At 70.8% G+C, this 47,157-nt stretch carries 41 protein-coding genes; 20 read left to right on the top strand and 21 right to left on the bottom strand.

The window, feature by feature from the left end:
- Window positions 1-383 precede the first annotated feature (383 nt).
- Window positions 384-1,400 (top strand): questin oxidase family protein, encoded by a 1,017-nt coding sequence (locus ACTIE5_RS17555; protein WP_439551005.1) that lies wholly within the window; start codon window positions 384-386, stop codon window positions 1,398-1,400.
- On the opposite strand, the gene ACTIE5_RS17550 is transcribed toward ACTIE5_RS17555, so the two are convergent.
- From ACTIE5_RS17550 to ACTIE5_RS17500, 11 genes are all read right to left on the bottom strand, one after another.
- Window positions 1,397-2,713, bottom strand: a complete 1,317-nt coding sequence (locus ACTIE5_RS17550; RefSeq protein ID WP_439551004.1) for a TRAP transporter large permease — start codon at window positions 2,711-2,713, stop codon at window positions 1,397-1,399. The genes ACTIE5_RS17555 and ACTIE5_RS17550 overlap by 4 nt on opposite strands.
- Complete coding sequence (locus ACTIE5_RS17545) at window positions 2,710-3,270, bottom strand: TRAP transporter small permease subunit (protein WP_439551003.1); 561 nt, start codon at window positions 3,268-3,270, stop codon at window positions 2,710-2,712. Before ACTIE5_RS17545 ends, ACTIE5_RS17550 begins: the two co-directional genes overlap by 4 nt.
- A gap of 63 nt (window positions 3,271-3,333) precedes the next feature.
- Window positions 3,334-4,401, bottom strand: coding sequence for a C4-dicarboxylate TRAP transporter substrate-binding protein (locus ACTIE5_RS17540; RefSeq protein ID WP_439551002.1), 1,068 nt, complete (start codon window positions 4,399-4,401; stop codon window positions 3,334-3,336).
- A gap of 23 nt (window positions 4,402-4,424) precedes the next feature.
- Entirely contained in the window at window positions 4,425-6,809 is a 2,385-nt protein-coding gene (locus ACTIE5_RS17535) for a xanthine dehydrogenase family protein molybdopterin-binding subunit (RefSeq protein WP_439551001.1), read from the bottom strand.
- A complete protein-coding gene (locus tag ACTIE5_RS17530; protein WP_439551000.1) occupies window positions 6,809-7,291 on the bottom strand; it encodes a (2Fe-2S)-binding protein in 483 nt (160 codons plus the stop codon). The genes ACTIE5_RS17535 and ACTIE5_RS17530 overlap by 1 nt, the downstream gene beginning before the upstream one ends.
- Window position 7,292: 1 nt before the next feature.
- The gene (locus ACTIE5_RS17525; protein ID WP_439550999.1) at window positions 7,293-8,117 is read right to left on the bottom strand and encodes an FAD binding domain-containing protein; all 825 of its coding nucleotides are present in this window, start codon (window positions 8,115-8,117) and stop codon (window positions 7,293-7,295) included.
- A gap of 103 nt (window positions 8,118-8,220) precedes the next feature.
- Complete coding sequence (locus tag ACTIE5_RS17520; protein ID WP_439550998.1) at window positions 8,221-8,997, bottom strand: cyclase family protein; 777 nt, start codon at window positions 8,995-8,997, stop codon at window positions 8,221-8,223.
- A gap of 101 nt (window positions 8,998-9,098) precedes the next feature.
- Window positions 9,099-10,271 carry a hypothetical protein gene (locus ACTIE5_RS17515; RefSeq protein WP_439550997.1) on the bottom strand — a complete coding sequence of 391 codons (1,173 nt, stop codon included), beginning with the start codon at window positions 10,269-10,271 and terminating at the stop codon, window positions 9,099-9,101.
- 98 nt (window positions 10,272-10,369) lie between these two features.
- On the bottom strand, window positions 10,370-11,608 hold the full coding sequence (locus tag ACTIE5_RS17510) for a hypothetical protein (protein WP_439550996.1): 1,239 nt from the start codon (window positions 11,606-11,608) through the stop codon (window positions 10,370-10,372).
- On the bottom strand, window positions 11,605-12,552 hold the full coding sequence (locus ACTIE5_RS17505; protein WP_439550995.1) for a metal ABC transporter solute-binding protein, Zn/Mn family: 948 nt from the start codon (window positions 12,550-12,552) through the stop codon (window positions 11,605-11,607). Before ACTIE5_RS17505 ends, ACTIE5_RS17510 begins: the two co-directional genes overlap by 4 nt.
- A gap of 83 nt (window positions 12,553-12,635) precedes the next feature.
- Entirely contained in the window at window positions 12,636-13,388 is a 753-nt protein-coding gene (locus ACTIE5_RS17500) for a hypothetical protein (RefSeq protein ID WP_439550994.1), read from the bottom strand.
- A gap of 115 nt (window positions 13,389-13,503) precedes the next feature.
- Between ACTIE5_RS17500 and pip the strand changes: the two genes are divergently transcribed.
- Window positions 13,504-14,454 carry a prolyl aminopeptidase gene (gene pip / locus ACTIE5_RS17495; RefSeq protein ID WP_439550993.1) on the top strand — a complete coding sequence of 317 codons (951 nt, stop codon included), beginning with the start codon at window positions 13,504-13,506 and terminating at the stop codon, window positions 14,452-14,454.
- A gap of 26 nt (window positions 14,455-14,480) precedes the next feature.
- On the opposite strand, the gene ACTIE5_RS17490 is transcribed toward pip, so the two are convergent.
- The 3 genes from ACTIE5_RS17490 to ACTIE5_RS17480 form a co-directional block, all read right to left on the bottom strand.
- A complete protein-coding gene (locus tag ACTIE5_RS17490; RefSeq protein ID WP_439550992.1) occupies window positions 14,481-16,313 on the bottom strand; it encodes a sensor histidine kinase in 1,833 nt (610 codons plus the stop codon).
- Between the two features lie 213 nt (window positions 16,314-16,526).
- Window positions 16,527-17,168, bottom strand: a complete 642-nt coding sequence (locus tag ACTIE5_RS17485) for an HAD family hydrolase (protein ID WP_439550991.1) — start codon at window positions 17,166-17,168, stop codon at window positions 16,527-16,529.
- A complete protein-coding gene (locus ACTIE5_RS17480; RefSeq protein WP_439550990.1) occupies window positions 17,168-18,832 on the bottom strand; it encodes a glycosyltransferase family 4 protein in 1,665 nt (554 codons plus the stop codon). Before ACTIE5_RS17480 ends, ACTIE5_RS17485 begins: the two co-directional genes overlap by 1 nt.
- A 140-nt stretch (window positions 18,833-18,972) precedes the next feature.
- Here ACTIE5_RS17480 and zapE point away from each other — a divergent pair, with 140 nt between their 5' ends.
- The 9 genes from zapE (at window position 18,973) to ACTIE5_RS17435 (ending at window position 29,436) form a co-directional block, all read left to right on the top strand.
- Window positions 18,973-20,127 (top strand): cell division protein ZapE, encoded by a 1,155-nt coding sequence (gene zapE, locus ACTIE5_RS17475; protein WP_439550989.1) that lies wholly within the window; start codon window positions 18,973-18,975, stop codon window positions 20,125-20,127.
- 162 nt (window positions 20,128-20,289) lie between these two features.
- Complete coding sequence (locus ACTIE5_RS17470; protein ID WP_439550988.1) at window positions 20,290-20,784, top strand: hypothetical protein; 495 nt, start codon at window positions 20,290-20,292, stop codon at window positions 20,782-20,784.
- Between the two features lie 303 nt (window positions 20,785-21,087).
- Window positions 21,088-22,041 carry a malate dehydrogenase gene (gene mdh, locus ACTIE5_RS17465; RefSeq protein WP_439550987.1) on the top strand — a complete coding sequence of 318 codons (954 nt, stop codon included), beginning with the start codon at window positions 21,088-21,090 and terminating at the stop codon, window positions 22,039-22,041.
- Between the two features lie 78 nt (window positions 22,042-22,119).
- Window positions 22,120-23,316, top strand: coding sequence for an ADP-forming succinate--CoA ligase subunit beta (gene sucC / locus ACTIE5_RS17460; RefSeq protein ID WP_439550986.1), 1,197 nt, complete (start codon window positions 22,120-22,122; stop codon window positions 23,314-23,316).
- Between the two features lie 3 nt (window positions 23,317-23,319).
- Window positions 23,320-24,216 (top strand): succinate--CoA ligase subunit alpha, encoded by an 897-nt coding sequence (gene sucD, locus ACTIE5_RS17455; protein WP_439550985.1) that lies wholly within the window; start codon window positions 23,320-23,322, stop codon window positions 24,214-24,216.
- 236 nt (window positions 24,217-24,452) lie between these two features.
- Window positions 24,453-27,365, top strand: coding sequence for a 2-oxoglutarate dehydrogenase E1 component (locus ACTIE5_RS17450; protein ID WP_439550984.1), 2,913 nt, complete (start codon window positions 24,453-24,455; stop codon window positions 27,363-27,365).
- Between the two features lie 28 nt (window positions 27,366-27,393).
- Complete coding sequence (gene odhB / locus ACTIE5_RS17445) at window positions 27,394-28,629, top strand: 2-oxoglutarate dehydrogenase complex dihydrolipoyllysine-residue succinyltransferase (RefSeq protein WP_439550983.1); 1,236 nt, start codon at window positions 27,394-27,396, stop codon at window positions 28,627-28,629.
- Window positions 28,630-28,690: 61 nt separating this feature from the next.
- Window positions 28,691-29,047, top strand: a complete 357-nt coding sequence (locus tag ACTIE5_RS17440) for a hypothetical protein (protein ID WP_439550982.1) — start codon at window positions 28,691-28,693, stop codon at window positions 29,045-29,047.
- 71 nt (window positions 29,048-29,118) lie between these two features.
- Window positions 29,119-29,436, top strand: a complete 318-nt coding sequence (locus tag ACTIE5_RS17435; protein ID WP_439550981.1) for a hypothetical protein — start codon at window positions 29,119-29,121, stop codon at window positions 29,434-29,436.
- A gap of 22 nt (window positions 29,437-29,458) precedes the next feature.
- On the opposite strand, the gene ACTIE5_RS17430 is transcribed toward ACTIE5_RS17435, so the two are convergent.
- Together ACTIE5_RS17430 and ACTIE5_RS17425 are read right to left on the bottom strand one after the other, a co-directional pair.
- Window positions 29,459-31,360: a calcium-binding protein gene (locus tag ACTIE5_RS17430; protein ID WP_439550980.1), complete on the bottom strand. Its 1,902-nt coding sequence runs from the start codon at window positions 31,358-31,360 to the stop codon at window positions 29,459-29,461.
- Between the two features lie 88 nt (window positions 31,361-31,448).
- Window positions 31,449-32,417 carry a Bug family tripartite tricarboxylate transporter substrate binding protein gene (locus ACTIE5_RS17425; RefSeq protein WP_439550979.1) on the bottom strand — a complete coding sequence of 323 codons (969 nt, stop codon included), beginning with the start codon at window positions 32,415-32,417 and terminating at the stop codon, window positions 31,449-31,451.
- Window positions 32,418-32,478: 61 nt separating this feature from the next.
- Here ACTIE5_RS17425 and ACTIE5_RS17420 point away from each other — a divergent pair, with 61 nt between their 5' ends.
- Entirely contained in the window at window positions 32,479-32,943 is a 465-nt protein-coding gene (locus ACTIE5_RS17420) for a DUF3237 domain-containing protein (RefSeq protein WP_439550978.1), read from the top strand.
- Here the strand turns inward: ACTIE5_RS17420 and ACTIE5_RS17415 are convergent.
- On the bottom strand, window positions 32,931-33,806 hold the full coding sequence (locus ACTIE5_RS17415) for an AraC family transcriptional regulator (RefSeq protein WP_439550977.1): 876 nt from the start codon (window positions 33,804-33,806) through the stop codon (window positions 32,931-32,933). The genes ACTIE5_RS17420 and ACTIE5_RS17415 overlap by 13 nt on opposite strands.
- A gap of 134 nt (window positions 33,807-33,940) precedes the next feature.
- Between ACTIE5_RS17415 and lpdA the strand changes: the two genes are divergently transcribed.
- The 7 genes from lpdA (at window position 33,941) to rsgA (ending at window position 41,248) form a co-directional block, all read left to right on the top strand.
- Entirely contained in the window at window positions 33,941-35,332 is a 1,392-nt protein-coding gene (gene lpdA, locus ACTIE5_RS17410) for a dihydrolipoyl dehydrogenase (protein WP_439550976.1), read from the top strand.
- A gap of 114 nt (window positions 35,333-35,446) precedes the next feature.
- Window positions 35,447-36,523 carry a DNA adenine methylase gene (locus tag ACTIE5_RS17405; RefSeq protein ID WP_439550975.1) on the top strand — a complete coding sequence of 359 codons (1,077 nt, stop codon included), beginning with the start codon at window positions 35,447-35,449 and terminating at the stop codon, window positions 36,521-36,523.
- 35 nt (window positions 36,524-36,558) lie between these two features.
- Window positions 36,559-37,869, top strand: coding sequence for a class I SAM-dependent methyltransferase (locus ACTIE5_RS17400; protein ID WP_439550974.1), 1,311 nt, complete (start codon window positions 36,559-36,561; stop codon window positions 37,867-37,869).
- A 27-nt stretch (window positions 37,870-37,896) separates the two neighbouring features.
- On the top strand, window positions 37,897-38,178 hold the full coding sequence (locus ACTIE5_RS17395; RefSeq protein WP_439550973.1) for a PGPGW domain-containing protein: 282 nt from the start codon (window positions 37,897-37,899) through the stop codon (window positions 38,176-38,178).
- Window positions 38,179-38,260: 82 nt separating this feature from the next.
- Window positions 38,261-38,797 (top strand): DUF4142 domain-containing protein, encoded by a 537-nt coding sequence (locus tag ACTIE5_RS17390; protein ID WP_439550972.1) that lies wholly within the window; start codon window positions 38,261-38,263, stop codon window positions 38,795-38,797.
- Between the two features lie 93 nt (window positions 38,798-38,890).
- Window positions 38,891-40,048: an MFS transporter gene (locus tag ACTIE5_RS17385; protein ID WP_439550971.1), complete on the top strand. Its 1,158-nt coding sequence runs from the start codon at window positions 38,891-38,893 to the stop codon at window positions 40,046-40,048.
- Window positions 40,049-40,174: 126 nt separating this feature from the next.
- Entirely contained in the window at window positions 40,175-41,248 is a 1,074-nt protein-coding gene (gene rsgA, locus ACTIE5_RS17380; protein WP_439550970.1) for a ribosome small subunit-dependent GTPase A, read from the top strand.
- A 1-nt stretch (window position 41,249) separates the two neighbouring features.
- On the opposite strand, the gene ACTIE5_RS17375 is transcribed toward rsgA, so the two are convergent.
- From ACTIE5_RS17375 to fsa, 4 genes are all read right to left on the bottom strand, one after another.
- The gene (locus tag ACTIE5_RS17375) at window positions 41,250-42,029 is read right to left on the bottom strand and encodes an SDR family oxidoreductase (protein WP_439550969.1); all 780 of its coding nucleotides are present in this window, start codon (window positions 42,027-42,029) and stop codon (window positions 41,250-41,252) included.
- A gap of 201 nt (window positions 42,030-42,230) precedes the next feature.
- On the bottom strand, window positions 42,231-43,163 hold the full coding sequence (locus tag ACTIE5_RS17370; protein WP_439550968.1) for a tyrosine recombinase XerC: 933 nt from the start codon (window positions 43,161-43,163) through the stop codon (window positions 42,231-42,233).
- 13 nt (window positions 43,164-43,176) lie between these two features.
- Complete coding sequence (locus ACTIE5_RS17365; RefSeq protein ID WP_439550967.1) at window positions 43,177-43,914, bottom strand: DUF484 family protein; 738 nt, start codon at window positions 43,912-43,914, stop codon at window positions 43,177-43,179.
- Between the two features lie 157 nt (window positions 43,915-44,071).
- Window positions 44,072-44,728 carry a fructose-6-phosphate aldolase gene (gene fsa, locus ACTIE5_RS17360; RefSeq protein ID WP_439550966.1) on the bottom strand — a complete coding sequence of 219 codons (657 nt, stop codon included), beginning with the start codon at window positions 44,726-44,728 and terminating at the stop codon, window positions 44,072-44,074.
- A gap of 104 nt (window positions 44,729-44,832) precedes the next feature.
- Here fsa and ACTIE5_RS17355 point away from each other — a divergent pair, with 104 nt between their 5' ends.
- Complete coding sequence (locus ACTIE5_RS17355; RefSeq protein ID WP_439550965.1) at window positions 44,833-47,070, top strand: primosomal protein N'; 2,238 nt, start codon at window positions 44,833-44,835, stop codon at window positions 47,068-47,070.
- Window positions 47,071-47,157 lie beyond the last annotated feature (87 nt).

Raw genomic sequence — 47,157 nt, 5'->3', positions numbered from 1 at the left:
TTTTGCGGCCGCGTAGCGGCGCGGGGCACTGCCCCGCGAGCGGGAAATCCGCCGGAGGCATGAGAATCCTGGCGCGCAGCGCGGGTCCTGATTTCTTTTTGCGGCCGCGTAGCGGCGCGGGGCACTGCCCCGCGAGCGGGAAATCCGCCGGGGGGCGCTTTTCGGCCGCAGGGAAGGCGCTGCCTTCCCCGCACCCCATCCGCCAGGGCCGAACCGGCCCTGGACCGTCATCAATTTGTTTTGGTTCATGAAATTCAGCGATGCTACGCCCCATTCGGACCGGGCAAGGGGGAAACCCCTTCCCCCAAGGCAACCGCCAGCCGCCTCCCCTCACACGCGTCGGTAGTCTATGCTGCACCCATGACGACCAAGGAGGGCCCAGGATGAGCGACGCGCTGACCGAAGCCCGATCCCTCAGCGCGGAATACGGGGAGGCCTTCGCCAACCACACCCCCATGGTCCTGCACGCCCAGAAGCGCCTCGGCGGCACCGAAGCCGATGCCCGCCGCTTCCTCGACGCCTATCGGCGCCAGAACCACCTGGCCGCCACGCCCCGCTCCGACGTCACGATCACCCAGCTCAACTGGACCCTGCGCCTCGGCGAACGGCCGGCCCAGGCCGCCTACCGCGCCTTCTTCCGCGCCGAACTCGCCCGCCTCGGCTCGGCGGAGGCGCTGGCCAGCCGCTATCTGCCCCGCCTGCTGCCGGGCCTGGCCGCCAGCGCGCTGCACGCGCTGATGCGGCTCGCCTATGCGCGGGACGCCGGGGATGCGGAGGAAGTGGCCGAAAGCCTCGGCTATTGGGCCGCCACCTACCTGCCGCTCGGCGAAGGCGTCGGCCAGAAGCCCGTCACAACCGAACCGCTCGGCGTGCTGGCGCGCGTGGCGGCGGATCCGACCCTCGTCGCGCTCACCTTCGATGAAGGCCTGCTCTGGCACGCCATGCGCAAGGTGGCGCGAATGCCCGCCTTCTCCCCGGTGCATGACTGGCTGGAGGTGCGGGACGACACGCTCGACCTCATCGCCCGCGATTCGCTGCTGGTGCTGGCGCACACGATGGAATTCTGCGCGATCCACGCCGTGACCGGCGCGCATTGGCTGCGCCTGGTGCTGCCCCTGCTGAAGACGGAGGAACAGAAGCGCGCCATTCGCTTCTTCTGGCAGGCCATCGCCTCCGTCTATCCGAAGATGGGCTTCCCCCGCCCGCTGACGGAAGCGGAAGCGGACGCCATGCGCGCGCTGCCCGCCCCCGAATGGGATGAGATCGCCGCCGCCGCCTGCGCGTCGGATGACGAGCACGACGTCTCCCTCGCCTATTCCGCGCGCTGCGAGGAGGAATTCCGCGGCGACCGCCTCTACCGCGTGGTCGCCGCGCGCCGCCTGGGCCTGATTCCGGGTTAACCCGCGAAGACCAGCGACAGCCCCGGGAAGGCCACGATCAGCGCCAGCACTGCCAGCATGACGCCGACGAAGGGAAGGGCGCCGGCGAAGATCGTCTCCAGCCCGATCCGCTTGTCGTTCAGCGTCGCCTTCACCGCGAAGGCGCTGATGCCAAAGGGGGGCGTCAGCAGCCCGACCTCCACCGCGATGACGGTGATGATCCCGAAATGGATCAGGTCGATCCCGAAATCCTTGGCGATGGGTGCGGCGATCGGCGTGACGATCAGCAGGATCGACGAACTGTCGATGATCATGCCCAGCAGCAGCACAAACAGGATGTAGACCAGAAGGAAGCCGTAGACGCCGAGCCCCATCGTCTGGATCAGGTCCGCGATGGAGGCCGGGATGCCGGCCATGGTCAGCATCCGCGAATACATGCTGGCCGCGATCAACAGGAACAGGATGCCGACGGAGACGAACCCCGTCTCCACCAGGATGCGCCAGAAGCGCGGCAGGGACAGGCGCCGCCGTACCAGCGCGATCATCAGCGCGCCGAAAGCCCCGATGGCGCCGGCTTCCGTCGGCGTGAAGAAGCCGGTGTAGAGGCCGCCGAGGACGAGGGTGATCAACGTCGCGATGGGCACCGATTTGCCGAGCAGGCTTGCCGTGGTCTCCACCTGGATGGGCAGCGCCGCCTGCGCCGCCAGGGGCTGCACCATGTCGGGCCGATAGGTCGCCAGCAGCCAGATCATCGCGACGAAAGCCAAGGCCATCAGCAGCCCCGGCACGATGCCCGCCAGGAACAGCCGGCCGATCGAGACCTCCGCCAGCACGCCATAGATGATCATCAGCAGCGATGGCGGGATCAGCATGCCGAGGATGGAGGACCCCGCCACGCAGCCCACCGCGAATTTCGGCGTGTAGCCGAAGCGCATCATCTGCGGCACGGCGACCTTGGTGAAGACGGCGGCCGAGGCGATGGAAATGCCCGTCACCGCGCCGAACACCGCATTGGCCGCGACGGTCGCCATGCCGAGCCCGCCGCGCAGCTTGCGCAGCAGGTATTGCGCGACCTCGAATGTGTCCTTCCCGATGTCGCTGACGGAGACCAGCAGTCCCATCAGCACGAATAGCGGGATGGTGGCGAAGAGGTAGTCCGATATCGCGGCGTAGGAGGCGAGTGCGAGCATCCGCCCGGCCAGGTCCCAGTTCTCCCGGATCAGGCCGATGCCGATATAGGACAGTAACACAAGCGCGATGCCGATCGGGATGCCCGACAATACCAGCGCCGCCATGATGGCAATCAGCGCCAGGCCGATCTCGATCTCGATCATGCGGAAGCTCCGGTCACGGCGCGCTTCAGGGACAGCACGGCCTGCAGCGCGGAAGCGGCCATGGCGCCGGCACAGCCCACCAGGATGGAAAGCCGGATCGGCCAGGTCGGCAGGGTCCAGACGCCCTGCACGCCGAAGAACTCGTTCTGCTGCCAGGCATCCTCGAATTGCGGCCAGGTCCAGATGAAGATGATCCAGAAGATGAAGACGGCGACGCCGGCGAAGATCGCTTCCAGCACCTCCGCCGCGCGGGGGCTCCAGGCCTGCAGCTTCGCCAGGAACATGTCCGCCCGCGTCATCCGCTGCGCATGGATGGTGGCGGGCAGTTGCAGGAAGACGATGGCGACGATGGTCATGGCGGAAATCTCCGCCACGCCGTTCAGCGGCGCGTTGAGGAAGGACCGCCCCACCACGTCGCAGACGATCAGCACCATCATGCCCGCGATCATCAGCGTGCCGAGGCTGTTGAGCAGCCACAGCACCAGGCCGAAGGGGTCCTTGGGCGGCCGCGCGGCGGCTTCCTGCGCCGCCTCGTTGACCGTATCAAGCTCGCTCATCCAACACCCCCCAGGCAGCACGCGCCCCGGCCAGCTTCCAGGCCGGGGCGCCAGTCATCGCAGTCAGGCCGCCCAGTTGCGCGCCGGCGTAGCGCCGCCGGCGCGAAGGCCGGTCATGTAGGCATCGAGCACCTTCCGCGCGGGCTGGTTGCGGCCCTCATTCGTGCGCGCCCAGTCGCCGGCGATGTCGGGCAGGCCCGCCACCCAGCGCGCGCGCTCGGCCGCCGGGAATTCGGACATCACCGCGCCCTTCTGCACCATCTCCTGCATGTTGGCGCTCGACGTCTCCACCACGCGCTTCGTCAGTGCCTCCGTGTACGCCCGGCCACCGGCGCGGAAGGCGGCCTGCACCACGGGGTCCAGGCGGTTGAAGGTCTGCCGGTTCATGCCGATGCCGCCGACATACATGCAGCCGACATTGACCCGCGTGATGTACTTCGCGACCTCATGCACACGCACCGGGAAGATGCCGGAGGCGAAGGACAGCGCGCCTTCGGAAACACCCGTCTGGATGTCGGTGTAGTAGGTCGTCAGCGCGCCATTCACCGCGACGGCACCGGTGCCGGCCAGCCAGCTGGCGGAGACGCCCGGCGCGCTGATCTTGCGGTTGCGGAGGTCATCCAGCGTGCGGATCGGGAAGGTGGTCCAGAGGTCATAGGTCTCCGTCCCGCAGGAGCCGAGATAGACCATATTGTTCTCGGTCCAGGCCCGCTGCATCTCGGGCATCTCGTTCGTCATCTTTTCCATCACCGCCACCTGCAGGGGCAGGTTGTCGGTGGCGAAGGGGGTGAAGTACGTCACGTTCTGCAGCGGCATCGCGCTGCCTTCCCACAGCGTGCCGACGAAGCCGACATCGGTGATGCCGTCCTTCACCGCGTTGCGCGTTTCCGTGAAGCGGTAGAGCGTGCCGCCGAAGGCTTCCCGCCAGCGGATGCGGAAGCGGGTGTTCTCCAGCTGCTGGTTCACCATCGGCATCAGCGCCTGCTGCATCGCCCAGATCCAGGCGATGGTGGTGGGGTGCGATGCGGCGATGGTGATGTTGATCTGCGTCTGCGCGGCGACGATGCCGGGCGCGGCCAGCGGCGCCGCCGCGGCGGTGCCGAGCAGCAGGCGGCGTGTGATGAGGCTCATTTCCTGGTTCTCCCTGTTGTCGACTAGATTTTTCCGAGCGCGCCGAGGATGCGCGCCGGCGTGAAGGGTTGCGCGAGGACGCGCGCGCCGAAGGGCCGCAGCGCGTCGTTGATGGCGTTCTGCACCGCGGCCGGGGCGCCCGCGGTGCCGGCCTCCCCCGCGCCCTTGGCGCCCAGCGCGCTCTCGCGGGTCGGCGTCTCCACATGCGCCACCTGGATGTCCGGCATCTCCCCCGACATAGGCAGCAGATAGTCGGCGAGACTCCCCGTCAGCAGCTGGCCTTCCGGCGAATAGACGCAGTGTTCCAGCAGCGCGCCGCCAAGGCCCTGCACCACGCCGCCGCGGATCTGTTCATCCACCAGCATGGGGTTGATGACCGTGCCGCAATCCTCCACGCACCAGTGGCGGAGCAGCGTGACGAAGCCGGTCTCGACATCCACTTCGACGTAGCTGGCCTGCGCGCCGTTGGTGAAGCAGAAGGGATAATCCTTCGGCGTGTAGTGCCGCGTCGCGACCAGCTCCCGCGGCAAATCCTTCGGCAGCGTGTCGCCGCGGAAATAGACGATGCGGCCCAGCTCCTCCAGCGGCAGCCGTTCCGCCCCCGTCGCGCGGTCCACCACCACGCCATCGATGATGTCGAGTGTGTCGGGCGTGGATTGCAGCATCGATGCCGCGATCACCAGGATCTGGTCGCGCAGCGCCGTGCCGGCCTGCAGCGCGGCTTCGCCCCCGATGCCCGCGCCGCGGCTGGCCCAGGTGCCGCCGCCATAGGGCGTCGTCTCGGTGTCGCCGGTGGTTACGCGCACGCGGTTGATCGGCACGCCCACCGCGCTCGCCACGATCTGCGCGAGGATGCCCTCCGTCCCCTGGCCCTGTTCCGTGACGCCGGAGGCGATGGCCACGCTGCCATCGGGGTCGAGGCGCACGGTCGCGCCATCCATGGCTGAAATCCGCGCGCCGCCGATGCCGTACATGAAGGGGGAGGGATTCGTGAGTTCGATGAAGCTCGCCAGGCCAATGCCGCGGATGATGCCCTTGGCGCGCAGCGCGTCACGCTCCGCCTTCAGCCCCTCATAATCCATCATCGCCAGCAGCTTTGTCAGGCACTGGTGATGCGACAGCCCCTCGAAGGAGAGGTTCGCCAGGTTCTTGCAGGGATAGGCATCGTCGGCGATCAGGTTGCGGCGGCGGATCTCGGCGGGGTCCATCCCGATCGCCTCCGCCGCCATGTCCACCAGCCCCTCCGTCACCGTGGTGGCGATGGGGTGGCCGACGGCGCGGTATTGGCATGTCGGCGTCTTGTTCTGGAACACCACCGTGGTGCGTGCCTTGTAGCCCTTCAGCACATAGGGCCCGCCCGTCAGGTTCACGACCTGGTTCCCCTCCACAGCGGAGGTCCGGGGATAGACGGAATAGGGGCCGATGCCCGTCAGGTCATCGATCTCGATGGCCAGCAGCGTGCCGTCCCGCTTCACAGCGCAGCGTGCCTTGATGCGGTGGTCGCGGGCATGGATGTCGCTGACCATGCCCTCCATCCGGTCGGCGATGAACTTCACCGGCCGGCCGAGCATCTTGGAGAGTGCCGCGGTCGCGACCTCATCGGGGTAGACATGCACCTTGATGCCGTAGCTGCCGCCGACATCCTTGCAGACGACGCGCACATCGCCCTCGCGCAGCGCCAGGTGCTTCGCGAAGACCGTCTGCATCATGTGCGGCGCCTGGTTCGAATGATGAACCGTGAGGCGCCCTTCCGCCGGGTTGTAGTCCGCCAGGATCGCGCGGCCTTCCAGGCAGACGCCGGTATGGCGCCCCGTATGGAAGGTGGCCTCCACCACCACCGCATCGGGGTCCGCGAAGCAGGCATCCGGTTCGCCGCCGACATGGTCACGCTGGAAGGCCAAATTGTCGCCGAGCACGGGATGGATCACCGGCGTCGTCGCATCCAGCGCCGTCTCGGCATCCACCACCGCCGGCAGAGGCTCCCACTCCACCTCGACCAGCCCGATCGCATCCTCCGCCTCCGCGCGCGACCGCGCGACGATGGCGACGACGGGTTCCCCCTGCCAGCAGGCGACATCGACGGCCAGCGCGTGCTGCGGCGCGGATTTCAGCCCCTTGAGGTGATGCAGCACGCCGACCCAGGGCGTGCAGACCGTGGCCATCTCCGCCCCCGTCACCACCCGGATCACGCCCGGCGATGCCTTGGCCGCCGATGTGTCGATGGAGAGGATGCGCGCATGGGCATGCGGGCTGCGCAGGAAGGCGGCATGGACCATCCGCGGCAGGCGGATGTCATCGACATACTGGCCGCGCCCCGCCACCAGGCGCTTCGCATTGGGGCGGGGGACCGAACGGCCGATATAGGAATTCGGCCTGTCGACAGCGGATAGCGGCGGCATGTCGTTCATCACGCGCTCTCCCGCATCACGGTGGCCGCCGTTTCGATGGCGTCGACGATGGCCTGGTAGCCGGTGCAGCGGCAGTAATTGCCGCTGATGCCCTCGCGGATCTCCTCGCGCGTCGGGCTCGGGTTCTGCTTCAGCAGCGTCGCCGCGGCCACCAGCATCCCTGGCGTGCAGAAGCCGCATTGCAGCGCGTTGCGCGCCACGAAGGCGTCCTGGATGGCGCTGATGGCGCCGGTCTCGGTCAGGCCCTCCACGGTCCAGACCTCCGAACCCTGCGCCTGCACCGCCAGCATCAGGCAGCCCCGCACCATCGCCCCGTCCACGATCAGTGAGCACGCACCGCAGACGCCGTGTTCGCAGCCGGCATGGCTTCCGGTCAGGTCCAGCCCTTCCCGCAGGAAGTCGACCAGATGCGTGCGCGCCTCGACGCGGGCGGAGACCGCCTCTCCATTCACCGTCAGCGAGATATCGAGAAAGCGGTCCATCTCAGTGTCCCCCCAACGCGGCTGCGGCGCGGCCCAGCAGCACGCGGGCGAGGTGGCGTCGCAGCGCCGGCGGGCCATGCAGGTCCTGCGGCGGGTCGATCTCCTGCGCCACGGCGTCCTGCGCGGCCGCCAAGTCGCCGGCGGCCAGCGCCGCTTCCGCGCGCGGCGTGCGCAGCGGAGTCGTCCCCACGCCGAACCAGGCCAGCCGCAGCGCCGCACCGGCACGCTGCGCGGCGAGGCCCACGATCGCGTAATCCCCCTGCCGCCGCGCCAGTTCCTGCACGGTGCAGGGCGCGCCTGCATGGGACGGCACTTCCACCGCCACCAGCACCTCATCCGTGCGCAGCGCCGTCTGGTACAGGTCCCGGAAGAAATCCCGCGCCGCCACGCGGCGTTCGCCCGCCGCGCTGCCGATCACCAAGGTCGCGTCCAGCGCCAGCGCGCAGGCCGGCAGTTCCGCCGCCGGGTCCGCCATGGCGATGGAGCCCCCGATGGTTCCCCGCGCGCGGATCGCCGCATGGGCGATCCAGGGCACCGCCTTGGTCAGCAGGGGCGCGTGGCGCGCCACATCGGGATCGGCACCCAGTTCCTGGTGCCGGGTCAGCGCGCCGATCCGCAGCACACCATTCGCCACCGTCACGCCCCGCAGCGCGGCGACGCCGTTGATGTCGATCAGCAATTCGGGCGCGGAAAGCCGCAGGTTCAGCGCCGGGACCAGGCTCTGCCCACCGGCGAGCAGCCGCGCGGAATCGCCATGGCGGGCAAGGGCGGCGAAGACGTCATCCAGCGTCGTCGCGCGCGCATAGGCAAAGGGGGCGGGCTTCACCGCTGGGGTACTCTCCCTGGACGTTGGGCCCGGTTGTTCCGCGCCGCTTGCCGTTCATTTGTCGTCCGCCCGCCGCTTTTGTCCAGCGAACAGGCATGCCGCCCTATTCGTCCAGGATCGCGACCGCCCGGCACCATCCGCCCGACGCCGCCCTGATCTTCACCGGGAGGCAGGAGACGGTGAAGCCCGTGGCCGGCAAGAGGTCGAGGTTGGTCAGCTTCTCGATCTGGCAGTAGCCCGCTTCCCGCCCGGCCTTGTGGCCTTCCCAGATCAGGCTGGCATCGCCGCTCTCCGCCACCCGCGCCTTGGTGTGGATGAAGGGCGCGTCCCAGGACCAGCCATCGGTGCCTACCACCCGCACGCCCTGGCCGGTCAGCCACAAGGTCGCCTCCCGCCCGAAGCCGCAGCCGCGCGCGACATAGTCCGGCCGGCCGTAGCAGGCGCCGGCGGCGGTATTGGCCAGCACGATGTCGCCGGGCCGCAGCACATGGCCGATCTCGGCCAGCGCGGCCTGCACCTCCGCCGCGGTGACGACATGGCCATCCGGCATGTCGCGGAAATCCAGCCTCACGCCCGGCCCGATGCACCAGTCCAGCGGCACCTGGTCGATCGTCAGCGCCGGCGCGCCGCCATCCATCGTGCTGGCATAGTGCCAGGGCGCGTCCAGATGGGTGCCGTTATGGGTGGTCAGCTGGATCATCTCGATCGCCCAGCCTTCCCCGTCTGGCAGCTGGTCCGGGCTGATGCCGGGGAAGAAGCCCAGCAGCTGGGCCACCGTCTCCTTGTGGGTGCGATACTCGATATGCGGGCCGAGCCCCGGCGGGTCCGCCGCCACATCATTCTCGAGCGCGAGCGACAGGTCGATGATCCGGCGCGGCATGGACGCGATTCCCCCCGGGACGTGGCCGGAGCCTATTCCTTCCGTGGCCCCGCGCCAGCCCGCCGATCCGGCACGGGGTCGGAACGCCCCACCCCCTCCGATCAGAAAGCCTGGCGCCAGCCCACCAGCACCAGCCCCGCATCGGTGTTGGCCCGTCCGCCATCCTCGGTGCCCGCGCGGGTGCGGGACCAGCCGATATCGGCGGTGAAGCCCAGGCCCAGCTCCCGCCCCACCGTCGCTTCCAGATAGGAGGATCGCGCCACGCCATTGGCGCTGCGGTTCCGGTCCTCCACCTGCCAGCCCAGCGAACCGCGCCAGGGGCCATAGGTGGTCAGTGCCGCCAGCGTCGTGATGGTGCGGCGTTCGCCGATGGGCGCGGGCACCCCCGCCACATCCTCCACCGGCCGGCCGCCGGCGTTGCGGAAGCGCACGGCTTCGGCGAAGAGCGTCGTGGAGACCTCCTCCGTCCAGGGGATCTCCCAGCTGGCGCCGATGGCCGTGCCCCATTCCCGCGCGCGCCCATCCACGCCCGCGCCGCGCGACAGCACCGCGACCTGGTAGGTGAAGCCCGGCAGCGCGGCCATCTTCTCCCCCTCCAGCGCCACGGCGACATTGTCGAGCTCCCCGGTATTGCCCGCGCCGCCCAGCGCCCGGCTGTTGCGGCGGTAGCGCTCGGCCTCATCCCGCCCGAAGCGCTTGCGTGTGATGGCGGTGGAGGAGAGGGAGGTGGTGTCGAAGGTGAAGACGGCCGCGGTCAGCCGGTGCTCCCCCCACCCGTCGCCGTCATCGACGATGGTGGCCCGAGCCTGGAAGCCCAGGCTTTCCGCGATCTCATAGAGGGAGACCTGGTCGGTCAGCCGGATGCCCGGCAAATTGTCCCAGCCGCGGCCGAAGGGGGCGGTGAACTTGCCGGCCGTCAGCGTCAGCCGCGGATCGGCCTGCCATTCCGCATAGAGCGACTGCACCCAGGCGCCGTGGTCCTGGAAGGCGCGGTCCTGTCCCCCCATCGGCCCGGCGGCCACGGGTTCGAACTTCAGGGCGCCCCGGATGGTGAAGCTTTCCGCCAGATGCAGCCCGGCGGTCAGTTCCGTCTTGGTGTAGAGGTCGCGGAAGCGATCCGTCCGGGACAGGGCGCGATAGGTGGAGACGCCGTAGAGATCGACCGACAACTCGCCGCTCACATGCGGCACGAAGCCGGCGCCCGTCCGCACCTCCTGCGCCCCGGCCGGGGCACCGCCCGCGGCCAGCATCGCCGCCGCCACCCCGGTCTTCATCCACCGCATATCGTCGTTCCCCTACGCGCCATCGGACCAGGATGCCCGATGGCGCGGCAAGGTTGCATCCTGGCACCGGGGGACGAACGGATTCTTGCTCAGAACCCCCGCCAGCCCAGCCGGAGCAGCACGGCATGGGCGGTGCCGAGGCCGCCCGCTTCCTCCCGCGCATAGCGGGCATACTGGTAGCCGACATCGAGGGAGACGTTCGGCGCGATGTCCCGCCCGATGGAGGCCTCGACGTAATTCTCCGTCGGCGTGGCCTCCACACTGCGCTTCCGCTGGTCCCGCTGCCAGGCGAGGGTGCCGCGCCATTCGCCCACGCGATGCCGCAGGCCGAGCGTGGTGAAGGTGCGGCGTTCGCGGATCGTCGTTTCCAGCGTCGTCTCGACCTCGTCGCCCGTATCGGGGTCGAGGCCCAGCAGCGTGACCTCCGTGCGGGGGCGCGCGGCGGCGTTGCGGAACTGCACGCCTTCCGCGAAGAACAGGGTGGATTGGTTGGCGGACCAGTCATGCTGGTAGCGGGCGGCGGCGGCATAGCCCCATTCCCGCGCCGTCCCGTCCGCCCCCGCGCCGCGCGTCAGCACCGCCAGGTGGTAGGAGAAGCCGGGCAGCACCCCGAAGCGGTCGCCATCCAGCGCGATGGTCGCGTTGTCGAACTGCCCGGTATTCGCAGGCCCCCCCTGCGCGCGGGTATTCCGGTTGAACCGCTCATACCGCTCGTCGCAGCAGGATCGCCGCGTCATCAGCGTGGAGGACAGGAACGTCCGATCCAGCGTGAAGACAGCGGCGGAAATGTCATGCTCCCCCCACCAGGCATCGACGAAGGCCGTATGCGTGCCCGCGATGCCGAGGCTGTCGGTGATGGCGGAGACCTCATGCGCCCGGATCTTAGTGAGGATACCGGGGAAGTCGTGGTGCCCGCGCGCGAAGGGGGCCACGAAGCGGCCCGCCTGCAGCGTGGTGTCCCCGTCCGGCTTCCATTCCGCGTAGAGCGCCTCGATGAAGGCGGATTGCCGGCGGAAGCCGGTGGTGCCGCCATCGGGGAAGCCGCCCAGCGCGTCGCCCTCGCCGATCGGCTCGAAGGCCAGCACGCCCTGGAGGGAGAAGTTGGGCGCCAGGTGCAGCCCCGCCGCGACCTCGCCATACAGGAACAGGCTGGTCCCGCCACGCGCGCGGTCCGTCGCGCTGGTGGTGCCGACGCCATAGAGGCCGAGGTCGATCTCGGTCGAGACATGTGGCGTGAAGCCCTGTGCGGTGGCAACCGCGGGCAGCAGCGCCGTGCCGGCGACCGCGGGCAGCAGGGCCGCGCCGGCGGCCAGAAGAAGGCGCTTCATGCCGCCTGGCCCCGCATGGCGGGCACCAGCAGCCCGACATTGTGGCGGAACATCGCCTCATAGCTCGCGGCCGGGCCGTCCGGCGCGCTCAGCGCATCGGCATAGAGTCTGCCGCGCACCGTGACCCCCGCCTCTCGCGCCAGGCGTTCCAGCGTGGCGGGGTTGCCCATGTTCTCCAGGAAGACGGCGGTGATGCCCTCGGCCCGCACCTGGCGGATCAGCCGCGCCACATCGCCGGCGCTGGGCTCCGCTTCGGTGGAAACCCCCTGCGGCGCCAGGAAGGTGATGCCATAGGCCGCGCCGAAATAGCCGAAGGCGTCATGGCTGGTGACCACCTTGCGCCGCGCTTCCGGCACGGCGGCGATCTGCGCCCGGACCCAGCCATCCAGCGTGTCGAGCCGCGCGGCATAGGCGTCGGCGGCGGCCTGGATGGCGCCGGATTGCGCCGGCAGTGCGGCGGACAGGGCGGTGGCGATGCCCCTGACGTAATGGATGCCGTGCCGGAGGTCCTGCCAGGCATGGGGGTCCGGCACCTGGCGCGACCCGACGGAATGGTTCTGCCGCCGCTCCGCGCCGCCGCCATGGCTGTGATTATGGGCATGGCCCGCCATCATGCGCGGCGTGATGCCATCCGTCGCCGTGGCCACCGCGCCGCGATAGCCCGCCGCGCGCACCATCCGGTCCATCCAGCCATCGAAGCCCAGCCCGTTGCGCACCACCAGCGCCGCGCCGCGCAGCGCCTCCGCATCGCTCGGCCGGGGCTGGAAGCTGTGCGCGTCCACATTCGGCCCCGCGATGGTGCGCAGCCGCACGCGGCTGCCCGCCACTTCCCGCACCAGATCGCCCAGGATGGAGAAGGAGGCAACGACCAAAGGCGCCTCTTGCGCGCGCGCCAGGCCGGGCAGCAGCAGGGCGGGCAAGGCGAGGAGGGAACGCCGTTGCATGATGGTGTCTCCGCAGTAACGTTATAATATAACGATAACCGGGCGGGCGAAGGCGCGCAAGGCGGGCCAGGCAGGGGCCGCGCCTATTGCCCGCCGAGCAGCCGCTTCAGACGCGCCCAGAGCCCTTCGCCCCGCGCCGCGATGCGCTGGTGGCTGACATGCGGGCGGCGCGATGGCGGGGGCAGGGCGCTGGCCACGGTGTGGCGGCCGGAATCCTGCGCCTCGATCAGCCGCCGCTCCAGCGCCACCACCTGCGCCACCGCCTCCGCCGGATCGGTCAGGCCGAGGCTTTCGGCCGTGCTCGCCGCATCCTCCCAGGCTTCCGCCCGCCGCAGCGCATCGATGATGCGCACGGTCTGCTCCGCATCCAGCGTCGGCCCGCCGCGCCACAGCGCCACGGCATCCAGCCGCCAGGCCCGCGCCAGATCCGGCCGGCCGAGGTCATCGGCCACCCAGGCCGCGTGCAGCGTGGCCTCGGCCGCCGCATGCAGCGCGCCCGTCTCCTCCAGCACCAGCGCCCAGGCCAGGAAGCGCCGGGCGAGGGGGGGTGCGGTGCTGTCCTGCAGCAGGGCGCGGAAGGGCGCGGCGCGCACGGCTTCGGCGGCGGCCGGATGGGCGCGGGTGATGTCGGGCGCCGCATAGCCGCAGGCCGGGCATTGCTGCAGCCAGCGCGCCATGGTGGATCGCACCGGCTCCCCCGGGCGCAGGTCCAGGTCCGGCGCCTGTTCCGGCGGCGCGGGGCGGAAGGGCGGGTGCCGGCTCTCCGTCCCGCAGACCCCGCAGCGCAGGGCGCCGGCGGCGGCGGATCGGGAGCCGGCCGAGGGTGTCTCGGCCATCTCTCCAACCTAGGCACGAACCGGCCCGGGGCGAAGGGCGAAAAGCCATAAATCCGCCACCGCATCCGCAACGGACCCATGGACTCCGCCACCCCGGCGCCCCTAAAGGGCATTCATGCCGCGCGGCGACCTGTTTCCCGACATCGCACCCTATGAGACTGGCCTGCTCCCGCTCTCCGCGGGCCACGTCATGTATTGGGAACAGGTGGGCAATCCCCGCGGCCAGCCCGTGCTGTTCCTGCATGGCGGCCCGGGCGCCGGGGCCGGCGCCATCCACCGTCGCTTCTTCGACCCCGCCCATTTCCGCGTCGTGATCTTCGACCAGCGCGGCGCCGGCCGGTCCCGCCCCCTCGGCGAGTTGCGGGAGAACACGACCCCCCATCTGGTGGCGGATATCGAATCGCTCCGCCGCTTCCTCGGCATCGAACGCTGGCTGCTGTTCGGGGGATCCTGGGGCAGCACGCTCGCCTTGGCCTACGCCCAGGCCCACCCAGACCGCGTCACGGGCTGCGTGCTGCGCGGCGTCTTCCTCGGCCGGCCGTCGGAGGTCGAGTGGTTCCTCTACGGCCTCCGCCGTGTCTTCCCCGATGCCTGGAACGCCTTCGCCGAACACATCCCCCCGGCCGAGCGCGGCGACCTGCTGAACGCCTATCTCAAGCGGCTCTGCGACCCCGAGCCCCTGGTCCACCAGCCCGCCGCCCGCGCCTGGAGCCTCTACGAAGGCTCCTGCTCCACCCTGCTGCCGAGCCCCGAGACGGTGGCGAGCTTCGCGCAGGACCGCACCGCCCTCGGCCTGGCGCGGATCGAGGCGCATTACTTCAAGCACGACCTGTTCCTGCCGCCGGGCGGGCTGCTGGGCGGCATGGACCGCATCGCGCATATCCCGGCGGAGATCGTGCAGGGCCGCTACGACATGGTCTGCCCCTGCGACACGGCCTTCGACCTCGCCGCCGCCTGGCCCCGCGCCCGTCTGACCATCATCCCGGATGCCGGGCATTCGGCGCTGGAACCCGGCGTGCGCACGGCGCTGGTCAGCGCGGTGGAGCGTTTCCGCCGGCGGGGCTGAAGGCCCCCCTCTCAGCAGGCCCCCCTTCAGCACGCCGCCGCCATCGCCTCCGCCGCCGCCGCGTTGCGCCGCGGCAGGAAGCGCATCGTCGCCCGCACGCCTCCGGGCTCGAAGGCCAGCGTCACCTGCGACCCCGGGCCCAGATCCCGCGCCAGCGCCCGTTCCAGCAGCCTGGTCCCGAAGCCCCGCCGCGCGGGCGGGCCCGGCACCGGCGGCCCGCCGCTTTCCTGCCAGGTGATGATCCCGACCGCGCCGCCCTCCTCCGCCCAGCAGGTCACGGTCACGCGCCCGCCGGGTTCCGACAGCGCGCCATGCTTCACCGCATTCGTCGCCAATTCGTGCAGCGCCAGCACGATGGCCTGCGCCTGGCCCGGCGATGCCGGCGGCGGCACCGGCGAACAGGCGCAGTGGAAGGAAAGGCGCGGGTCCGGCGGTTCCAGCCATGGCGCCAGCCCCGCCCGCACCACGGCGCCCAGCGCCGCCGGTTCCCAGGACATCGCCGCCAGCAGGTCATGCGCGCGGGACAGGGTCTGCAGCCTGGCGCCGAATTCACTGGCGAAGCGCGCGGGGTCCGAACCGGCCTCCCCCCGCGCGGTCTGCAACGCCAGGGCCTGCACCGTCGCCAGCGCGTTCTTGGCGCGGTGGTTCAATTCCGCCACCACCAGCCGCAGCCGTCTTTCGCTGTCCTTCAGCCCCGCCGTGGCGTCGATCCGCCGCCGGGCTTCCTCCCGCAGCGCGGCCGCCACCTCATCCGCCTCCGCCAGCCCCGTCGCCCGCGCCAGCTTCCCCTGGTCCCCATCCGGCGCCGCGGCCAGCCGGCGCAGCGCCGCGATCGGCCGCGTGACGCTGAGCGAGACGCGATGCGCCAGCCCCAGCCCCACCAGCAGCAGCGCCAGGCCGATACCGGTGGAGGTCAGCGCGGAAATCCAGGCCGGCCGCGTCAACTCCGCCATCGGAACGGCGACCACCACGCCCCAGCCCGAACCCGGCAGCCGCGCATGGGCGGCCAGCAGCGCCTCCCCCTCCGGCGTCGTGCTGGTGACGATGCCGTCGCCGCCGATGGCCCCGGGGCTTGCGAGAAGGGCGGGCATGAAATCCCGCGGCATCGGCGCGCCGCGCAGCGCCTCCCGCTCCGGCGCGCGCGCGATCCGCCTTCCCGAGCGGTCCAGCAGCGTGATGATCCAGCGATTGCCCTGGTGCTGCCGCCGCAGCACCTCGTCGAAGGTGCCGAGCGACGGGTTCATCGCCAGCACCGCCCGCACCCGCCCCGCGGCATCGCGCACCGGCACGTCGATCGCCACCACCAGCCGGCCGGGCTGGAAGCCCTCATACAGGTCGGAGACGGAGGCCCGCCCGGTGGCCAGGACGCGCCGCTGGTTGTCGAGCGTGCCGCGCGCCGGCAGTTCCGCCTCCGCCGGCAGGGCCGTGTTCAGCAATTGCTGCCCATCCTCCGCCAGCAGCAGGATGGCGGCATCGGGCGAATGCTGCGCCACCACGGCCTCCGCCATCGCGCGCAAATCGGCCAGATCGCCGCGCCGCGCCGCGCGGGACAGGGCCAGCACCTCCAGCGACGCCATGCGCATGCGGAGTTCGCCTTCCACCGCCAGCGCCAGGCCCCGCGCCAGATCCAGCGCCTGGCGGCCGGCGCGATCCCGTTCATGCCGGAAATCCGCGTGGATGCTGCCGAGGTTCAGGGCCAGCAGCGGCAGCGTGCCGGCCAGCACCAGCAGCGCCATGCGACCGCGCAGCGGAAGGCGGGAACCGCCCGACAGGCTCCAGGCCTCGTAGCGATGCCGGGGCGGCAAAGCCGCCCGACCCTGGATCCCTTCCGCACTCCCCGGTCGCGTGCCGTCGGTCATGGTATTTAATATACGAACAAAAACAGGCGCTGGAAGGGGGGCTTCGCTATTGGCGTGCGTCGTTACGCTGGATGACACGCGGGGATTGCGGCGATGCCCCGGCCCTGCCGGCCAGGGCGGCGCGGGGGGCTCTCATGATCCCCGGGATCGGCATGAAGCGTCGCGGCGGGCGGCGTGTTCCCGCCCCATCGCGTTTCCGGATAGCTCGGTCCGCTACAGGTGCAGCCGCACCGCCGCCAGGCCCTCCAGCGCCGGCACTTCGGCCGGCAGCCAGCCGGGGCGTCCTTCGCGCGGCAGGTCCGACAGGAGCGCCACCACCCGCATCCCTGCGGCCAGCCCGGCCATCACCCCCGCCTCGCTGTCCTCCACCACCAGGCAATCCGCGGGCGGCAGGCCCAGCGCATCGGCGGCGTGCAGGAACAGGCCCGGATCGGGCTTCCAGGATCCCACGTCATAGGCGCTGAAGATGCGCTCCCCGAAGAAATGCCGCAGCCCCGTCAGCGTCAGGCTCAGCTCCGTCTTCGCCCTTGGCGCGTTGGAGGCGACGCAGAAGGGCAGGGGCATCGCCTCCAGCAGCGCCGCCGCGCCCTCGATCCCCCGCAGCCTGTCCCGGAAGGCCAGCGTGGTGCGGTCGCGGACCATCGCCTCGAAATCCGGCGGCAGGGTCCGGCCCAGCATCCGCTCCGCCATCGCCACGCACAGCGCGAATCGCCGGCCGCGGAAGGCGTCCAGCGCCGCCGCCGGCGTGATCTCCAGCCCCTGCTCCGCCAGCGCCTCCGCGAAGACGAGGGCGGAGAGCGGTTCGCTGTCCACCAGCGTGCCGTCGCAATCGAAGATCACGCCGCGCGGCGCCATCACCCAACCTCCTCCGCTACCCGCAGCACATCGATCTTGACCAGCCAGGCCAGGGCCCGCGCCAGCCGGGCGGCGCGCCCGGGGGGCAGCGTGGCCGCGATGTCGGCGACGCTGGCCGGCCCCGATTCCAGCACGCGCAGCGCGGCGCGGAAGCTGTCCTCGCCCGGCAGAAGCTCCCGCCGCGGGGCGATGCCGGGGATGGCCGACAGCGCCATCAGCCGCGTCACCGCCGCCGTCGAATCGGCGATGCCCGGCGCCAGGCGAAGCCGCGTCGCGGGCCGAAGCTGCGCGGTCGGGTAGTCCGCGAACAGCAGGGCCGGGTCCGGCCGCCGTGGGGATTCTCCCGATGCCGGCGCGGCCGCGCCCCGGATCGCCGCCAGCTCCGCCCACAGCGCGCGGTACTGGGCGATCACGGCGGACCAGTCGAACAGCGCCGCCGCCCGAAGCCGCCCGGCCTCCCCCATCCGCGCGCGCAGCCCGGCATCGGCGACCAGGGCGCGGAAGGCGGCCTCCGTCGCCGCGACATCGACGGCGGTGAACTGCGCCGCGCCCCCGATATAGCTGTCATAGCTGTCGAGCGTGGCTTCGTGCCGCGCCGCCAGGTCGCCCATCGGCCCGCCCATCAGCGTCTTCACGCGGAAACCCGTGACGCCATGCGCCACCGTGTCCCGCAGCCCGTCCCAGTCACTCGTCACCACCGGCAGCCCCGCCGCCATCGCCTCCACCGGCGCCAGGCCGAAGGTCTCCTGGATGTTGTCGGAGAGCAGAGTGAAGACGTCCGCCGCCGACCAGATCTGCCGGCGGACCTCCGGCAACCGCCCATCCACGTGATGGATCGCGAGCATGGGGCAAAGCGCCTGCGCCATGGCCTGGAAGGCGCCGCGCTGCACCTCATCCGCGAACCAGCCGGACAGCACCAGGTGCACCCGCGCCCCGGCCGGCGCCGCGGCGGCGGCCCGCCCCAGCCCGAGGAACATCGGCAGGGGATGCGCCTTGGCATGGAAGGACAGCCGCCCGTGATGCAGCACCACCACATCCGCCGGCCCGACGCCGAGGCGCTGCCGCCAGGCCGCCCGCGCCCCCCCGTCCCGGGCCAGGGCGAGCACATCGACGCCGAGCGGGATGACCGGCAGGGCCGGGCGAGGGAAGCGCGTGGCGCCCAGCCGTTCCGCCAGCCAGGCGGCCTCCGCCTCCAGCAGCCGCGTCACGGAAGCCCGCACCGCGGCGGAGGTGCAGATCAGCGCGTCCCAGGGCTGCAAAGGCCCCGTCAGCAAATCCGCGATGCTGTCCATGGCGCCGTGGGAGGCGGTGGTATGGGTGATCCCCACCAAAGAAAATCGCGCCGCGCCGGTGCGCTGCCGCCGCCAGCCGAGCCCCGCCATCTCCGGCCCCGGCAGCATCAGGCAGCCGGTTTCCGCCACCCGGTGCAACTCCGCCTCCGGCACCGCCTCCAGCGCCATGGTGGCGCCGAGGTCCCTGGCCTGCGCCTGGAAGGCCTCCGCATCCGCGGGCCGCGGCACCAGGGCCACCAGCCGGTCGAAGCCGGAATGGCGCACCATGCCGCGCAGGAAGCCCTCCCCCGCCGCATGGCGGCCCATCAGCCGGGGGCGGGAGGTGTCGTAGCCATCCTTGGCGTAGAACAGCGTGGCGGTGGGGGCGGGCATGGCGCGGCAGGCTGCGGGCCCGGCCCCGGCGCGTCAACCGCGGGGGGCTGGGCCGCGCCCGGTTTCCCGATGCCCGGTTGCCCGATGCCCGGTTGCCCGCAGCCGGGGCGCGGGTTAGTCCCGCCATCATGGATGCGAAGATGAGCCCCGCCGGCGGGGAGGGCCCGCTGCCCGCCTACCGCGCCCGGATCGCCGCCGGCGCCCTGGCGGCCGACCCCGCCCAGGCCCGCGCGGCGGAGGTGCTGCAGGACCTGTTCCGCCGCACCCGCGGCTATGACCCGCACCCGGACGAGCCGGAGCAGGGCGGCTTCTTCGCCCGCTTCATGCGCCGCAAGCCCGTGGCGGCGGAGGAAGCGCCGGCCGGCACGCCGATGGGCCTCTACCTCGTCGGCGAGGTCGGGCGCGGCAAGTCCATGCTGATGGACCTGTTCTTCGATTGCGCGGAGGTCCCCCGCAAGCGCCGCATCCACTTCCACCAGTTCATGCAGGATGCCCACCAGCGCATCCATGCCTGGAAGAAGCAGCACGGCGACACGACCGATCCCATCCCACCGCTGGCCGACAGCATCACGGCAGAGGCCGCGCTGCTCTGCTTCGACGAATTCCAGGTGCACGACATCGCCGATGCCATGATCCTCGGCCGGCTGTTCCAGGCGCTGTTCGCCCGCGGCACAGTGGTGGTGGCGACATCGAACACGGCGCCGCAAGACCTGTTCAAGGGCCGCCCCGGCCGCGATGCCTTCCTGCCCTTCATCGCCCTCATCTCCCGGCGGCTGGAGGTGCTGACGCTGGAAGCCGCGCGCGACTATCGCCGCGACCGCATCCGCGCCATGCCGACCTGGCACGTGCCGGTGGACCACCGCGCCGAACAGGCGCTGGACGCCGCCTTCGCCGAACTGACCGGGGAGCCGCATGGCGCGCCGGAACGCCTGACCCTGCTGGGCCGCAGCCTGGAAGTGCCCCAGGCCGCCCGCGGCGTGGCGCGGTTCGACTTCGAGTCGCTCTGCGGCCGGCCGTTGGGTCCGGCGGACTATCTGGCGGTGGCGACGCACTACCACACCGTGCTGCTGGACGGCATTCCGCGCCTGGGGCCGGAGAATTTCGACCGCGCGCGCCGCTTCATCACGCTGGTGGATGCGCTCTACGAACATCGGGTGAAACTGGTCGCCAGCGCGGCCGCCATCCCCGATCGTCTCTACGAACAGGGCGACAATGCCGCGATGTTCGCCCGCACCGCGTCGCGGCTGAACGAGATGCAGAGCCAGGACTGGCTGGGCCTTGCCCACCTGCAGTAGCCGAAGTCCCGCGAAACACGCGGACATAATGCGTTGACAGGCCACGCCGCCCTCCGTCTATTGGGCGCGGGAAGTGGCTTCGGGTCCAAGGGGGACCCGCGTTGGGTTGACGGGGCATCGAAGCCGCGCGGCCTGGCGACGCAATCGGGGAATATCATACGCATGCGGCTTGTCCTGCTCGCCCTGTTCTCGCTCGTCCTCGTGGCCCCCCAGGCGGCCGACGCCGCCAGGCGCGAAGAACCGAGGACCGCGAGCGCCAGGCCGCAGGCCGGCACCAAGCCGCCCGTCACTCGCCCCGCTGCGGCTCCTCAGCGCAGCAGTGCTGCGACCCCCCAGCGCAGTAGCGCCAATGCCCCCCGCCAGGCCGCGCGCCCCCAGCAGGGTTCCCGCACGCAGCAGACGGCCCGCGCCGGCGATGTCCGCACCCAGCGCACCGGCATCGTGGTGCGCGGCGCCTCCGCCGCCACCGTGTCCCGCGACGCCTCCGCCAACTGCACGCGCCGCAATGGCCGCACGGTCTGCGGCGGCCGCAGCGGCGTGGCCGGCTGGCAGGCCGGGCTGCCGGCGGTGGACTACGCCCAGACCGATTGCCCCGCCGGCACCTTCGCGACCTTGGCCCGCGGGCATGAGAACGTCGTGCGCTGCATGCCCATCTGACGTCCCGCCCACCGGGATGCCCCCCTGGGTGCTTTTCGGGATGATGCATGCGGCCCGCCCCCAAGGCAGGCCGTTTTGCGTTCCAGCCCCCGTTTTCCGGGCCCCAGGCCCCTTTCAGGGGCTGAGACGCCGCCTTGCCCGCGCTGCACTGCGGGAGTAGGTAACGCGGCGGGCGCGTCAAGCGGCCGGTGAGCCTGCTTTTTCGTGGGCCCGCCTGCGGTTGGGGCGCCCTCCGGGAATCCGCGCAGCCGGCCCCGGCAACACATCAAGTCCCCCCATCGGGGCAAGGTCGAGGACCGCTTCATGGCCCGCAAGAAGATTGCGCTCATCGGCGCCGGCAATATCGGTGGCACGCTTGCCCACCTGATCGGCCTGAAGGAACTCGGCGACGTCGTCATGTTCGACGTCTTCCCGGGCGTCGCCGCCGGCAAGGCGCTGGACATCATGCAGTCCGGCCCCGTCGATGGCTTCGACAGCGAGATGTCGGGCACCGGCGACTACAGCGCCATCGCGGGCGCCGATGTCATCATCGTCACCGCCGGCTTCCCCCGCATGCCGGGCATGACGCGCGACGACCTGCTGACCAAGAATGCCGGCGTCATCGGCCAGGTCGCGGAAGGCATCAAGACCTACGCCCCCAACGCCTTCGTCATCTGCATCACCAACCCGCTCGACGTCATGGTGTGGGTGCTCCAGCAGCGCTCCGGCCTGCCGGCGGAAAAGGTGGTCGGCATGGCCGGCGTGCTGGACAGCGCCCGCTTCCGCCTCTTCCTCGCCCAGGAATTCAAGGTGTCCGTGGAAGACGTCACGGCCTTCGTCCTCGGCGGCCATGGCGACACGATGGTGCCGCTGACGCGCTACTCCACCGTCGCCGGCGTGCCGGTCCCCGACCTGGTCAAGATGGGCTGGACGACGCAGGAGAAGATCGACGCGATCGTGGCCCGCACCGCCAATGGCGGCGGCGAGATCGTGAAGCTGCTGGAGCGCGGCTCCGCCTTCTACGCCCCGGCCGCTTCCGCCATCGCGATGGCGGAGAGCTACCTGCTGGACAAGAAGCGCGTCCTGCCCTGCGCCGTGCTGCTGAACGGCGAATACGGCCAGAAGGATTTCTACGTCGGCGTCCCCGTGGTGATCGGCGCCGGCGGCGCGGAACGCATCATGGAAGTCGAGTTCACGGCCGAGGAGAAGGCCGCCTTCGACAAGTCCTGTGACGCCGTGAAGAAGCTGATCGAAGATTTCAAGAAGCTCGGCGTCTGAGCCTGGCTGCTGCCTGACGGCGTCGCGGGGGCATCCCCGCGGCGCCAATTCGCAAAAACCCCTGCCGGGAGCTGCCGGATGAATATTCACGAGTACCAGGCCAAGGAGCTGCTGCGCCGCTACGGCGTCACAGTGCTCGACGGCCATGTCGCCTGGACGGCGGATGAGGCTGTCGAGGGCGCGAAGAAGCTGCCCGGCCCCGTCTATGTCGTGAAGTCCCAGATCCATGCCGGCGGCCGCGGCGCCGGCCGCTTCGCCAACGACCCCAACGGCAAGGGCGGCGTCCGCGTCGTCAAGTCGCTGGAAGCCGTCAAGGAAGCCGCCGACGCGATGATCGGCAAGGTGCTGGTCACCAAGCAGACCGGCGAGGCCGGCAAGCTGGTCTCCCGCGTCTATGTGGAAGATGGCTGCGACATCAAGCGGGAACTCTATCTCGGCCTGCTCGTGGACCGGGAGACCTCCCGCGTCACCATCATGGCCTCCGTCGAAGGCGGCATGGAGATCGAGGAGGTGGCCGCGAACCACCCCGAGAAGATCCTGAAGGTCGCGGTGGACCCGGCTTCCGGCATTTCCGGCTTCCATGCCCGCAAGCTCGCCTTCGCGCTCGGCCTCGAAGGCAAGCAGGTCGGCAGCTTCACCAAGTTCGTCACCAGCCTGTACGGCGCCTTCCTCGAACTCGATTGCGCGATCGTCGAGATCAACCCGCTGGTCGTGACCGGCAAGGGCGACATCGTGGCGCTGGACGCCAAGGTCAGCTTCGACGACAGCGCGCTCTATCGCCACAAGGACCTCGAGGCCCTGCGCGATGACAGCGAGATGGACCCGAAGGAACTCGACGCCATCAACAACGACCTGAACTACGTGGCGTTGGACGGCGAGATCGGCTGCATGGTGAACGGCGCCGGCTTGGCCATGGCGACGATGGACATCATCAAGCTCTACGGGTCGTCCCCCGCGAACTTCCTTGACGTCGGCGGCACCGCGAATGCGGCGCGCGTGACGGAGGCGTTCCGGATCATCACCTCCGACGTCAACGTCAAGGCGATCCTGGTGAACATCTTCGGCGGCATCGCCAAGTGCGACATGATCGCCAACGGCATCGTCGAGGCGTCCAAGAACCTCTCCCTCAGCGTGCCCCTCGTGGTGCGGCTGGAGGGCACGAATGTGGACCTCGGCAAGAAGATCCTGGCCGAGAGCGGGCTTGCGATCATCGCCGCCGACAACCTGGCCGACGCCGCGCAGAAGGTTGTCGCCGCCGTGAAGAAGGGGGCCTGATCCATGGCCGTTCTGATCGACGCCAACACTCGCGTCATGACCCAGGGCTTCACCGGGGCCCAGGGCACGTTCCATGCCAGCCAGGGCATCGCCTATGGCAGCACCTATGTCGGTGGCACGACCCCCGGCAAGGGCGGCACCATGCACCCCGAGCTGAACCTGCCGGTGTTCAACACGGTCGCTGAATGCGTGGCCGCGACGGGCGCCAATGCCAGCGTGATCTACGTCCCCGCCCCCTTCGCGGCGGATGCGATCCTGGAAGCGATCGACGCCGAGCTGCCGCTGATCATCTGCATCACGGAGGGCATCCCGGTGCTCGACATGGTGAAGGTCAAGCGCGCGCTTGACGGGTCCAAGTCCAGGCTGGTCGGGCCGAACTGCCCGGGCGTCATCACGCCGGATGCCTGCAAGATCGGCATCATGCCGGGCCATATCCACCGCCGCGGCTCCGTCGGCATCGTTTCCCGCTCCGGCACCCTGACCTATGAGGCGGTGGCCCAGACCACGGCGGCCGGCCTCGGCCAGTCCACCTGCGTCGGCATCGGCGGCGACCCGGTGAAGGGCATGGACTTCATCGATGTCCTGCAGATGTTCCTGGCGGATGACGAGACGCAGTCGATCATCATGATCGGCGAGATCGGCGGCCAGTCCGAGGTGATCGGCGCCGAATACCTGCGCGAGCATAATTTCGGCCCGGGCAAGCCCAACAAGCCCGTCGTCGGCTTCATCGCCGGCGCCACGGCCCCCCCGGGCCGCCGCATGGGCCATGCCGGCGCGGTGATCTCCGGCGGCAAGGACACGGCGGAAGCGAAGATGGCCGCCATGAAGGAAGCCGGCATCCATGTGGCGGACAGCCCCTCGGCGCTGGGCTCCACCATGGTGAAGGCGCTTAAGAAGTAACAGACCAGTCACCACTCCGGGCGCAGATCACCATATGGATGGGGGTCTGCCGCCGTGGTGGTGGCGGGCCTATGATGCCGTAACGCCTGCCGGGCGGAATCCCCGCCCGGGTTGAGTAAGCCGACCGGGCGGGTTTCTGCCCGGGTTGAGGAAGCCCGCCGGGCGGAGTTCCGCCCGGGTGAGGAAACTGCGACGCCCGGACCCCAGGAAGGGCACCGGGCGCGACGGAGAAGAAGATGGCCGGAGTGGATATCCTCGCGAGTGCGATGTCGGGGGCGAATGCCGCCTACCTCGCCGACCTCTACGCCCGATGGGCGGAGAAACCCGACAGCGTGGACCCCTCCTTCGCCGAGTTGTTCGGCGCGCTGAACGATGAGGCCCGGTCGGTCCTGACGGACGCGACCGGCGCCTCCTGGGCGCCCCGCCTCCGCGGCGCCTTCGGCCCGGACCCGGAGCCGCCGCCGGCGCCGAAGAAGGGCGACAAGCCCGCCGCCGCGGCCCCTGCTGCCGCCCCTGCTGGCGCGCCACAGATGGACAAGGCCGCCGCCCAGCGCGCGGTCCTGGACAGCATCCGCGCCCTGATGCTGATCCGCAGCTACCGCGTCCGCGGCCACCTGGAAGCGAAGCTCGACCCGCTCGCCCTCCAGGTGCCGAAGCCGCACCCGGAACTGACGCCCGCGACCTACGGCTTCACCGAAGCCGACATGGACCGGCCGATCTTCCTCGATTTCGTGCTCGGCAAGGAATACGCGACGCTCCGGGAGATTCTCGCGATCTGCCGCGCCTCCTATTGCGGCTCCATCGGCGTGGAGTTCATGCATATCCAGGACCCCGAGCAGAAATCCTGGATCCAGCGCCGCATCGAAGGCGCCCCCTGGCTGCAGGCCTTCGACCCCGCCGCGAAGAAGGAAATCCTCCAGGACCTGATCGAGGCCGAGGGCTTCGAGGCCTTCTGCGCCAAGAAATACGCCACCACCAAGCGCTTTGGGCTTGAGGGCGGGGAGTCCACCATCCCCGCCATGCAGACGATCATCGAGACCGCGGCCGCGGGCGGCGTGAACGAGATCGCGATCGGCATGGCCCATCGCGGCCGGCTCAACGTCCTCGTCAACGTCGTGAAGAAGCCCTACTCGGCCGTCTTCTCGGAGTTCCGGGGCGTCTCCGCGCATCCCGAGGATGTGCAGGGCTCCGGCGACGTGAAGTACCACCTCGGCACCTCGACCGATGTCGAGATCGGCGGCCGGATGGTGCACCTGTCGCTCCAGCCCAACCCGTCGCACCTCGAAGCCGTGGACCCCGTGGTCATCGGCAAGGTGCGCGCCAGGCAGGACATGGCGGGCGATACCAAGGCGCGCCGCAGCGTCATGGGCATCACGCTGCATGGCGATGCCGCCTTCGCCGGCCAGGGCGTGGTGTATGAGACGCTGGCGATGAGCCAGCTCATCGGCTACCGCACCGGCGGCACGATCCATGTCGTGACCAACAACCAGATCGGCTTCACCACCGTCGCCGCCCACGCCTATTCGGGCCTCTACTGCACGGACGTGGCGAAGAGCATCCAGGTGCCGATCCTGCATGTGAATGGCGACGACCCGGAAGCGGTGGTGTTCTGCGCCCGCATGGCGGCCGAATTCCGCATGCAGTTCGGCGCGGACTTCGTGCTCGACATCGTCTGCTACCGCCGCCACGGCCACAACGAGACGGATGAGCCGGCGTTCACGCAGCCCCTGATGTACAACCGCATCAAGGAAATGCGCACGACGCGGACCCTCTACGCCGAGAAGCTGGCGCATGAGGGCAGCATCCCCGCCGCCGAATCCAAGGCGATGCTGGATGCCTTCAACGCGACGCTGGAGGATGCCTTCCAGGCCGCGCAGAGCTTCAAGCCCAACAAGGCCGATTGGCTCGAAGGCCACTGGTCCGGCCTCAAGGCCGTGACGGTGGGCGAGGAAGTGGAGCGGCTGCATGAGACGGCGGTCGGCCTCGACACGCTGCGCGAAGTGGGCGCGGCGCTGGCCCGCGTGCCGGCGGATTTCGGCGCCAACCCGAAGATCATGCGCCAGCTCGAAGCCAAGAAGCAGGCGATCGAGACGGGCGAGGGCATCGACTGGGCAACCGGGGAGGCACTGGCCTTCGGCACGCTGCTGCTGGAAGGCCACCGCGTCCGTCTGTCCGGTGAGGACGTGCAGCGCGGCACCTTCAGCCACCGCCACGCCTACCTGATCGACCAGAAGACCCAGGCGGAATATGTGCCGCTGAACAACATCCGCGCCGGCCAGCCGAAGTTCGAAGCCTTCAACAGCCTGCTCTCCGAATTCGGCGTGCTGGGCTTCGAATACGGCTACACGCTTGCGGACCCGCGCACGCTGGTGCTGTGGGAAGCGCAGTTCGGCGATTTCGCCAATGGCGCGCAGGTCATCATCGACCAGTTCATCGCCAGCGCCGAGACCAAGTGGCTGCGTATGTCGGGCCTCGTGATGCTGCTGCCGCATGGCTATGAAGGGCAGGGGCCGGAACACTCCTCCGCCCGCCTGGAACGCTATCTGCAGCTCTGCGCGGAGCGGAACATGCGCGTCGGCAATTTGACCACGCCGGCCAACTACTTCCACGCCATCCGCCGCCAGATGAAGGCGAATTACCGCAAGCCGCTGGTGCTGATGACGCCGAAGTCGCTGCTGCGCCACAAGCTGGCCGTCAGCCCGCTGTCGGATTTCGCCCCCGCCAGCAGTTTCCAGTACGTGATCCCGGAGATCGACGCGATCGCGGCGCCGGAAGCGGTGAAGCGCGTCGTCCTCTGCACCGGCAAGGTCTATTACGACCTGCTGCAGGAACGCCGGGACAAGGGCGTGAAGGACGTGGCGATCATCCGCGTCGAACAGCTCTACCCCTTCCCGAAGATGAGCCTGGCCAAGACCCTCGCGCCCTACGTCAATGCCGAGGTCGTCTGGTGCCAGGAGGAGCCCGAGAACATGGGCGCCTGGACCTTCCTCGACCGCAAGATCGAGGGCGTCCTCAAGGAAATCGACATCAAGGCGAAGCGGCCCGCCTATGCCGGGCGCATCGAAGCCGCGAGCCCCGCCACGGGTCTCGCCAAGGTTCACCAGCAGCAGCAGGAAGCCCTGGTGCGCGACGCGCTCGGCCTGAGCTGAGCGCGGCACCAGGCAGAAGGCAGGACAGATGACCGACATCGTGGTGCCCCCCCTCGGGGAGAGCGTTTCCAGCGCAACCATCGCGCGCTGGATGAAGAAGGTGGGCGAAGCCGTCGCGGCGGATGAGCCGTTGGTGGAGCTGGAGACCGACAAGGTCACGGTCGAGGTCAATGCCGCCGCCGCCGGCGTGCTGGAGAGCATCGACGCGGCCGAGGGCGCCGAGGTCGGCCCCGGCGCCGTGCTGGGCCGGATCGCGGCCGGCGGCGCCGCCGCCGCGCCGAAGCCCGCCGCCGCCCCGGCCCCGCAGACGGAAGCGCCGAAGCCCGCCCCGGGCCCGGTGCCCACGCCCGCTCCGGCGCCCGCCGCCGCGGCATCCAACCTGCCGCCCGGCCCCGCTGCCTCCAAGCTGATGGCGGAGAACAACGTCGCTCCCGGCGCCATCACGGATGCGACCGGCAAGGATGGCCGCGTGACGAAGGGCGATGTCCTCGCCTTCCTGTCCAAGCCCGCCGCCGCGCCGGCTCCGGCCGCCGCCGCCGCCCCGAAGGCGCCGCGCGCCGCGAGTGAGGGGGAGGAGCGCGTGAAGATGACGCGCCTTCGCCTGACCATCGCGCGCCGCCTGAAGGAAGCGCAGAACACCGCCGCCATGCTGACCACCTTCAACGAGGTGGACATGGGCGCCGCGATGGCGCTGCGCGCGGAATACAAGGACGCGTTCGAGAAGAAGCACGGCGTGAAGCTCGGCTTCATGTCCTTCTTCGTGAAGGCCTGCGTCGCCGCGCTGAAGGAATTCCCGGCGGTGAACGCCGAGATCGATGGCGACGAGGTCGTCTACAAGCACTTCGTCCATATGGGCATCGCGGTCGGCGGGCCCTCCGGCCTCGTCGTCCCCGTGGTGCGGGACGCGGACCAGATGTCCTTCGCGACGATCGAGAAGACGATCGGCGCCTATGGCAAGAAGGCCCGCGATGGCGCGCTGAAGCTCGATGAACTCACGGGCGGCAGCTTCACCATCACCAATGGCGGCATCTACGGGTCGCTGATGTCGACGCCGATCCTGAATCCCCCGCAATCCGGCATCCTCGGCATGCACAAGATCCAGGATCGCCCGATGGTCGTCGGCGGCAAGATCGAGATCCGCCCGATGATGTACATCGCGCTCAGCTACGACCACCGGATCGTGGACGGCAAGGAAGCTGTTTCCTTCCTGGTGCGCGTGAAGGAAAGCATCGAGGATCCGCGCCGGCTGATGCTGGACCTCTGAGCGGGATCGCCTGAACCAGGGCCGGTGGCGCCGCATGTCGCGGAACCCCCGGCCCTTTTTCATGCCCGCCCTGCTGGGCGTGGCGCTGAGCCCGGCCTGGCTGGCGCTGCCCTTCCTGCGCGCGCTGGATCCCGGCGACCTCGCCACCATCCTCGCCACCCCCTTCACCCTGCTGGTGCCGGTTCCTGCCCTGGTCGGGCTGCTGCCGCTGCTCGGCTGGGTGCTGGCGCGCCGCTGGCCCTTCGGCCTGGCGGTGGCGCTGGGATCGCCCTTCCTGCCGGTGTGGCCCTTCATGGTCGCGGATGTGCTGGGGGGGGCGGGCGCCAGCGCGCTGGTGGTCCTGCTGCTGCTGGCCGCGCCCGCCTGGGCCTTCCTTATGGTCCGCGCCGCGCTGCGTGCCGGAAATCCCACGCGCTGAAACAACCGGGCGTTGCTATCGCCCGTTCACCCGTCTGTCATCATGCGCGGACCACGCCCGGGTGCCTTCGCATGCTGATCCTCGCCTTCGGTTTCCTCGCCTTGGCCGCTGCGCTCGAATACCGCGCGAGGACCGCGCAGCTGCTGCGGATGGACCCGCGTTCCGACCGCGCCTGGCGCATCCTTGCCACCATCTGCGGCGTGGTCGCGGGAATCGGGCCGCTGGTGGTGATGGCGCGGATCGGCGTGGGGCAGGGGGCCGGGGCCTACCTGGCCGGCGCGGTCTTCGCCTTCGCCGGCGCCTTCACGCCGCCGCGCCTCTGGCCGATGATCTCCCCCGCCGCGGGCGTCTTCGGCCTGGGCCTGCTGGTGGGTGCGCTGCTGCGGTAGTGGCTGTTGCCAAGGTTCCCGTTCAGATCACGACGATCTCGGAATCGTTCCAACCCGTCACGCCGTTGAAGCCCGCCAGGCGGATCGCCGCCCCCGCGCCCATGCCATCCGCATCCCACCACAGCGTGGCGTTGCTGCTGTTGAACACGAACTGCCCCGTGCCGGGTGCGCTGGTCGCGGCGTTGCTGGTGCTGGTGATGGCGCGCCCGGTCGCCGCCAGGTTCATCCCCTCGGACAGCCCGCCGCCGAAGCCGCTGGCCATGACCAGGATCCGGTCCTCGATTCCCGCGTAGGCGAAGATGGTGTCGCCGCCTTCGGTCGCGTCGCCGAACAGGAAGCTGTCGCCGCCGGCATCGCCGAACAGCCGGTCCACGCCCTGCCCGCCGCGCAGCGTATCCGCCCCGGCGCCGCCGACCAGCAGGTCGTTCCCATCCCCGCCCAGCAGCCGGTCGAGCCCGTTGCCCCCGTACAGCCGGTCCGCATCCGTGCCGCCATCCAGCGTGTCGTTGCCCGCATCGCCTTCCAGCAGGTCGAAGCCCGCCATGCCCGCCAGGCTGTCCCCGCTTGCGCCGCCATACATGCGGTTCGCCACGGCGTTGCCGGTGCCCACCACGGGGCCGGTGCCGAAGGCGCGCAGCGCCTCGACATGCTCCGGCAGCACGAAGCCCCCAATGCCGCTGATGAAGACCGTGTCGTAGCCGCCAGCGGCATCCTCCAGGATCAGGTCGTCGGCCTCGGCATGGATGGTGTCGTCGCCCGCCCCGCCGGCCAGCGTATCGCGGCCGGTGCCGCCCTTCAGCACGTCGCGCCCCGCGCCGCCCATCAGGCTGTCGTCGCCGGCATCCCCGCGCAGGCCATCATTGCCGTCGCCGCCATCGACGGTATCGTTCCCGTCGCCGCCCAGCAGCCAATCCGCCTCCGCGCCGCCATCCAGGCTGTCGGCGCCGCCTTCGCCGTACAGGCTGTCCCGCTCCAGCCCGCCCAGCAGCGTGTCATTCGCCGTGCCGCCCTGCAGCGTGTCCTGCCCGTCGTCGCCGGACAGCAGATCCGCGCCATCCCCGCCGAACAGCCCGTCATCATCCGCGCCGCCATCCAGCCGGTCATTCCCTGCGCCGCCATGCAGCGCGTCGGCGCCGTTGCCGCCCACCAGGCTGTCCGCGCCGCCTTCGCCGCGCAGCGTATCGGCGCCATCCAGACCCTCCAGCGTGTCCGCCCCGCCGGCCGCGCGCAGCGTGTTGGCCAGCGCATTGCCCTGGCCGCTGAAGGCGGCGGAGGCTTCATGGATCAGGCCCTCCACATTCACCGGCAGGGCATAGGCGGCCAGGCCGGAGACGCGGATGGTGTCGAAGCCCTCCGCCGCGGCCTCCACCACCGAATCGCCGATGTCGTCCACCCAGTAGAGGTCGTCGCCGCTGCCACCCGCCATCGAATCCGCGCCTGCCTGGCCGTTCAGCGCATCGTCCCCGCTGCCGCCATCCAGCGTATCGCCGCCGCCCCCGCCGCGCAGCGTATCCGCCCCGCCCAGCCCCAGCAGGTGATCCGCCATGCCCAGCCCCGTCATGGCGTTGTCGCCGCCATTGCCGGTGCCGGTGAAGGCGATCGCACTGGCCAACACCAGATTCTCCACCGCCGAGGGCAGGGTATAGGCGGCCAGCCCCGTGACGCGGACGGTGTCCGTCCCCTCCCCATCCCGTTCCTCCACCCGCGTGAAGGCGGAGACGGTGTAGAAATCCTGACCCGTGCCGCCCCGCAGCGTGTCGGCGCCGCTGCCGCCATTCAGCACGTCGTCGCCCGACCCGCCTTCCAGCAGGTCATCGCCCCCCATGCCGAGCAGCGTATCCGCGCCGTCTGACCCCGCGATCGTGTTCGCCCGCGCCGTGCCGGTCAGGCGGTCGGCGAAGAGCGTGCCGGTGATGATGGACATGCGAACCCCGTTGCGCCGGATGCGCAACGGTATCGCGGGGCGGTCGGGGCCGTAAACCTGTGATTGATAATCAGGCGATGATGATCGCCTATTCGATGGCGCGGAATCCCGTGGCGCGCACCACCTCCGCCCAGCGGCGGGTCTCGTCCCGCATCAGGGTCGCGAAGGCGTCCCGCCCCCGTCCCGCCGGGCGGAACCCGGCCTCCGCCATCCGCGCGCGCAGCGGCGCGGCCGCCATGGCGGACAGCACGCCGGCTTCCAGCGACGCCACGGTGGATGCGGGCGTCGCCGCCGGCGCCACCAGGCCGAACCAGGAATGGAAGCCGATGGCGCCGAAGCCTCCCTCCGCCAGCGTCGGCACCCCCTGCAGCATGGCCGCGCGTTCAGGCCCGCTGACCGCCAGCGCGCGCAGCCGCCCCGCCTGCACATGCGGCGCCACCAGCGCCAGGCTGCCGAACATGCCCTGCACGTCGCCGCCCAGGATCGCCGTCATCGCATCGCCGGTGGCGCGGAAATGCACGGCCTCGTGCCGCAGCCCGGCCGCGTTCGCCAGCATGGCGGCGCCGAAATGGCCCGGGGTGCCGGCGCCGAAGGTGCCCATGAAGACGGTGGGCCTGGCGCGGCCCCAGGCGACGTAGCCGGCGAGGTCCGTGACCGGTAGGCTGGCCGGCACGACGAAGGCGAAGTCGATCGCCGCCACCTCCGCCACCGCCGCGAAATCCCGCGCGGGGTCGTAGGGCAGGCGGGCATAGGTGCTGGGCGCCATGGCCAGCTGCCCGACCTCCCCGAACAGCAGCGTGGTGCCGTCCGGCGCGGCGCGGGCCACTTCCTGCGCGGCGATGGCGCCGGCGGCGCCGGGGCGGTTGTCCACGACCACCCCCGCGGGCCAGGCTTCCCTCAACCCATCCGCCAGCATCCGTCCCACCAGATCCGGCCCGCTGCCGGCCGGGAAGCCCAGCACCAGGCGCACCGAGCGGTCCGGCAGGGCCGCGCGCGCTGTCGAAAGGGGCAGAAGCAGGCCGGCCGCGGCCAGCACGGAACGGCGCGAGGCGTTCATGGTCGTCACTCCCTGGAATTATTATGATGCATAATGCTCCAACCCCAGGGAGGATTTGAAGATGGAAAACAGCGGGCATCCCACGATGCGCTTCGTGGCGGAGGTGAAGGCCGCGGTCGGCGCGCCCGTCAGCCTCGGCGCTGGCCCCAATGGCGAACGCCGCGTCATCGCCATCCTCGGCGGCACGGTCGAGGGCCCGGGAATGCGGGGCGAGGTCCTGCCCGGCGGCGCCGATTTCCAGCTGATCCGCCCCGATGGGGTGGCGGAGATCGAGGCCCGCTACACGCTCCGCCTCGATGACGGCGCCCTGGTCCAGGTGACGAATCGCGGCCTCCGCCACGCGGCGCCGGAGGACATGGCCAGGCTGCTCCGCGGCGAGCCCGTGCCCCCCGACCGCGTCTATTTCCGCACGTCGCCGGTGTTCGAGGCCGTGGCCCAGCCGCATCTCTGGCTCACCCGCAGCCTCTTCCTCGGCTACGGCGAACGCCGCCCCGATTCGGTGCTGATCCGGATCTACGCGGTCTGATCCTTCAGCGGGATCATCACCGCCGTCAGCCATTCGCTGGGCGGCAGCCCACGCGGGTCGTTCAGGTATTCTTCCCGAGGGGGCTGGTCGCCCGGTTCCTCGCCACTCATGGGCAGCCATTCCCGGTAGAGCCAGGTGTAGGCGCCCTCCAGCTCCGCATAGGGCCCCTTGAAGACCAGCGTCGAGACGCGGGTGGCGGGCAGGTCCAGGATGCGCACGCCTTCACTGCCCTCCACCCCGGGGGGGACGGTCATGCCGGCCTCGGACAGCAGGTCCTTCTCTGGCACCGTCACGGGGTCATTGAGATACAGGGCGATGAAGCGCGCTTCCGCCGTGATCAGCCCGCGCGGGGCGGCCCAGGCCATCAGCCGGTCATAGACCGTGCCGATGGCGGCATAGGGGCCGCGATGGGCCAGGGCGGCCAGGCGCAGCGCGGGTTCCTCGCGGATCGTGACCTCGAACATGCCAGGGTGCTCCCGGTTGGGTGGGGACAAGGGGTTGCCGATCGGGGTGCCGATGCCGCCGCTGTCGCGATACGCCGCGGGCGGTACGCCGTAGGCGCCCCGGAAGGCGCGGGTGAAGGCGGCCGCGCTGCCATAGCCGCAGCTTTTCGCCACCACCGCGACGGGAAGCCCCTCCCGCACCAGCATCGCCGCGGCGCGGGACAGGCGTTCCCGCGCCAGGGTCTCGGCCGGGGTCTCCCCGGTCAGCTCCCGGTAGAGGCGGTGGAAGTGGAAGGGGCTGAAGGCGGCGGCCTCCGCCATCGCCTCCAGGTTGGGGGGGCGGGCCGGGTCGGCGGCGATCAGCGCCATCGCGCGGGCGATGCGCCGTCCATAATCGATGCGGGTGCTCTGCTTCGGCATGGGCGTATCATGCCCCAGCGTCGCTTGATCGCGCTTGCGAAGTTGGTCCGGCCCCCGAAGCCCTTGGGCCTTGAACCCTGGCGCCCGGCGCGTATGGTCCGGCCGCAGAAGGCAAGGCATCAGGACCACTTCCCATGGCAGACAGTTTCGACGTCATCGTGATCGGCGCCGGCCCCGGCGGCTATGTCTGCGCGATCCGCGCGGCACAGCTCGGCATGAAGGTCGCGTGCGTCGAGAAGCGGGCGACGCTCGGCGGCACCTGCCTCAATGTCGGCTGCATCCCCTCCAAGGCCCTGCTGCAATCCTCCGAGCATTTCGAGGAAGCCAACCACAAGCTGGCGGAGCATGGCGTGAATGTCGGCCAGGTCTCGCTCGACCTGGCGCGCATGCAGGCCCGGAAGGCGGAGGTCGTGGGCGCCAACGTCAAGGGCGTGGAGTTCCTGTTCAAGAAGAACAAGGTCACCTGGCTCAAGGGTTCTGGCCGCGTGGTCGCCGCCGGCCAGGTGGATGTGGACGGCACCACCTACGCCACGAAGCACATCGTCATCGCCACGGGGTCCGAAAGCACGCCGCTGCCCGGCGTGACGGTGGATGAGAAGCGGATCGTCACCTCCACCGGCGCGCTGGAGCTGGAGAAGGTCCCCGGCCACCTCGTCGTCATCGGCGGCGGCGTCATCGGCCTCGAACTCGGCAGCGTCTGGCGCCGCCTCGGCGCGCAGGTGACGGTGGTGGAGTTCCTGGACCGCATCGTCCCCGGCATGGACAACGAGATCGGCAAGGCCTTCGAACGCACCCTCGCCAAGCAGGGCATCAAGTTCAAGCTGAAGACCAAGGTGACCGGCGCGAGCGTCACCGATGCCGGCGTGACCCTGACGACGGAGCCCGTCGGCGGTGGCGCGGCGGAGACGCTGGCGGCCGATGTCGTGCTGCTGGCCATCGGCCGCCGCCCGCATGTGGAGGGCCTGGGCCTGGCGGAAGCCGGCGTGGCGCTGGATGAGCGCGGCCGGGTGAAGACGGATGGCCATTTCGCCACCAACATCCCCGGCATCTGGGCGATCGGCGACGTCATCGTCGGCCCCATGCTGGCGCACAAGGCGGAGGATGAGGGCGTGGCCCTGGCCGAGCAGATCGCCGGCCAGAAGCCCCACATCAACTACGATGCGATCCCGGGCGTCGTTTACACCTGGCCGGAAGTGGCCAACATCGGCAAGACCGAGGAGGAACTGAAGGCGCAAGGCGTCGCCTACAAAGTAGGAAAATTTCCATTCACCGCGAATGGCCGCGCCCGTGCCATGGCCTCCATGGACGGCTTCGTGAAGATCCTGGCGGACAAGGAGACGGACCGCGTGCTCGGCGCCCATATCCTCGGCCCCGATGCCGGCACGCTGATCGCGGAGATCGCGGTGGCGATGGAATTCGGCGCCAGCGCCGAGGACGTCGCCCGCACCTGCCACGCCCATCCCACGTTGAACGAGGCGGTGAAGGAAGCCGCCCTCGCGGTGGATGGGCGGGCGCTGCATATCTGACATGGTCGTGGCTTGCCTCTGCCGCCCCTCTCTTGAAAGGGGTGAGAGGTCCAGGGTGAGGGGGGCGTCGCGCCCTCCCATCCGGCGCCGGCAGACTCGTCCCGGCGCCCCGCCGTGCCACAAGGCAGCGGCAGCCTGATAAAATACCTTGGCTCCAAGCGCGCCCTGCTCGGCCAGGTGCTGCGCGCCGTCGGCGCCGCGGCCGGCGACGGCGCGGTGGTCGCGGACCTCTTCTCCGGCTCCGCCCGCGTCGCCCATGCGCTGAAGGCCGCGGGCTGGCGCGTGGTGGCCAATGACCACCTGGCCTTCGCCCATGCCCTGGCGCTGGGCACCGTCCAATCCGACGCCGAACGCTGGTCCGTCCAGGCCCGCGCCATCCTGGCGAAGCTCTCCCACCTCCCGCCCACCCCCGGTTGGTTCACGGAAACCTATGCGGAGGGCGCCCGCTACCTCCACCCCGCCAATGCCGCGCGGCTGGAAGCGGTGCGGGACGCGATCGAACGCCTGGACCCCGAGCCCGAGCTGCGCGCCATCCTGCTGACCGCGCTGCTGCAGGCCGCGGACCGCGTGGACAGCACCGCGGGCCACCAGATGGCCTTCATGCGGGAATGGGCGCCGCGCGCCCTCAAGCCCCTCGAACTCCGCCTGCCCGAATTGCTGCCCCGCCCCGCCGCCGGCCCATGCCTGGCGCTGCAACGGGATGCCGTGGATCTGGCGGGGGAGATCGATTGCGACGTCGCCTATATCGACCCGCCCTATGACCAGCACGCCTACCTGTCCAACTACCATCTGTGGGAGACGCTGGTGCGCTGGGACCGGCCGGAAACCTATGGCCGCGCCGCCAAGCGCGTGGAATGCCGCACCCGCCGCAGCGCCTTCAACAACCGCCGCGAGATCGGCCCCGCCTTCGCCCGCCTGGTCGGCACGCTGCGCGCCCGCACCCTCGTCGTCTCCTTCGGCGCGGAGGGTTTTCTCCAGAAGGAGGAGCTGGAACGGATGCTCGCCGCCCGTGGCTTCCTCCGTGTGCTGGAAATCCCCCATCGCCGCTATGCCGGCACCCGCCTCGGCATCCATAACGGAAGGGGGGAGCGCGTGGGCATCCCCGGTGCGGACACGACGGTCGAACGCCTCTATGTCGTCAGCGATCGCCGGCTGGACCTGCCCGCGGACCAGCCCTGGGCGGATGCCTGATCCGCGCCACCCCGTCTATGACCGGAGCCCTGCCCATGCCCGAGACCACCCCGGACCGCCGCGCAGAGGGCATCCGCCGCCTCGCCGACCACATCGGCGGCCTGCTCAAGGCCGATGTGGTGCTGCGGCTCTGGGATGGTTCCACCGTGAAGCTGGGGCCGGAGGCGCGGGACGATCTGGCCATCGCCATCCGCGACCCCGCCTTGCTGACGCGCCTGGTGCGCAAGCCGAAGCTCGGCACGCTGATCGAGGGCTTCGCCACCGGCGCCATCGGGATCGAGGGCGGCACCCTGCTCGACCTGGCCACGCGGGCGGAGGGCGGCCGGCGCGGATTGCTGAAGAAGGTGGACAAGGGCCTGGCGGCGCGGGCGCTGCTGCCCTTCCTGTTCGGGTCAGGACCTGCCGTCACGGACCATGGCTGGCGCGGCCCCGGCGATGCCGCGCAGTACGGCAAGGGGCGCGACGACAAGGCCCTGATGCATTTCCACTACGATCTGTCGAACGCCTTCTACGCGCTCTTCCTCGATCCCGAGATGGTCTACACTTGCGCCTATTGGCCGACGCCGGAGACGACGCTGGCGCAGGCGCAATTCGCCAAGCTCGACCTGGTCTGCCGCAAGCTCCGTCTCTCCCCCGGGGAACGCCTGCTCGATATCGGCTGCGGCTGGGGCGGCATGGTGATCCACGCGGCCACGCATTGGGGCGTGCACGCCACCGGCGTGACCCTGGCGGAGGAGCAATTCGCCTATGCGACGGAGAAGGTGAAGCGCCTCGGCCTGCAGGATCGCGTGACGATCCTGCTGAAGGATTTTCGCCAGTTGGACACCCCCCCCTTCGACAAGGTGTCGTCCATCGGGATGTATGAGGCGGTCGGGCTGGATAACCGGGAGGGCTATTTCAAGGGCGTGAAGGAACGCCTCCGCCCCCGCGGCGCCTACCTCCACCACGCCATCGCCCGCCCGATGAAGAAGAACGAGAAGGAATTCCGGAAGAAGCGCCCGGAGTTCGAGGCGCTGGTGAAATACATCTTCCCAGGCGGGGAGCTGGACCACCTCGGCGGCACCCACGATGCCATGGAGCGCAACGGCTTCGAGATCCACGATGCCGAGGGCCTGCGGGAGCATTACGGCCGCACCTGCCGCGCCTGGACGGAGAACCTGCACGCCAACCGCGACGCCGCCATCGCGGAGGTCGGCAGCGCCAAGACCGACCTCTGGCTGCTCTACCTCGCGGGCTGCGCGCTGGCCTTCGAACGCGGCACGGTCGGCGTCTTCCAGACGCTCGCCACCCGCCGCGCCCGCGGCCCCGCCGGCCTGCCCGCGACCCGCGCTGACCTCTACCGATAGGGCCCCCGGAGCCCCATCTACCTTCCCATGATGGAGTTCCGCCCCTCGCTGCCCCGCAAGATCGCGGGGTGGTCGCTTCTCGTCCTTGGTGTCATCGGCTTCATCCTGCCGATCCTCCAGGGTGCCGTGTTCACCGCGCTCGGCCTCTTCGTGCTGCGCCACCAGTATCTCTGGGCGCATCGCGGCCTGGGCTGGGCGGGGTACCGCTGGCCGAAGGCGGTCGCCAAGGTCGAGGAGATGGAAACGCGCCTCATCGCCTGGGGCGGCCGGAAGCGGGACGGGCTGCGGCGCCTGCTGCGGCGCGGGTAGCCCGCGACTGAACCCTTTCCGCGAAACCCTCGGCGCCTTCTCTCGTTCTACGGCCTGACGCCACCGAACCGGAGACAACGCCGTGAACCGACGCCGCCTGATCCTGGCCAGCACCCTGCTGCTGCCCGCCATGCCCGCCTTCGCCCAATCCTCCTCCAGCCTGCTGAACCTGTTCGCAGGCACCGGCGCGGGCGCGAATGCCTTCGTGGAACGCGTCACCATCGCCAGCAATTTCGAGGTCGATTCCAGCAAGACCCTGCTGGAGAAGAGCATCCATCCCCAGATCCGCGACTACGCGACGCGCATGATCGCCGACCACACCGCGATCCTGGCCGAGCTCCGTGCCCTGCCGGATGCCGCCACGCGCCTGCCGGCGGGCCTGGATGACCGGACGCAGGAGAAGCTCATCCGCCTCCGCACCTTCGAGGGTGACGAGCTGAACCGCTGGTACGTCCAGATGCAGGTGGACGGCCACAAGGAGACGGTGGAGATCTTCGAGGCCTATGCCGCGAACGGCGAGGTGCCGCGCCTGAAGGAATTCGCGCAGCGCCACCTGCCTTCCATGCGCGCCCACCTGGCCGCGGCCGAGGCCCTGCAGGGGCCCCGCCCGCCGCAATAATCCCAGGGCGAATAATCCCAGGGCGAATAGTCACCGGGCAATTGTCACACGGCCCGGCTTGGCCCGGCCGGCGGCGCGTAGCACCCTGGCTGGATGCTGCGCGTCGCCATCGGGCTCGGGGTTGCCCAGACCATCGCCTGGGCCTGCACCTACTACCTGCCCGCCGTCATCGCGGTGGCGGTGGCGGAATCGCATGGCGTCTCCCGCACCCTGGTCGTCGCGGCCTTTTCCGCCGCGCTGCTGGTGGCGGGCCTCTGCGCGCCGCGCGTCGGCCGGGCGATCGAGGCCGGCGGCGGGCGCAACCTGCTGGCCGTCTCCGCCTTGGTCATCGCCCTCGGCCTGGCGCTGCTGGGGCTGCTGCCGGGGCTCTGGGGTTGGACCATCGGCTGGCTGGTGCTCGGCCTCGGCATGGCGATGGGCCTCTATGAGGCCGCCTTCGCCACGCTGGGGCGGCTGTTCGGCCAGCAGGCGCGGCGCGGCATCACCACCGTCACGCTCTTCGCCGGCTTCGCCAGCACCATCGGCTTCCCGGTCGGCGCCGCGCTGCTGCCCTTCCTCGGCTGGCGCGGGCTTTGCCTGGCCTATGCCGCCGTGCATGTGCTGGTGGTGCTGCCGATCTACTGGTTCACGGTGCCGCCGGGCGTGCCCGCCGCCGCCACCGCCGCGGCCAGGCCCCGGCCTGATGCCGCGGCGCTCGCCTGGGCCAGGCGAGCCTTCCTGCTGCTGGCCGCCTTCTTCATCCTGCGCTCCATCATCTCCGCCGTCTTCGGCGTGCACCTGATCGCGCTGCTGGAAGCACTCGGCCTTGGTATCGCGGTCGCCGTCGGCATCGCGGCCGCCGTGGGCGCGGCGCAGGTCGGCGGGCGGTTGCTGGAATTCACGCTCGGCGCCGGCACCCATCCGCTGAAGGTCGCGCGGCTCGGCGCCCTGCTGCTGCCGGCCGGCGTGCTGGCGCTGCTGCTGGCGGGGCCCGTCGCGGCGCTGCCCTTCGCGCTGGCCTATGGCGCCTCCAACGGCATCCTCACCATCAGCCGCGGCACCGTCCCCCTCGCGCTCTTCGGGGCGGAGGGCTACGCCGTGCTGATGGGCCGCATGGCCATGCCCGTGCTGGTCGCCCAGGCGCTGGCGCCCACGCTGGCCACGCCGCTGGTGGAGACGCTGCCCGCCATGGCGGTCTTCGGCATGGCGGGGCTGATGGCGCTGGCGGCGCTGGGCTGCCTGATGCTGGTGGCGCCGCGCCCGGCATCCTGACGCCCGGCCCCCTGACGCCCGGCACATCGTCGCCAGCACGGCGATCGAATCGGCCGGCCCCGCAGGAAGGGCACCCCCGAGGCCTGCCAGGTGCTACGCTGCGGGATGGACGACACGGGGCCCCACTTGATCGAACAACATGGCTGGTCCGATGAATGGCGCGCGGCCTTCGCGCCCCATGCCCGTGCGGGCCTGATTCCTGGCCGCATCGTCGTCCAGCAGCGCGAATACAACCTCGTCATCACCGAAGCCGGCATCCTCAACGCCCGCCTCTCCGGCCGCCTGCGGCATGAGGCGGCGGAGGGCGGGCACCCCGCCGCCGGGGATTGGGTGGCGCTGGCCGCCAAGCCGGCGGAGGGCACCGCCACCATCCACGCCGTCCTGCCCCGCCGCACCGCCTTCATCCGCCGCGCCGCCGACAGCGTCCGCACGCTGCAGGTCATCGCCGCCAATATCGACATCGTCTTCGTCGTGACCTCGCTGAACGCCGATCTCAACCCGCGCCGGATGGAACGCTTCCTCGCCGCCGCCTGGCAGAGTGGCGCGCGGCCCGTGGTGGTGCTGACCAAGGCCGATCTGGCCGACCAGCCGGAGGCCCGCCTGGCGGAGATCGCGGCGCTGGCCGCCGGCTGCCCCGTCGTCATCGTCTCCGCCCGGGACGGGCAGGGGCTGGACGACCTCCGCGCCCATATCGCGCCCGGGGAGACCTGCGTGCTGATCGGCTCCTCCGGCGTCGGCAAATCCACTTTGGTGAACACCCTGCTGGGAGAGGCCCGGATGGCCACGCAGGAGATCCGGGAGGACGACGCCAAGGGCCGCCATACCACCAGCCATCGCCAGTTGGTCCTGCTGCCCGGCGGCGGCATGATCCTGGATACGCCCGGCATCCGCGAAGTCGGCCTGGTCGATGCCGAGGAAGGCGTGGTCGCGGTGTTCGAGGATATCGAGGCCCTGGCCGAGACCTGCCGCTTCAACGATTGCGGCCATACCAACGAACCCGGCTGCGCCGTGCGCGGGGCGCTGGAGGACGGCACGCTCGACCCCGATCGCTGGGCCGCCTTCCAGAAGCTGCGCGACGAACTCGCCGCCGCCGCGCAGGTCAAGGATCGCGCGACGCAGGATGCCGACCGCGTCCGCGCCGCGAAGCAGCAGCGGTCCTACCGCAAGGCCAAGACGAAGCTGCGCGGGGGGGACAGCTGATTCAACTCATGCTGGCCGTCACGCCGCCATCGACGAAGATCAACTGGCCGGAGACGAAGTCGCTGGCCGGGGAGGCGAGGAACACCGTCGTGCCCGCGATCTCCTCCGCATTGGCGTAGCGCCCGGCGGGGCAGCGGCGCTTCACCATCGCCAGCCATTCCGGGTTGTCCAGCAGCGGGCGGTTCATCTCGGTATCGAACCACCCGGGCCCGATGGCGTTGCACTGGATGTTGTAGGGGCCGAGTTCCACCGCCAGCGCCCGGATGAACATCTTGATGCCCCCCTTGGCGGAGGCATAGGGCGTGATGGTCGCCCGCCCGAGGTCCGACGCCAGCGACCCCGTCGCGATCACCTTCCCCCGCCGCCTTTCCTTCATTCCCGGGACCACCAGGCGCGAAAGCCGCCACAGCGCGGTCAGGTGCGTGTCCAGCACGCTGTGCCAGCCTTCCTCCGTCGTCTGCTCCACCGGCGCGCGGTGCTGGTTGCCAGCGTTGTGGACCAGGATGTCGATGGGCCCCATCGCGCGCACCGCGGCCTCCACCGCCGGGCCGTCCGTCACGTCGAAGGCGCTGATGCGGGCATCGAGCCCATCGGCCCGCAGCGCATCCGCCTGCGCCTCCAGCGTCGCGGCGTCCCGCCCGTTCAGGATCACGGTGGCGCCCGCCTGCGCCAGGCCGCGGGCCATGGCGGCGCCGAGGCCGCGGGACGCGCCGGTGATGAGGGCGACGCGGCCGGTCAGGTCGAATTGGCGCGCATGGGCGGCGCGGGCGGTGTCGGTCATGGCGGTTCGCTCCCGGTTGTGTTGGGGGGAGCGTGCCATTGCTTCGGCGCGGTGGGGAAGGCGCTGCCTTCCCCACACCCCATCCGCCCCCCAGTGAAAGATTGGGAGGCAGAGCCTCCTGGACCATCTAAAATTCAAGGGTTCCAAGGGCCCGCTGGCCCTTGGCGAGGGGGAGCAGCGCTCCCCCTGCGGCAACCCGCCTCATTCCGCCCGCGGATGCGCCTTCTGCCACGTCTCCAGCAGCGCCGCCGCATCCACCCGCGTGTAGCGCTGCGTCGTGGACAGGCTCGCATGCCCCAGCAATTCCTGGATGGCGCGCAGATCCGCCCCGCCCCCCAGCAGATGCGTCGCGAAGGAATGCCGCAGCGCATGCGGCGTCGCATGTTCCGGCAGCCCCGCCAGGCGCCGCCAGTTCCGCAGATGCCGCTGCGCCACGGCAGGATCCAGCCTGGCCCCCCGCGCGCCGACGAAGAGCGGGCTGTCGGGATGCCGGTCCGGATGTTCCGCCAGCCAGGCCTCCATCGCCTGCCGCACCGCCGGCAGCACCGGCACCAGGCGCTCCTTGTTGCCCTTGCCCGTCACGCGCAGCGCGGAGTCCTGCCCCGCCCGCGGCGCATCCTTCACGTCCAGTGCCAGCGCCTCCGCGATCCGCAGCCCGCAGCCGTAAAGCAGCGTGAACAGCGCCACATCCCGCGCCGCCTGCATGCGCGGCTGCTCGGACCGATCGGGGTCATGCACCCCCCCGATATTCGCCGCGATGTCCTTGGCATCGGCGGCCGACAGTGCCCGCGGCACCGGCGCCCCCGCACGCGGCCCGCGCATCCCCGCCAGCGCCGCCACCGGGTGGCCCTGCCGCCGCGCCAGATCCCGCAGGAAGCCGCGGATCGCCGCCAGGCGCCGGGCGCGCGTGGCATTGGCATCGCCCGCACGCGCACGCTCCGCCAGGAAGCCCCGGATATCGGCGGGCCGCAGCGTGGCGAGGGCGGTCGTATCCGGCACCTCGCCCAGGTGCCGGGTCAGGAAATCGATGAACAGCGCGAGGTCCGCGCCATAGGCCTCCACCGTATTGGCGCTGGCGCGCCGTTCCTGCGCCAGCATCCGCAGCCAGGCAGCGGCTGCCTCCGGCGCTTCCATCAACGGCCCGGCATCAGCGAGAGAGCGCCGCCGCCACCGCGCGGCCCAGGAAGGCGAGCGTCGTCACCGCCTGCCGCGCCGGCAGCGCCGCCGCATCCCGCGCGCCGAGTGCCAGCATGCAGGGCGTGCCGCACCACAGCGGCACCCGCGCCACCGCATCCCGCGTCACCAGGGCCGCGGCCTCCGCGTGCAGCAATTCGGCATCGGTGATCTCGGTCCGCACCCGCGCATCACGTCCGCGCCCGACCAGCCGGGCGATGGTCCCCGGCGGCAGCATCCGCACGCCCTGGCGGGGCAGGGAGGTTTCGGCCGGCGCCCGGCGGCCGGGCAGGAAGGATGGCGCGCCGGCCGGTTCCGCGAAGATCGCGCAGCTTTCGATGCGCAGCAGCGCGGGCAGTTCCTGGCTGACGGTTTCCGGGATGTCGCGGGACCGCATCAGCGCCAGCGTCGCCAGCCGCACGCGCAGCACCAGCGCCGCGCCGGCGCGGCCATCATCGATGGCGGCCTGGACCTCGGCCTCCAGCTGCCGCGTGCGCGCGCGCTCCGCGGCCACCATCGCCGCCATGTGGTCGGCCAGATTCTCCCCATGCACCCGGCGCGGCGGCACCAGCGCCCGGTACAGGTCGGGGTGTCGGACCAGGAAGTCCGGATGGTCGCACAGATACGCCGCGACCTCCTCAGCCGTCAGTGCGTGGCCACCCGCGGCAAGCGCCGCCGCGGTATCGAGGAGGGTCGCGGCGTTCGATGTCATGCCAACGGCCTTGATGAGGGACCTGCGGCCGGCAAAGCCGGCCGAGGCCGCGAATGCGGCCCGCCGCTCATGCGGCGAGCCAAGCGGCCGGAGGCCGCGCCCGGCGCTTGAGGGCGACGAAAGAAGCCCGACGAGTCGCCGGAGGCGGCCGACGGGGTCACAGGATGCTCTGCCCCGTCTTCGCCCAATCCGCCAGGAAGGCGGCGAGCCCGGCCTCGGTGAGCGGATGCTTGAGAAGCTGGCGGATGACAGCCGGCGGCAGCGTCGCCACATGGGCACCGAGCTTGGCCGACTGCACCAGGTGGATCGGGTGCCGGATGGAAGCGACCAGCACTTCCGTCTTCAGCCCGGGATAGTTGCGGTAGATCTGGACGATGTCGGCGATCAGCGCCATGCCATCGGTGGAGATGTCGTCCAGCCGGCCGACGAAGGGCGAGATGAAGGTGGCACCCGCCTTCGCCGCCAGCAGCGCCTGGGCGGCGGAGAAGCAGAGCGTGACATTCACCGGCGTGCCTTCCTGCGACAGCGCCCTGCAGGTGCGGAGCCCCGCTTCCGTCAGCGGCACCTTCACGCAGACATTCGGCGCGATCCCGCGCAGGTACCGGCCCTCCGCCAGCATCCCCGCGAAATCGGTCGCCGTGACCTCCGCGCTCACGGGGCCCTCCGTGATGGCGCAGATCTCGGCGATCACCTCCGCCATCTTGCGACCGGACTTGGCGATCAGGCTCGGGTTGGTGGTGACGCCATCGACCAGGCCCGCTTCCGCCAGGCTGCGGATATCGGCCACATCGGCGGTATCGACGAAGAACTTCATCAGGCTTGGTCCCTTTGGCCTATCAACCGGCGACGCATCCCTTGCGGTGCGGCAGCCGGGCCAGCGAAAATCGTTTCGCTTTCGTTCACTCTGGAGCTTATAGCATGCGCCCCTCCGGGCGGAAGTCTTCGCCCCCGAACCAACCTGCCGGCGTGGCTTCCGCGCCACGGGTCCGGGTCCTGCTGCCACTTCCCCTGGCGGCCGGCGCCTATGACTACCGCCTGCCCCAGGGCTTCGTTGCGCCTTTGGGATCCTTCGTGGTTGTGCCCCTGAACGGCCGTGAAACCCTGGGTGTGGTCTGGGACGGGGAGGGCAATCCGGACCTCGCCCCCTCACGTCTGCGCGACGTCATGACGGTGCTGGATGTTCCACCCATGGGCGAAAACCTGCGCCGCTTCGTGGACTGGGTGGCCGCCTATACGCTCAGCCCCCCCGGCGCCGTGCTGCGCATGGCGATGAGCAGCCCCGGCGCCTTCACCCCCCCCTCCGCCAAGGCCGGCTGGCAGCGCGCGCCGGGCGAAGGCCGCAACGCCCCCGACCCCCGCATGACCCCCGCGCGGCTCCGCGTGATGGAAGCCCTCCCGCCCGGGGAGGTGATGTCCGGCACCGCATTGGCCGAGGCCGCCGGCGTCTCCCCCGCCGTGGTCCGCGGCCTGGCCGATGCGGGAATGCTGGTGCCCGCCTTGCTGCCGGAAGGTGACCTGTTCCCGCCGCCCGACCCCGAACACCCCGGCCCCATTTTGCTGCCCGACCAGGCCAGTGCGGCGGCGCGACTGCGGGAGAAGGTCGCCGAACGCCGCTTCGGCGTCACGCTGCTGACCGGCGTGACAGGGTCCGGCAAGACGGAAGTCTATCTCGATGCCGTCGCGGAATGCCTCCGCCGCGGAAGGCAGGCCCTTGTCCTGCTGCCGGAAATCGCGCTCTCCGCCCAGTGGCTAGACCGCTTCCGCGCCCGCTTCGGGGTCTCCCCCGCCCTTTGGCACTCCGAACTCGGCACCCGCACCCGCGCCCGCACCTGGCGCGCCGTGGCGGAAGGCGGCGTGCAGGTGCTGGTCGGCGCGCGATCCGCGCTGTTCCTGCCCTTCCCGGACCTCGGCCTGATCATCGTGGATGAGGAACACGAGACCGCCTTCAAGCAGGAGGACGGCGTCGTCTACCACGCCCGCGACATGGCCGTGGTCCGCGCCCGGCTTTCCCAGGCCTCCTGCATCCTCGTCTCCGCCACGCCCTCCCTGGAGACCCTCAACAATGTGGAGGCCGGGCGCTACGACCACGTCGACCTTCCCCAGCGCCACGGCGCGGCGGGGATGCCGGGGGTGGAGGCGATCGACCTCCGCAAGCACGCCCCCGAACGCGGCCGCTTCATCGCACCACCCCTGATCGAGGCCATCCGCGAAACCCTGGCCCGCGGCGAACAGGCCATGCTGTTCCTGAACCGCCGCGGCTACGCCCCCCTCACGCTCTGCCGCGCCTGCGGCCACCGGATGCGCTGCCCCAACTGCACCGCCTGGCTGGTCGAACACCGCGCCCAGCGCCGCCTGCAATGTCACCATTGCGGCCACGCGGAACCCATCCCGCCCACCTGCCCCGAATGCAACGCGCCGGGCACCCTGACGCCCGTCGGCCCCGGCGTGGAACGGGTGGTGGAGGAAGCGACCGAACTCTTCCCCGACGCCCGCCGCATCGTCATGGCCAGCGACACCATCCCCGGCCCCGCCGCCGCCACCGCCGCCGCGGATTCCATCGCGACGCGCCAGGTGGACCTCATCATCGGCACGCAGATCGTCGCCAAGGGCTGGCACTTCCCCCACCTGACGCTGGTCGGCGTGGTGGACGCGGACCTCGGCCTGGCGGGCGGGGACCTCCGCGCCGCCGAACGCACGCTCCAACTCCTCCACCAGGTCTCCGGCCGCGCCGGGCGCGCCGAAGCCCCGGGCCGGGTCCTGCTGCAGACCTTCAACCCGGACCACCCGGTGATGCGGGCCCTCGTCTCCGGCGACCTCGAAGCCTTCATGGCGGAAGAAGCCGCCGGCCGCCGCCCCGGCCACTGGCCCCCCTATGGCCGCCTCGCCGCCCTCATCGTCAGCGCGGAAGACGAACGCGAAGCCGACCGCGCCGCGCGCGACCTCGGCCTCGCGGCGCCGCGCGCCGACGGCGTCGAAATCCTCGGCCCCGCGCCCGCCCCCCTCGCGCTGCTGCGCGGCCGCCACCGCCGCCGCCTGCTGCTGAAAGCCCGCAAGGACGTCCAGATCCAACCCCTCCTCCGCGACTGGCTCGCCCGCGTCAAACTCCCCAACAGCGTGCGCGTGCAAGTGGACGTGGACCCGGTGGGGTTCCTGTAGCGGGGGTGTCGCGCGGGTGGGGTTGCACGGGTGGCCGGGGGGGGGGGGGGGGGGGGGGGGGGGGGGGGGGGGGGGGGGGGGGGGGGG

Source organism: Falsiroseomonas sp., assembly GCF_051859025.1.
In the GTDB taxonomy this organism is placed as follows: domain Bacteria; phylum Pseudomonadota; class Alphaproteobacteria; order Acetobacterales; family Acetobacteraceae; genus Falsiroseomonas.
The sequence above is the reverse complement of the archived record's forward strand: the minus strand, read 5'-3'. Positions and strand labels throughout refer to the sequence as shown.

Bases quoted from the DNA above. Each gene is read 5' to 3' on its own strand.
- ACTIE5_RS17555 (WP_439551005.1), top strand. From the start codon at position 384: ATGAGCGACGCGCTGACCGAAGCCCGATCCCTCAGCGCGGAATACGGG.
- ACTIE5_RS17550 (WP_439551004.1), bottom strand. From the start codon at position 2,713: ATGATCGAGATCGAGATCGGCCTGGCGCTGATTGCCATCATGGCGGCG.
- ACTIE5_RS17545 (WP_439551003.1), bottom strand. From the start codon at position 3,270: ATGAGCGAGCTTGATACGGTCAACGAGGCGGCGCAGGAAGCCGCCGCG.
- ACTIE5_RS17540 (WP_439551002.1), bottom strand. From the start codon at position 4,401: ATGAGCCTCATCACACGCCGCCTGCTGCTCGGCACCGCCGCGGCGGCG.
- ACTIE5_RS17535 (WP_439551001.1), bottom strand. From the start codon at position 6,809: ATGAACGACATGCCGCCGCTATCCGCTGTCGACAGGCCGAATTCCTAT.
- ACTIE5_RS17530 (WP_439551000.1), bottom strand. From the start codon at position 7,291: ATGGACCGCTTTCTCGATATCTCGCTGACGGTGAATGGAGAGGCGGTC.
- ACTIE5_RS17520 (WP_439550998.1), bottom strand. From the start codon at position 8,997: ATGCCGCGCCGGATCATCGACCTGTCGCTCGCGCTCGAGAATGATGTG.
- ACTIE5_RS17515 (WP_439550997.1), bottom strand. From the start codon at position 10,271: ATGAAGACCGGGGTGGCGGCGGCGATGCTGGCCGCGGGCGGTGCCCCG.
- ACTIE5_RS17510 (WP_439550996.1), bottom strand. From the start codon at position 11,608: ATGAAGCGCCTTCTTCTGGCCGCCGGCGCGGCCCTGCTGCCCGCGGTC.
- ACTIE5_RS17505 (WP_439550995.1), bottom strand. From the start codon at position 12,552: ATGCAACGGCGTTCCCTCCTCGCCTTGCCCGCCCTGCTGCTGCCCGGC.
- ACTIE5_RS17500 (WP_439550994.1), bottom strand. From the start codon at position 13,388: ATGGCCGAGACACCCTCGGCCGGCTCCCGATCCGCCGCCGCCGGCGCC.
- pip (WP_439550993.1), top strand. From the start codon at position 13,504: ATGCCGCGCGGCGACCTGTTTCCCGACATCGCACCCTATGAGACTGGC.
- ACTIE5_RS17490 (WP_439550992.1), bottom strand. From the start codon at position 16,313: ATGACCGACGGCACGCGACCGGGGAGTGCGGAAGGGATCCAGGGTCGG.
- ACTIE5_RS17485 (WP_439550991.1), bottom strand. From the start codon at position 17,168: ATGGCGCCGCGCGGCGTGATCTTCGATTGCGACGGCACGCTGGTGGAC.
- ACTIE5_RS17480 (WP_439550990.1), bottom strand. From the start codon at position 18,832: ATGCCCGCCCCCACCGCCACGCTGTTCTACGCCAAGGATGGCTACGAC.
- zapE (WP_439550989.1), top strand. From the start codon at position 18,973: ATGAGCCCCGCCGGCGGGGAGGGCCCGCTGCCCGCCTACCGCGCCCGG.
- ACTIE5_RS17470 (WP_439550988.1), top strand. From the start codon at position 20,290: ATGCGGCTTGTCCTGCTCGCCCTGTTCTCGCTCGTCCTCGTGGCCCCC.
- mdh (WP_439550987.1), top strand. From the start codon at position 21,088: ATGGCCCGCAAGAAGATTGCGCTCATCGGCGCCGGCAATATCGGTGGC.
- sucC (WP_439550986.1), top strand. From the start codon at position 22,120: ATGAATATTCACGAGTACCAGGCCAAGGAGCTGCTGCGCCGCTACGGC.
- sucD (WP_439550985.1), top strand. From the start codon at position 23,320: ATGGCCGTTCTGATCGACGCCAACACTCGCGTCATGACCCAGGGCTTC.
- ACTIE5_RS17450 (WP_439550984.1), top strand. From the start codon at position 24,453: ATGGCCGGAGTGGATATCCTCGCGAGTGCGATGTCGGGGGCGAATGCC.
- odhB (WP_439550983.1), top strand. From the start codon at position 27,394: ATGACCGACATCGTGGTGCCCCCCCTCGGGGAGAGCGTTTCCAGCGCA.
- ACTIE5_RS17440 (WP_439550982.1), top strand. From the start codon at position 28,691: ATGCCCGCCCTGCTGGGCGTGGCGCTGAGCCCGGCCTGGCTGGCGCTG.
- ACTIE5_RS17435 (WP_439550981.1), top strand. From the start codon at position 29,119: ATGCTGATCCTCGCCTTCGGTTTCCTCGCCTTGGCCGCTGCGCTCGAA.
- ACTIE5_RS17430 (WP_439550980.1), bottom strand. From the start codon at position 31,360: ATGTCCATCATCACCGGCACGCTCTTCGCCGACCGCCTGACCGGCACG.
- ACTIE5_RS17425 (WP_439550979.1), bottom strand. From the start codon at position 32,417: ATGAACGCCTCGCGCCGTTCCGTGCTGGCCGCGGCCGGCCTGCTTCTG.
- ACTIE5_RS17420 (WP_439550978.1), top strand. From the start codon at position 32,479: ATGGAAAACAGCGGGCATCCCACGATGCGCTTCGTGGCGGAGGTGAAG.
- ACTIE5_RS17415 (WP_439550977.1), bottom strand. From the start codon at position 33,806: ATGCCGAAGCAGAGCACCCGCATCGATTATGGACGGCGCATCGCCCGC.
- lpdA (WP_439550976.1), top strand. From the start codon at position 33,941: ATGGCAGACAGTTTCGACGTCATCGTGATCGGCGCCGGCCCCGGCGGC.
- ACTIE5_RS17400 (WP_439550974.1), top strand. From the start codon at position 36,559: ATGCCCGAGACCACCCCGGACCGCCGCGCAGAGGGCATCCGCCGCCTC.
- ACTIE5_RS17395 (WP_439550973.1), top strand. From the start codon at position 37,897: ATGATGGAGTTCCGCCCCTCGCTGCCCCGCAAGATCGCGGGGTGGTCG.
- ACTIE5_RS17385 (WP_439550971.1), top strand. From the start codon at position 38,891: ATGCTGCGCGTCGCCATCGGGCTCGGGGTTGCCCAGACCATCGCCTGG.
- ACTIE5_RS17375 (WP_439550969.1), bottom strand. From the start codon at position 42,029: ATGACCGACACCGCCCGCGCCGCCCATGCGCGCCAATTCGACCTGACC.
- ACTIE5_RS17370 (WP_439550968.1), bottom strand. From the start codon at position 43,163: ATGGAAGCGCCGGAGGCAGCCGCTGCCTGGCTGCGGATGCTGGCGCAG.
- ACTIE5_RS17365 (WP_439550967.1), bottom strand. From the start codon at position 43,914: ATGACATCGAACGCCGCGACCCTCCTCGATACCGCGGCGGCGCTTGCC.
- fsa (WP_439550966.1), bottom strand. From the start codon at position 44,728: ATGAAGTTCTTCGTCGATACCGCCGATGTGGCCGATATCCGCAGCCTG.
- ACTIE5_RS17355 (WP_439550965.1), top strand. From the start codon at position 44,833: ATGCGCCCCTCCGGGCGGAAGTCTTCGCCCCCGAACCAACCTGCCGGC.